We start from the raw sequence: 40,371 nt of genomic DNA, 5'->3' as shown, positions 1-40,371 counted from the left end.
AACGGCTTTAAATACATTTATTAATTAAGCAAAACTTCTACGCATGCAAAATTCGCAATCTTATTTGAGAAAAACAAATGTGTTTTTTCTTGCTTTTTATCTAAAAACAATAATCTCTTTACTTTCAACTACTTATCTTGTTTCATGTAAATAGCCCCACAAGGAGGCTATTGCATTTTTATAAGTATCTGTTTTATAGGATGATATATAAGAAAGGAATAAGGCTTTTAATTTTTTTAATAATCTGACAGATGGGAATGCTTTAGTTTCTACATGGACTTACTGAGGCTTTTTCTTCCAATTCTGTTTGCTCCTATTATTTAGACTTATTCTATTTAAAGAGATTTTTCCTACTTATCTTTTTTGCCGAACAGGGAGAAATGAACATACCTTTTCGGATGTGATTTCAGGTCTTCAAGAAGGCTGGCAGCATTGGCTGTTGTGGCATTCAAATTATTGTAAAGCGATGGATCGTTTAACAACAAGCCGATTGTATTGTCTTTCCGGCCTAATTGGTCTGTAATCATTTTTGCATTTGCTAAAGTAGAATCTATTCTGGCAAATGCGGCAGCGTAATCTATTTCTTTCAGATTATCACTGACAGTGACGAAATTATCTCCTATAGTATTCAGCTTTTTAGTAAGCTGGGGAATATCTTTACTCATAATGGCCTGTAACTGTCTGCTGGTAACTTCCATGCTTGCCATTGTGTTTTGCACGCTGTGCAGTGTACCGGGAATTGCCGGGTCTCCAAGGATTGTATTCAGTGAAGCAAGGATAGAGTCTAGTTTGGGAAGCATCTTTTCTACCTGAGGCATGATAGTGGCTACCTGGTCCATTACACCATTGTTGACATTGCCTTGTAGGGTATCACCTGTCAGATACTTCTCGCGTGGATTATTGGCAAGTAGTAAGTTCATTTTTACACCACCCATCAGTTCGGAGGCTAATTCGGCGGTACTGCCTTTGGGAATACGCAGTTCCGGGTCTACATCTATCTCTGCTACCACTTTTCCTGGTTCATTGTAGTCATAATAAAGGTCGCGTACAATACCTACACGAAATCCATCGGCAAAGACCGGACTTGATTTGGTCAATCCATTAATGTTATGGAACTTGACGTAGAAATAGTTGGTAGGCTTGAACATATGGATACCTTTCAGGTAGTTGATACCATATACCAATATGCAGAGAGCAACAATGCCCGCAATTCCTATTCTAACTTCTTTAGTAAGATACTTCATCATGATGTTATAGTCTTATTATTTATTTCTTTTCTTTTTAAATTCTTCGATAGCAACGCTGACGCTTGTCTTCTTTCCGTTTTTAAAAGCAATGATAAATGCGTCTTTGAATTTTGGTGCTATCTCCCGTTTGGTTCGTAATACCTTATTATAATCGGTTGACGCACCATATGTGTATTTACAAAGTCCGCCTTCCTGATAATACTCTACACCTTTCAGCCCTTTTAGTCGTTTGTCATTGGTGGCAAGTGGACGAGAAGAAGTAAGTATCTGTATTTTAAACACTGGAGCAGCACTATCGGTTTGCCTGTCAGCTACTTTTTCTGTATTTTGTTTGGTTTCGGTGTTATTGGAAACGGAGGGGGCAGGTATCTCTTCTTCTACCCTGCCGGCATCCGTATCCTCTGGTAGTAGGGTGCGGCTGCTTCCTGTCATCCGTATTTCATGTTCACGTTTATAAGACAGGAAAGCACGGAATATTCCGTTGGCAAGTGTGGTGGTTCCCGCTTCCGAATTGAGATAACGTTCTTCTTCCGGATTGGATATAAAACCGAGTTCTACCAGGATGCTGGGCATGGCACTTGCTTTCAATACAAGGAACCCCGCCTGGTGTACACCACGGTCTGCACGCTTACAGGTATGGCGGAATTCTTTCTGTACCAATGAGGCAAGGTGTACGCTCTGAGACATGTATTTATCTTGCATGAATTCAAAGATGATATAAGATTCGGCTGAGTTTGGATTGAATCCTGCGTACCGCGTCTTGTAATCACTTTCGTATAAAATTACGGAGTTCTCCCGTTTGGCGACTTCTAAATTGGCATCCGACTTGGCTAAGCCGAGCGTCCATGTAGAGGCCCCTTTGACTGTTTTACCACCCGCTACGGAATTGGTATGAATGGAAATGAATAAATCAGCTTTAACATTATTGGCTATTTCCGCACGTCTGTCAAGTGGGATAAATACATCTCTTTCACGGGTATACACTACTTTTACATCAGGGCAATTCCTTTTTATCTGTTTGCCTAATTTGAGGGCAACATTCAGGTTGATAGTCTTTTCTTTGGAGATTCGGCCTAAAGCACCAGGGTCATGACCGCCATGCCCGGCGTCAATAACGACAACGAAGTCTTTTGCTTCGATGCTGGTAGTGCAAAAAGGAGAGATGAACAGCCCGAAACAAATACAGATATATAATATGTGTCGTTTATATAGTTTCATACCCAAAAGTCGTTGCAAATGTAGTGGAAATTTATAGAAAACTCACGTTTTACATGAAGTTTTGTTACTTTTCCCCGGGATTTGTGAGAGATTTCTTTAAAACAGACTAACTTTGCACCCGCAAATTAAATAAAAAAAAGGTATGTTAGTTCGTTTTCTTAAGAACTGGACATTGCCACTGGCGATGCTTTCAGGTACTTTGGGATACTTTATCCTTGCAAATGTCCCTTTCTTGGCGCCTACCAAACCATATATTAATGATTTGATTGCGTATATTACTCCGCTGCTGATCTTTGCCCAACTGTTGCTTACTTTTTGTAAAGTAGAAAAATTGAATGAACTGAAACCTAAAGCATGGCATGGCTGGTTGCTGCTGTTTCAGACAATTTCATGTCTGGAAATTGCCGCTTTGCTGGTATGCTGTCCGATGGATGAAATATATCGGGAAGTATTTGAGGGGGCGATGGTTTGTGTGATTTGTCCAACTGCTACTGCGGCGGCTGTCATCACTGGCAAGTTAGGAGGCAGTGCATCTACGTTGACTACTTATACCTTATTTTCTAATTTGCTGGCGGCAGTAGCGGTTCCTTTGGTTTTTCCGTTAGTGGAGCCTCATGCCGACATGACTTTCTTTGCCGCTTTCCTGAAAATCCTGAGTAAAGTGTTTCCGTTGTTGTTGTTCCCTTTCTTCCTGGCGTGGTTTCTGAGAGTGTTTATGCCCCGTGTACATCATTTTCTATTGGGTTTCCATGATCTTGCTTTTTATTTGTGGGGCATAGCGCTTGCTATTGTATCCGGGCAAACAATTCGTTCCCTGGTAATCAGTGATGCACCGGTTTCGGTGGAAATACTGATAGCCTTTGCCGGATTAGTGGCTTGTTGCCTGCAATTCTTTCTGGGTAAGAATATAGGTGGACGTTATAATGACCGTATCAGTGGCGGGCAGGCACTGGGACAGAAAAATACGGTTCTTGCTATCTGGATGGCATATACTTATCTGAATCCACTTTCCTCCGTGGGACCGGGATCTTATGTCTTATGGCAGAATCTGATCAATAGCTGGCAGCTATGGAAAAAGAGAAAGAGGGAAGAAGCATAACATTAACGCAACAACAATTCTTCCTCGTTATATCTTGGCCTGTCCTTTACTTCAATGTAGATTTTACCGATATATTCGCCTACAATTCCCAGGGATACCAATATTGTACCACCTACCAGCCAGAGGGAAATCATCAGAGATGACCATCCGGGCACAGTGTCGTGGAAATAGTAAGCGCGTAGCGTCCAGATGGTAACGCATACGGCTATCAGTATAAAAGTACAGCCCAGCCAGAAAACCATGCGCACAGGTTTGACTGAGAAAGATGTGATTCCGTCGATGGCAAAGTTCAACATCTTCTTGAATGGATATTTTGATTCTCCGGCAAAACGCTTGTCGCGATTATAGTAAACACAGGCGGTTTGGTAACCGATGAGAGGCACCAGTCCGCGCAGATAGAGATTGCGCTCGCGAAAACGGCAAAGTTGTTGTATAGCACGGCAACTCATCAAGCGATAATCCGCATGGTTATAAACCGACTTTACTCCCATTATTTTCATCAACTTGTAGAAAGCGAGGGCAGTGGTACGTTTAAAGAAAGTGTCAGTTTTGCGTTCCCGGCGTACACCATAAACAATATCACATTCCTCCTGGTAGCGTTCGAGCATTTCGGGAATGGCGTTGACGTCATCTTGCAAGTCGGCATCTATGGAAATGGCAACATCACATCGTTCTTTGACGGCATTCAGTCCGGCCATGAGTGCATTTTGGTGTCCCACATTTCCGGCTAGATTCAGCCCGCAGGCATAGGGGGTATTTTGGTGTAAATCCTTGATGATAGGCCAGGTCTGATCTGTACTGCCATCATTTACATATAAGATATAACTATCCTGAGAAATGTGTCGTTCTGTTATCAGTTTATCCAATAGGAGACTGAGTCTTTTATGTGTTTCGTGTAATACAGCTTCTTCTTTGTAGCAAGGTACTACGATAGCGAGTACTGGAGATTTTTTCATAATCAATTATTCTTTTTGCAATATTCGTAAGAAATCGGGAGAAAAACAAATTATCTTTCTTTGTATTTGAAAACAAATCTCACTAGCAGGAAGTTTACCGGGATAGCGATGGTAAATACCGGTATGGGGGCTAAGGGTTTGGAAAAGCCTAGCCAAAGGAACAGATTCAGTAAACTTATATGCAGGATATAGTTGATCAGATGGGCTCCCCCGAAGCCAAAAGCTTTCTTCCAGGATGGCTTCTTTCCGAAGGTAAAAAGGGCTGTCAGATAAAAATTAGCAATAAAGCTGAGTATGTAGCCTATGCTGTAGGCTATATTTACATTGATGAATCGCTGGAATATAAAATATAAACCATAGTGCAGAGCGGTGGCAAAGACGCCTACCATAATGAAACGAATAAATTCCGGCAGTTTTTTCAGTCTCTTCATATTCATAGAATTGAGAAGGCAAAGTTAGGGATTGTTGCAGAATAATTCGTACTTTTGCGCACAGAAATCACTAAAAACAGAAATATATGTCAGATGATAGGAAGAAAGCGTTCTGGTTTATAGCGCTACTCAGTATGTTTGTGATACTCCCTTTTCTGGGGGAAACCATTTTTTATACTAAAGGGGAACCACGTGAGGCCATTGTTGCCTTTTCTATGTTAGAGAGTGGTAACTGGATACTTCCGGTGAATTATGGTACCGATATAGCTTATAAGCCTCCTTTCCTTTACTGGACCATTGCTGCCATCTCTTCCCTTTTTGGAGGAGTGTCAGAGTATTCATCCCGTCTGCCGTCTGCCATTGCATTCTTGGCTATGCAGTTGGTGTTCTTCTCTTTTATAGCAAAACGTAAAGGTGTAAAAACGGCTTTTCTGACTTCTATTCTTCTTCTGTCTTCTTTTGAAGTACATCGGGCAGCGGTAGCTTGTCGTGTAGATATGTTGCAGGTGTCGTTTATTGTTATTTCATTGTGTTTACTGTTTCGTTGGGATGAGAAGGAGTGCCGCGGCATTCCCTGGCTGGCTGTTTTACTGATGGGCTGTGCCACATTGACCAAAGGACCGGTAGGTTCTATATTCCCATGTGTCTGTATCGGTCTTTACCAGTTGTTGCGTGGACATTCTTTCTGGAAGACATTCTTTTTGCTATTGCCTGTAGGAATCCTTTCTCTGATTCCTTATGCAGCCTGGGCGGGCGCTGCTTATGCACAAGGCGGACAGTCTTTTGTCGATTTAATGTTGGAAGAGAATACCGGTCGCTTCATGGGAAAGATGTCCTACGGGTCACATGAGAATCCGATATGGTATAATTTCCTGACTGTTATCTGGGGCTGGATACCTTGGACTTTGGTATTGCTGATATCTCTCTTTGGGCTGAAGTGGAAAGACATGCGTGTGTTGCCTGAGGGGACACCTTTCGGCGAACGTATCGGGAAAGCCTGGAAAGAATTCCGTTCACAGTCGCCCTTGCAATTGTTCACATGGGTGGTAATTCTCTTTATTTTCATATTCTATTGCATCCCCAAGAGTAAACGTAGCGTTTATCTGCTTCCCATCTATCCATTTATGGCAGTGCTGATAGCTGAATATTTATTAGCTTTGGTGCAGCGTGGGGCAAAAGTATTTAAAATCTCTGCACATATATTTGCGTCTCTGTGTTTGATACTTACGGTTACTTTCATAGTGGTACGTTTAGGGCTGATACCGGATAGTCTTTTTGGAACCGGCCGTCATGCTGCTGAAAATGTATCTTTTATGCATGCTTTGGAAGCGGTTTCTCTGTCTATTCCTAAATGGTGTCTGGTGGTGCTTCCTTTGATAGCGGCTGTCTGCACATGGATGGGAGTAGCGAGGCGGGCCGGCGCTTACTCCTTATTATATAGTATCGCCGGATGTATGCTTTGTCTTTTCGTTTCTCTGGATGGGGTCTATCAACCTACAGTGTTGGCAGTTAAATCGGACAAGCACTTGGTTAACCAAATCAGGGAATATGTGCCGCAGGGAACGGTCTACTCATATGATGGCATGAGCTTCTATTGTGCAAACTTCTATATGAATGATCAGATGCGTCATTTTGAGAAGGATTTGCCGTCTGGTGAGGGATATGTTGTTTTGCCGGAGAGAGGAAAAGAACTGTTGTTTGAAGAATTTGGAAATACATACGATTTTGAAGAGATTTTCCTTACGAAGAAGCGCAGTTGCGATTTGCGTGATGAGATTTATATGTATAAGTTTAAAAAGAAATAAATGTTACCCGTTACAATCATTGATAAATATTATCCGGAGGATAATGAACGGAAACACATCTTGTTGGTGCATAGTCGTTTGGTGGCCGAGAAGGCTCTTTCAATTGCTGATCACCATCCGGAGCTTCAGTTGGATAAAGACTTTTTATATGAAGCCGGCATGTTGCATGATATAGGTATCTTTCTGACTAATGCTCCGGGTATCTTCTGTTTTGGCGATCAGCCCTATGTCTGCCATGGCTATTTAGGGGCGGATCTGATGCGTCAGGAAGGATATCCCCGTCATGCATTAGTATGTGAAAGGCATACGGGCGCAGGGCTATCTTTGGACGATATTATTTCGCAAAACCTGCCAGTACCTCATCGGGATATGCTCCCGGTTAGCCTGGAAGAGCAAGTCGTTTGCTTTGCCGATAAGTTTTATTCCAAGACTCATCTGGAGCGGGAAAAAACAGTGGAGAAAGCCCGAAAAAGTCTTTCTAATTTTGGTAATGCAGGTCTGAAACGTTTTGATCGCTGGTGCGAACAGTTCTTGTAGCAATCTAAATTTCTTTAAAAAGGGAGATTATCCGTATAATTTACGTACTTTTGCCCCTTCAAGCGGAAACTATAAGTTGATTACGCCATTGAAAGCAAATACATTCATATCATTCATACTACTACTTGTCTTACTCCTGCTCTCCGGCGAGGCTTTTTCGCAACGTCGGCGTGGAAGAACTGTTCCCGCAGGAATCGAGCGGACAGATACCTTTAATATAGAAGGTGTACAAAGAGGAGACACTTTGTTGAAAGGGGATACTCTGCAAAACGATACGATACAATTGCAGCCTACCGGTAAGAAAAAGCAGCCTTTGGATGCTCCGGTGATTTATGAAGCTACTGACTCTATTGTGTTTACTCAGAATGGTATTGCCAATTTATATGGAGATGGGAAGGTGAACTATCAGAAGATAGAGTTGGCTGCCGAGGTGATTACTATGAATATGGACAGTAGTACGGTTTTTGCCCATGGTGTGGAAGACTCATTAAAAGTCATAAAAGGAAGACCGGTCTTCAAAGATGGGGATACACCTTATGAGACGAATACGATTCGGTATAATTTTAAGAGTAAAAAGGGGTTGATCAGTAATGTAGTCAGTCAGCAAGGCGAGGGGTATGTGACTGGTAATAATGCTAAGAAGGGTATGAACGATGAGTTGTACATGAAGAGTGGCCGTTATACTACCTGTGATAATCATGATCATCCTCACTTCTACATGCAGATGACCTATGCCAAAGTACGCCCCAAGAAAAATGTAGTGACGGGCCCTGCTTATCTGGTTATTGAGGATGTTCCGCTACCTCTTGCCGTACCGTTTTTCTTCTTTCCTTTCTCCAGTAGTTATTCATCAGGTTTCATCATGCCAAGTTATATGGATGACTCTACCCGTGGATTTGGTTTGACGGATGGTGGTTACTATTTCGCTATCAGCGATAAGATGGATTTGAAGCTGCGCGGTGATATCTTTACGAAAGGCTCCTGGGCTTTGAATGCGGAAACCAATTATAATGTTCGTTATAAATTCTCCGGTCTGTTTCAAGCCAGCTATCAGGTGACTAAAACCGGTGATAAGGGCTTGGATGACTATGCAGTAGCAAAAGACTTCAAAGTTGTTTGGTCACATCGCCAGGATCCCAAAGCCAGTCCAAATTCGTCATTCTCGGCCAGTGTGAACTTCTCGTCCAGTAGCTATGAGCGTACTAATATCGGTAATTTGTACAATTCGCAGGCTATGACGCAGAATACCAAAACATCTAGTGTCAGCTATTCACGTAACTTTCCCAATCAGAAACTTTCTATTGCGGCTACCGGTAATATTGCACAAAACATGAAGGACTCTTCGATTGCCGTAACTTTACCGGATTTGAATATTACTTTAAGTACTATTTTTCCTTTCAAACGGAAAAATGCAGTAGGTAATGAGAAGTGGTATGAGAAGATTTCTCTTCGTTATAGTGGTCGCCTTTCTAACAGCATTACTACGAAAGATGATCTTCTGTTCAAATCCAATCTGGTGAAGGACTGGAAGAACGGAATGAAACATGAAATACCTGTCAGCGCTACGTTTACATTGTTCAAGTACTTCAATGTAACTCCATCGGTGAGCTATACGGAGCGTTGGTATACACGTAAGGTGATGAAAGACTGGGATCCGAATATAGGCACCAGTGGGCGGGAAGTAGAAACAGATACTATTTATGGTTTCCATCGAGTATATAACTATAGTGCCAGTCTGGGTGTTAATACAAAGATTTATGGTATGTATAAACCTTTGTTTATGAAGAAAAAGGAAATACAGATTCGACATGTCATAACTCCTTCTGTCAGTATCAGTGCAGCTCCTGACTTTGGTTCTTCCCGCTATGGTTACTATGATACTTATATTAAACCCAATGCTGATGGAACACAAGATACGATCACTTATTCTCCATATGCGGGACAAATGTTTGGAGTGCCTGGACAAGGAAGATCTGGAAATATTTCATTCCAGATATCCAATAACTTGGAAATGAAATATAAGGATAAGAATGACTCAATACGCAAGGTCAGTTTGATTGATGAGTTGGGTGCGAGTATTTCTTATAATACGGCTGCTAAGGTGCGTCCATGGAGTAACCTGACATTAAATTTGCGTTTGAAATTGAGTAAGAACTATACCTTCAGTATGAGTTCAGTCTTTGCTACTTATGCTTATGCCTTTGATAAAAACGGTAGGGTTGTAACGAGTGACCGCACAGAGTGGTCTTACGGACGTTTTGGACGTTTCCAGGGCTATGGGAACTCTTTCAGTTACACTCTTAATAACGATACATGGAAGAAGTGGAAAGCATTCTTTACCGGAGAGAAGAGTGAAGATGATGGAAAAGGAAACGAACAGACCGATGCGGACAGTGAAAGTGACGAAACTGATGATGCGGGAACAAGTAATACGCCTACCAAGCGGAAGAAGGAAAAAGCAGCTGTAGATGATGACGGTTATCAGGTTTTCAAAATGCCTTGGTCTATAAATCTGAGTACAGGCTTTAATATAACAGAAGATACCTCCAGACCAATCAACAGAGAGAGTATGCGTTATCCGTATAAGTTTAGTCTGAATGCGCTTAATATTAATGGTAATGTTAAGATTTCCAATAAGTGGGCAGTCAGCTTCAACTCCGGTTATGACTTTAATGCTAAAAAGATAGTGCAGACTTCTTTCAATATAACGCGTGACTTGCACTGTTTCAGCATGTCTGCCAGTCTTTCTCCTTTTGGCACATGGAAGTACTATAGCTTCGTTATCCGTGCCAATGCCAGTATTCTGCAAGATTTGAAATATGATAAGAAGAGTCAGACACAGACTAATATTAAATGGTATTAAGAATCCATTTGATATTCCTTTCACTGCATTTGCTTTTTCATAAAAAAATATCCCCTTCTATACTGTTGCAACGATTTATTTATCGGAATGCTTCAGTGTAGAAGGGGATATCTTTATTTCTGATTAGGAATTGCTTTTTACCACGCTATTTCTTGTTTTCCATGTTCTTTCAAATAGGCATTCGCTCTGCTAAAATGCTTATTTCCAAAGAAGCCATTGTAGGCAGATAGGGGAGAGGGATGCGCGGAAGTCAGAACAAGATGCTTGCTCCGGTCGATGAATGCGCCCTTACGCTGTGCATAAGATCCCCAGAGGATGAATACGAGGTGTTCACGCTGTTCGGCAAGGACACGTATGGCAGCGTCCGTAAAAGTCTCCCAGCCGCGGTTCTGATGAGAACCTGCCTGATGGGCACGGACAGTTAAGGTTGCATTCAGGAGCAGGACACCTTGCTCGGCCCAGCGAGTCAGATTTCCAGTGGTGGGAGCAGCCGTACCAATATCATCTTTTATTTCTTTGAATATATTAATCAATGAAGGAGGGAAACGAACTCCGTCGTTCACAGAAAAGCATAAACCATGAGCTTGTCCGGGACCATGGTAAGGGTCCTGACCGATAATAACTACTTTCACCTTATCGAATGGGCAAAGATTGAAAGCGTTGAATATGAGTTTTCCCGGAGGGTATATCGGATAATGACTGTATTCTTCCCGTACAAAATCCGTTAGTGTATGAAAATAATCTTTTTCAAATTCCGGTTCCAAACGTGCTTTCCAACTTTCTTCTATTTGAACGTTCATAATTTTGTGTGTTAAAAGTTTCGGATGCTAAGATACAATTTTAATCTGATTCCTGTAATAGAGCATTCTTTTTATTTCTTCGAACAGAGTATAAACAGAAAAGACAGAAATCATAAAATCTCTGCCTTTTCTATATGGGGATATTCGTAAAATAATAAAATTTAAGGCAACTAATTCATTGCGAGTTAGTTGCCTTTTTTGTATCTTTAAGCATTCCCCCCAAAAAACGGTTTGACGGCCAAAACGGGGGTAATCTAAACTAAAAACACATGGTAAAGATACAAAAAATATCCGAAATCGAACCTTGTTTAGGTTTTACCGAGTTCGATATGCTAAAAAAATATCGTCAAAGTTTTGCAACGAGCGAATTAGGTCGCCTCCATGCCCTGTTTCCTTTCTCGGAACTGGCCCGACAAATGCATTTGAAGTCCTCTGCTTTGGGTCGTAAAAGTTATTTTTCTCCCGAAGGTAAAATAGCCTTGATGGTCCTGAAGTCCTATACCAACTTTTCCGATGCACAACTGATTGAGCATTTAAACGGTAATATTCATTACCAGTTATTTTGTGGTGTTCAGATTGATCCTCTTCATCCACTGACCAATCCTAAAATCGTCAGTGCGATTCGTCAGGAACTAGCGGACCGCCTTGATATTGAGTCCCTCCAGCTTATTCTGGCTGAGCATTGGAAACCTTATCTTGAGAACCTTCATGTCTGTATGACCGATGCCACCTGTTATGAAAGTCATTTGCGCTTTCCTACTGATGTCAAACTCTTATGGGAAGGTATTGTATGGCTTCATCGCCATCTGTGCAAACATTGCCGTACATTGCACATACAACGTCCCCGTAACAAGTATCTTGATGTAAGCCGTGCCTACCTTGCTTACAGTAAACTGCGTAAACGCAGGAAATCACAGACCCGTATGATTAAACGCAGGCTACTTCAGTTATTGGAAAAGTTACTGGACCAGCTGGAGCATCTTCATTCATCCTACAGGCACAGGCTTACACTATCCTCTGATTACCAAAGACGTTTCTCGGTCATACAGACGGTCCTTGAGCAAGGGAAGAATTTATTTGCAGGCAAAAAAGTGTCCAACCGTATCGTGAGTATCGACCGGCATTACCTTCGCCCCATTATCAGAGGCAAGGAAACCAAATCCGTTGAGTTCGGAGCCAAGGTCAACAATATACAGATAGATGGAATCTCCTTCATAGAGCATATCTCCTTTAAGGCTTTTAACGAAGGAGTACGTTTGAAAGACTGTATTCATTTGCAACAACAACTGACCAAGGTCAGGGTTAAGGCGCTTGCAGCGGATTCAATCTATGCTAATAATGCCAACCGGAAATTTTGTACTAAATATCATATAAGTACTTCCTTTAAGCGTAAGGGAAGAGCTGCCAAAGATGAGCCACTTCGGAAAATCTTACGGTCGGAACTCAGCCGTGAGAGGGCTACCCGTCTGGAAGGAAGTTTTGGAACACAGAAACAACATTACTCACTGGCCAGAATAAAAGCCAGAAACAGGAAAACGGAAATACTTTGGATTTTCTTTGGAATACATACGGCCAATGCGGTATCTATGATAGAAAAGGTCGAAAAGAAAAAAAGAACGGCTGCATAATCAGACTAAAAGAAGAAGAAGAAAAGAGGAGAGGGTTTTAACTTCCCCTAAAAAGACATATACATAATGTACCGTTGGGAAGAAAAAATAAGAATATGTAAATAATATTCTATTAAAAAGATAGAAGACTTGAGACTTTACACAAAAAAATTAAGAGAAAAGCTCACGTAAAGTAAAACTGTTCTCTTAATTTATAAGAAAGAGGGACATTTACTGAATATCCCTATATGTATCTGGGTATTAAATCAAGTAAATATTGTGTTCCTTACACTCTTCACGCATATCTTCCGGCCAGATACTGGCTTGAATTTCGCCGATATGAGCTTTTCTTAAATAGAACATACAAAGACGTGATTGACCGATACCACCACCTATAGAAAGGGGTAATGTGTCATTCATCAGGCGTTTATGAAAATAGAGTTCCAGTCGTTTTTCTTCTCCCTCTTGTTTCAACTGGCGTTGCAGGGCTTCCTTATCTACACGGATACCCATGGATGATAGCTCAATGCTGCGCTGCAATACATTATCCCATAATAAAAGGTCACCATTCAAGCCCGGAAGACCATTCAATCCTTCTGTGGTATAGTCATCATAGTCCGGGGCACGTCCGTCGTGTTTCTCTCCATCGCTTAGTTTGCAGCCAATACCGATAATGAATACAGCACCATATTTTTTCGTAATGGCATGTTCGCGGCATTTGGGTTCCAGATCCGGATAAAGTTGACGTAACTCTTCCGCATGAATGAAATGTAACTTCTGAGGCAGACAAGGCTTAATCTGAGGGTACATTTCATACACCATATATTCTGTACGTATCATGGCTGCATAAATACGAGTCACAATTTCTTTCAGGAAGTTCACGTTCCGGTCTTCGGTGGTGATGACACGTTCCCAGTCCCATTGGTCTACATAGAGAGAATGAAGATTTCCCAACTCTTCGTCTGAGCGTATGGCATTCATGTCCGTGTAAATACCATATCCGGATTCAATATTATAGTCTGCCAATGTCAATCGCTTCCATTTGGCAAGAGAATGTACTACTTCGGCTTGTGCATCTCCCAAGTCTTTGATAGGGAATGATACGGCACGTTCTACGCCATTCAAATCGTCATTAATACCCATACCTTTCAATACGAAAAGCGGGGCTGTGACGCGGCGCAAACGTAATTCCGATGAAAGGTTCAATTGGAAGAACTCTTTAATCTGTTTGATTCCTAATTCTGTTTGTTTTAAGTCCAATAAGGGTTTATAACCCTTTGGTTTTATCAAATAACTCATAAGTGTGTACTATGTTTTTGTCCGGCAAATATAGGTATAATATTTATATTTGCATCGTGTTTGGCTAATTTTATGAGCAATTTGTTTCTTATTAACCAGTTGTGGCTCTCAAAATAATATTCTTATTTATAGGCTTTTACTGTAAAAAAAGACAAATCATTAGGAATATGCCCGATTTTTTTATACTTTTGTCCCCGCATTTAAGGCTCCGTAGCTTAGTGAATAGAGCGTCAGATTCCGGTTCTGAAGGTCGTGCGTTTGAATCGCACCGGGGTCACACAGCAAAAAGGGGGATACCATCACGGTGTCCCCCTTTTTTCCTTTCCAGTTGTAAAGTCAACTCTAATGTCCTACTTCCGTCATTTCTATCGGAAGAGTAGAATATGTTCCTTTTAATCCCTCTAGCTCTGTACCGGTAGCGTAAATAAATACGCATCTGTTTACAGCGGGAATCTGTATTTCTTTTACTTGTTCTTTCCATCTGCGTTTTACGTAAATGGTAGGGAGATAAGTTATCATGCCTTTATTTTCCAAAGTTTCTTTGGTTTTTCTTTCTTTTCGGGGCAATGTCAGTACAATGTACCAGTTTCGCGTTTCGTTAAGACGGCTTTTAATGTCTTGGAGTATCATAATCGATTTTGATTGGCGTAATGATAAAATTGAAGGTATTGAAGAATTGTGGTTTATTGTCAACAACCATGGGAAGTAGTGAAACTTCCAGTCGTATGCTCTAATATTTCTTTGGGATTTTCATGCCATTTAGAGTTTACACAGCAATTTTTGTCTGTGTATTGAGCTTGTATTGTGGCAGGTAAAACCAAAAACAATAAAATTAAGAAGCAATTCTGTCTTTTGTACTTTTTATAATCATTGTATATCCATAATAGAATTGTCAAGATACAAACAGGAATCGCTATCAGAATAAGAATCAGTAGAGTCATGGTAATTTGATTATTTATTGTTTATATCATTCTGCGACAAAAGTATCACAATTTATTTGATAAAACAAGCGAATTGTGAATAAATAGGTATTACAGGACAGATAAATTTTTATTTCACTTCCTCTAGGTTTGGATAATAAATCGTACCTTCATAGAAATGGAAAAGACTACTATATACATCGGTGAAGTTATAAAAAATGTCATGGTTGAAAAACTGGTGACAAAGGCTGAACTTGCAAGAAGACTGCAAGTTAAGCCTCAGAGTGTTGACTATATGTTGACACGAAAAAGTATTGATACGGATACTTTATATAATGTTTCAAAAGCTTTGGATTATGATTTTGCCCTGCTCTATTCTATCGATAAAGAACAGATGAATTATGATAGGGGAAATGAAGCTTATAAACTCTCTACTGCCAAGATTTTGATAGAGCTTGAGTTAAAACCTGATGAAATAATAAAGTTAAATTTAAGGAAAAAGATCAGTGAACTATTAAGATAAAATATTTTCTTTTCCATAAATAAAAAAGCGTCCGATTTCTTTATTCGAACGCTTTACGTAAGTTCTCCCAATTGTCGCAAAAATCCTGCATAGACGGGAATAATACATTTGCTCCGGCATCCAGTAAGAGCTGTCCGTCGATGGGACCTGTGTTGACAGCTACTGTAAATATACCTGCTGCTGCACCAGCTTGTACGCCCATAGGCGCATTTTCTACTACGATAGCTTCATTGGGGGCTAATCCTCCTTTTTGTAAAGCCATCAGGTAAGGTTCCGGGTGTGGTTTCCCATATTTCACATCGAAGGCAGTCACCATTAGTTCGCGACGGAACATACCGGGGAAGTTATGCGACAGACGGTCTAATAATGAGTGTTGTCCGGAACCGGTGACCACCATCGGTATCAGTCCATCCGATTTTATTTTCTGCAGTACTTCCCATGCACCGGGCATGCGTTCCGGTTCGGGGTTACTGTTGAATTCTGCACTCTTTTCTGCATAAATGCTCTGTATCATTTCGGGAGTGGCATCTTTTCCGTATTGCCGTTGATAGACGATATTGATAGTAGCAGCTCCGGTTCGTCCTTCATGCAGGTAAGCTTCTTCACGGCTCAAGTGCAATCCATGGCGTTCCATTACCTTATGCCAGGCATCGGCATGGTAAGGCATGGAATTGAATAATACGCCGTCCATATCGAAAAGAACGGATTTCAATTGAATTTTTGAGTACCCGCTGGACTGAAGATAGCGGGAAATAGCTTCTTGAAACATAATACCTATTGTTTTATGGTTGCAAAGATACAATAAAAAAACGAGGTGTGAATGATTAAACTCATCCACACCTCGTTTATATATGGTTAACTGACTCTTTCTTAAAGTCTTGCCTGAATAGCTTTTGACTCTTCTTCATATCCCGGTTTGTTCAGCAATGCAAACATATTCTTTTTGTATGCTTCTACACCCGGTTGATTGAACGGATTTACGCCCAGCAGATAACCGCTGATACCGCATCCTATTTCAAAGAAGTAAAGTAACTGACCGATATTGTATTCGTCCAGCTTCTCGATGATAATACGCATGTTGGGCACACCACCATCTACGTGAGCCAACTGAGTACCCAGTTCAGCCATCTTATTTACTTCGTCCACGCGCTTACCTGCGAGGAAGTTCAGACCGTCCAGATTTGCTTCGTCAGAAGGTACTTCCAGCTTGTGGTCTACGTTTTCTACAGATATTACGGTTTCGAAAATGGTACGTTCACCTTCCTGAATCCATTGTCCCATAGAGTGTAAGTCAGTAGAGAAGTCTACAGCTGCTGGGAAAATACCTTTGTTTTCCTTACCTTCGGATTCTCCGTACAATTGCTTCCACCATTCGCTTACATAGTGCAGTTTCGGGCAAAAGTTTACAAGGATTTCGATCTTCTTGCCATTCTTGTACAGCTCGTTACGGGTAGCAGCATATTGCGCAGCCAGATTCTCGGCAAACGGAACATTCACACCGCAAGCCTTTTCCATGTCAGCGGCACCGGTTACTAATTTCTCGATGTCGAAACCAGCTATCGCTATCGGCAATAAACCAACCGGAGTCAGTACAGAGAAGCGTCCTCCCACATTATCGGGGATAATGAATGATTTGTAACCTTCCTTATCAGCAGTGACGCGGGCAGCGCCTTTCTTGGCATCTGTGATGGCAACGATAACTTTCTTTGCCATTTCCTTACCACGCTGGTCTTCACATTGCTTTTTCAATAGACGGAAAGCGAGAGCGGTTTCGGTGGTAGTTCCGGATTTGGAGATATTGATGACGCCGAATTTTTTGTCTTTCAGGAATTCAGTCAGTTCATACAAATAATCTTCGCTGATATTGTGTCCTGCATAGATCATTACAGGAGCAGTTTTCTTTTCCTGCAACCAAGTGAAGCTGTTTGATAAAGCCTCGATGACTGCACGTGCGCCGAGGTAGCTTCCGCCGATGCCGGCTACGATCACTACCTCACAGTTGTCGCGCAAAACTTGTGCAGTAGCTTTTAGGTCGGCCAAATGCTCTTGGCTGATAGATGAGGGGAGGTGCAACCAGCCCAGGAAGTCATTACCTTTTCCGGTACCGTTTTCCAATGCTTCCTGCGCAGCTTTTACCTGAGCTTCGTAAGCAGCAACAGATGCTTTGGAGATAAATCCAAAAGTCTTTTCGATGTTCAAACTAATCATAATATTCTAGGTTTTAAAAGCCTCTTACCCGTCCCCTTCTCTGTGGAAAAGGTAGGCTTGAGTTACTTTTGGTTTATAAGATTTATTTATAATATTCTTTTCTTTATATCGCAACTCTGACTTTATTCTCCTCTTTGCGGAAGGAGTTAAGGGAGAGATTATCTTAGCGAATCAGTCAGCAACTTGATTTCTATCATGGGTGAAATGCGTTCGTACAGAATGTTATAGACAGCATCCAGTATCGGCATATTGACATGGTGATGTTTGTTGATTTCCTTGATACACTTTGTACCGTAATATCCTTCGGCAATCATCTCCATTTCTATTTGCGCGCTTTTTACAGAATACCCCTTACCAATCATTGTACCAAACGTGCGATTACGGCTGAAGTTGGAATATCCTGTCACCAACAGATCACCTAAATAAACAGAATCATTTACGTTTCTGTTCAGCGGATGTACTGTTTGCAGGAAACGGTTCATTTCTTGCACGGCGTTGGATATCAATACCGCCTGGAAGTTATCACCGTACTTCAGACCGCTACAGATACCGGCGGCAATGGCATACACGTTTTTCAGCACAGAACTATATTCTATGCCGGCTACGTCGTTGCTGACGGATGTTTTGATAAATGAACTGGCCAGACGGCGAGCGATGGTACATGCTTTATCTGTGTCCGGACAAGCGATGGTGAGATAAGAGAGACGTTCCAAGGCTACTTCTTCCGCATGGCAGGGACCTGCCAGTACAGCAATATTTTCGGGTAGAACGCCGTATTCTTTTGTGAAGTACTCCGATACAATCAGATTGTCATCGGGTACGATTCCTTTTATAGCAGTAATGATGAATTTATCCCGTATCCGCGTTTTCAGCTTCTTCAAGTGAGCTTTGAGATAGGGGGAGGGGGTGACAAATATCAGCGTGTCAGACTCTTTTACTACATCGTTGATATTAGAGCTGAAGTTGATGCGCTTCATGTCGAATTTGACGCCCGTCAGGTAGGCAGGGTTATGGCCCAGTCGTTTAAAATCGGTTATGCGATCATCTCGTCGCATATACCAGTTAATCGACTCAGCCTGAGCAAGTACCATTTTTGCAATGGCTGTAGCCCAGCTTCCTCCGCCCATTATGGCTATCTTTCCGGGTAGTTTCATATCGAAATTAATAATTAATAATTAAAAATTAAAAGGGGAAAGGAAACTCCTTTCCCTCATTCGATCTTTAATCTTCTTATTTAATTTTTAATTCTTTAATTCTTAATTTTCTCAATCCAGCCTTCTACGTCGTTTACCGACGGGTTGGTCAGTTCCAGTTTGTATTTCTTGTTAATACCGCAAATGTCCTGGTGCAGTTTTTGCGGATTCACATCTTTCATATCTTCTATTGTGTTGTAGCCGGCTTTCTGAATAACGGGTACCCAGTCTTCGGCAATGCCCAGTTCCATATATTGGGAGGGAGCATCTTTCGGAGTGATCTTTTCGGGGCGCATTTGCGGGAAGAACAATACTTCCTGAATATACGACTTGCCTGTCATTAGCATTGTCAGACGGTCAATGCCGATACCGATACCTGATGTGGGAGGCATACCGAATTGCAGGGCACGCAGGAAATCCTGGTCGATGAACATAGCTTCATCGTCTCCCTTTTCACTCAATCGCAATTGATCTTTGAAACGTTCTTCCTGGTCGATGGGGTCGTTCAGCTCGCTATAAGCATTGGCAAGCTCTTTACCGTTCACCATCAGTTCAAAACGTTCGGTTAATCCCGGTTTACTGCGGTGCATCTTGGTCAGCGGACTCATTTCAACAGGATAGTCAGTAATGAAAGTAGGCTGAATGAAAGTGCCTTCGCAGAATTCACCGAATATTTCATCTATCAATTTGCCTTTACCCATGGTGTCGTCAATCTCCATTTTCAGTTCTTTGCAGACCTGGCGGATTTCTTCTTCACTCTTGCCATTGAGGTCGTAACCTGTTTTTTCCTTGATAGCGTCCAGGATGGGCAAGCGGCGGTATGGTGCCTTGAAGCTGATGGTCTTACCGTCGATGGTAGTTTCTTCGCTGCCGTTCACGGCAATGCAGATACGTTCCAGCAATTTCTCGGTGAAACTCATCATCCAGTTGTAATCCTTATATTGTACGTACAGTTCCAGACAGGTGAATTCCGGGTTATGATTCTTGTCCATACCTTCGTTGCGGAAGTTCTTTCCGATTTCATATACACCCTCGAAGCCACCTACAATCAGACGTTTCAGGTAAAGCTCGGTAGCGATACGCAGATACAGATCCATATTCAGTGAGTTGTGGTGAGTGATGAAAGGACGGGCGCTTGCTCCACCTGCGATGGATTGCAGAATCGGAGTTTCCACTTCTGTGTAGCCGGCTTCGTCCAGTACGGCACGCATGGTCTTAATAACCGTGGCACGTTTCAGGAATGTTTCTTTTACGCCGTCATTCACTACAAGGTCAACGTAACGTTGACGATAGCGGAGTTCGGGATCTTCAAAGGAGTCATAAGCTACACCGTCTTTGTATTTTACAATAGGCAACGGTTTGATGGATTTTGCCAGTACAGTCAGCTTTTGGGCATGGATACTGATTTCACCCATTTGGGTACGGAATACAAAACCCTCGATTCCAATGAAGTCGCCTAAGTCGAGCAGGCGTTTAAATACAGTGTTGTAGAGATCCTTGTCTTCTCCCGGACAGATATCGTCGCGGGTAATATATACCTGAATGCGACCTTTAGAGTCCTGCAATTCAATGAATGAAGCCTTGCCCATCACGCGGCGTGTCATCATACGTCCGGCTACGGATACTTTGCGAGGTTCAGCGTCATCTTTGAATTCTGCTTTTATATCAGTGGAGAAAGCATTGGTTACATACTCTGCAGCGGGATAGGGATCGATGCCCATCGCGCGAAGTTCATTCATACTATTACGTCGAATGATTTCCTGTTCACTTAGTTCTAATACATTCATTTCGTTGTACATTAACACAATTTGGGAGCAAAAATACGAAACATTTTTCATATAATGGCACGAAGGAGGGGAGAATTAGGAAAAGTTTAGGGCTAACGTGTGCGCTGTTATTCAAAAATGTTTTCTGTCTTAATGAACAGCATACACTCCACTGACAGAGTTTATGCGGTCTTGCTGAAGGAGAGGGGCTTATTGTGATACTGTTATAAATCAGATGAGGTAAGGGGGGTGCCGGTATAGGCAAATCGATGAACAGAACTTCCCCTATGACAGAGGCTATCATCAATGCCGATGATGTCCACCATCAATGCCATTGATGATAGGCATCATTGGCATTGATGGTAGGATCAGTCTTGAACTGTTGCTTACACGTCCCAGAGGGCACTTCAGCTATTGTTTGATTTGTATGTTGCTAATGGGCAAAACCTACTTTGCTGTCAGCTGATGGTATTGATCATAGAACATGGTAGCTATTCCAAAAGCATAGGCTCGTCCATCTACAATACCTCTGTTGTAATAATAATCTTTATCACCAATACAAGTACCGTCACAAATGTTTTTCATTTTCAGGTACTTCCCTACAGGTTGCAGACTGTTTGCTTCCAAGCCGGCATAAGCACGGTCTATCATAGGCATATACTTGTCAGCGGGTAATATTCCCAGTGCAATACCTTTTGCGGCGGCATAGGCATACATGGCAGTACTTGAGCTTTCTATAAAGTTTCCTTCTTCTCCCGGATAGATGGGCAATTGATACCAGTGTCCCGTCTTTTCATCCTGCAATGGATATAATGTATTGAGTTTCTGTGTGAGAGATGCTTCCAGATACGGATAGTTCTCATCATTTTGGGGAAGAAGCTCCATTAAATCTACCAGAGTCATTAGAATCCAACCATTACCGCGTCCCCAGAACTCATTGTTTCTGCGGTTTGGATTTTCCGCCCAACCGGGTTGGCAGCAGGGGTCCTGCGAAGGAATCGTATCATTGTCCCAACCATGATACCAGAGACCGGTTTCCGGATCTTCCAGTTTCTCCGCATGCTTTTTCAATTGGGAGATGGCTTCCAGAAGGAACTCTTTGTTACCTGTCAGTTTGTACATTTGCATCAGGAACTCACCTACCATATATACGGTATCATCCCATAATTCAATCACTTCTTCTCTGTGGGATACACCTCCGTTGGTGGCTCTGGGGATATTTTTGTATTGTTCGAAAATCTCATAAGCTTTGTCTTTGTATCGGCTTTCACCGGTGGTCTGTACGAGATAGGCCAGTCCTAATCCGGAGATAACAGCATTCGGATGATGACCGTTGGCATCCCCGAAAGTGGAGTCGACAGCTGTTTGTATGTATGGAAATAAATAGTCTTTATCCATATTATTCTCACAACGTACAACGGCGGATTTCAAGAATACGGCTTCGTTCCAGTTCCATATATAGTCCTTTGCAGGCATATATTCTTCTACTACATATTGGGTAAGTTTGTCTCCCCATCTATTAAATTCTTTTTCTGACGAACAAGAAAAGAGCGACATAATGCTCAAAAAGCTTACACATGTGATGAAATTCTTTTTCATGGTATAAAATTATTGATTTACTTGTACTAATAAATAATCCATCGCCTTGACAGAGGCAGATACAGGATATTTCTTTCCTGTCATGATGTTCAGAACCGGAATCTTGAATTCTATAGTCTGGTCTTTATCTGAGAAATTAATGATATAAATATATTGCTTACCGTTGGTATCTTTCAGTTCGGCAATCTCTACCAGCGGATGGTTACATTGAGCCGGAATCTTTATGGAAGAGTAACTGACAGTTTCTTTCATAAGTTTGTCTACAATGCTTTGTTCAGGTACGGTAGCCACGTAGTACACGATTCCTTTTCCATATTTGTTGCAAGTAATGGCGGGATAGCCTTTAAAGTAATTTCCACTGAATGAAGCTGTCGGAGAAGCTGTTTTCACTTCTATTTGGTCGAACCAGAACTGGCACTGCCCGGTCTGATTTCCATAAGTTAAAGTATTACTTTTTCGTCCGAACAGTGCTTCCTGACCTTTCACTTCGATGCCTGCCAGTTGTTGCAGAGGGGTGGTGACTAAAGCATCCGTTTTATGCAGATGAATATCACGCACACCGCTGATACAAGTTAGCAAAATTGTCGCACCTTGCCGGGCGGCTTCTTCCAGACGTTTGCAAAAATCGGGAGAAGCAATGGCCAGATAAGGCACTACGATCAGACTATAACCGGTCAAATCCGCCTGAGATGAGATAACATCTGCCATAATTGATTGAGAGCGCAGCGCATGATAGTACTTATATACTTCACGCAGGTATTTAAGGTCGGGGCAGAATGTATAGCCATTCTCGAAAGCCCAATCCACTTGGAAATCACGGATTACCGCAGCTTTAGCCACTGGCAACATTTCACCTGTCCGGGCGTAAATCTCTTGTAATTCCTTGGCTGTTTGTTGTGCTTCGTAGAATTTACTTCGCTTTACGTTATCGGATTCCATGACTCCTGCCATCAGATGCTCGTGCCCGGAATCGAAAGAACGGAAGGGGAAGAAAGTGGATAAACGACATCCGTAAGCCAGTTGCTGATGGTTCCATAAACGGGGATATCCCTCTTTTACGATCTCCTTTTGTGTAAGGGCCGTACGTCCGATCTGTGCTTCCGGCACCCATATAGGCCGTGATTTGCCTCCCCGTATTATTTGCATGGCAAAAGATGTCATGGCAGGATCAAAAGGGTGTCCGATATCATTCCCATAGAGATGTTCCAAAGTCACATTTACAGGATAATTGTCGAATGACAGGACAGCGCATTCATCTGCCAGTTCATAGAGGTTCATGGTGGTCACAAAGCCGCTTCCTCCGATATTAGTTGTCACTGTCATGCCGGGAGCCACGGCCTTAACCACATCCCGCTGCATACGGAAGAATTCCAATGCCACATCCGAATAAAACCGTTGATAATCCTGATAAATGCCCGGATTATCCATCCTGCGGGGTAACCATACCTGTTCGAAGTTATCTAATGTTTCGCTCCAGAAGACGGTTCCCCAGGCCTTATTTAAGGCTTCTATAGTCTGATATTTTTTCTTCAGCCATAACTGGAATTTTTTCAGGCATTCAGGACAATAGCAATAGGGCTCTTCGGTGGCCAGCTCGTTGTCTATCTGAAATCCGATGACGGATTTATTGTCTTTATAGCGTTCTGCCAAGGTGTGTGTAATGCGAGTGCAGTATTGGCGGTAATCCTCGTTGTTGAGACAGGCATGACGCCGGCGTCCATAGGGCTTTCTCTGGCCGTCTGCTCCCATGATCATAATGTCGGGGTGTGCATCGTGCATCCATTTGGGTATGGCGGCAGTAGGGGTACATAACAGAGATTGTATGCCGTGCTGTGACAGTGTCTGGATAGCATGATCTAACCATGCCAGAGTAAAGACCCCGTCTTTAGATTCCATGCTATGCCAGGCGAAGTCACCCATCCGGGCTATGTTGAAATGCGCTTCCTCCATGAGGCGTGCATCCTTTTCAACCTGCTCTTTATCGGTATGTTCCGGATAATAGGCAGCTCCTGTATAAATTTGCCCATGAGCTGAAATGAAACCGCCTAAAAAGACCAGACAGCTGATCAGTAACTTCTTCATAGCTGAATGATAATGGGATGATTGATGCATAATGCCTCATGGGCTATCAGGTTGATGAATGTCTCCCGTTCCCGGAACTGTTTGTCTCTCAACTCCCAGGCTGCATAAGCCCGGTAATTGTAGAGTCCGTTTGCGTCAGGTTTCATTTTGACGCACCAGGTTTTTATAATATCTGCGTTTTCTTCCGGTGTATGGAAGGTTTCTACCAGATTGTCAACAGGTATCAATAAACTCATGCCGAAATAGAAGCTTCCGTTTACGGTCTGTTTGTCATGGGTGAGCATGGCATACTGTTTTCCTTCATATTCTTCTTCCGTGAAAGGTTGCGTATTCAGGTTATTGACAATGCCGGTCACCAGGAAGTAATTGCCGGGTAGGGTAGTGGTGCTGATTCTCTTTTCATACCCATATTTTCCTGCCCATATACTGATCTCTTCGCAAAGATCTATCTTGTTATTTTCTATTTGCCATCCTTTATATGTCAAGCGAATGATGGAGCGGACCGGTCCTTCTGTAACCAGCTCGTAGTAAGTGGAGTCGATAACATCTTCTGTATAACTTGCGGGGACACCCATACGTACCAGGCTATCCGGAGTCTGCATGGCAAGTCCGCCCAAACCGAATGAGTTGGCTGCACTCAGAATGTCGCATCCCCATTCGCGTACTACCTGGTATGTATTTGCCGGATGTCCTTCAGGACTGATTCCTACTGTATCCAGCACCATTTCAGATATTCTTTTACCGAAAACATCGCAACAGTTACGGCCATCGAAGTATTGCCGGAATCCCATTTTATCATTTTCCCAGACAGGACCATCCATTTGATAAGGATACATCTCGCTTCCTCGTGGAAGATTGTGTTTGTCGTGTGCATCCCGGGACAGTTCTTCGATAATTCCGGGGGAGGTCATCTTGCCATAGCGGACATTCGTGCGAGGGGCGAATACCGGATATCTCTCCGGAGCAATCCATTCCACTTTTAAGCGGGTCTTTTCGGAAGGGGAAAAAGTATATACGAACGCCAACTCATCCCATTCTCCGTCTCCGTCGAGGTCGTCCAGCTGACAAGGAATATATTCTCCCTGTCCGTTGGTTATCACAGGGTTGAGTAGCTTTTCTGTCGGATTGAGTTGGGCACGTGTCAATACCAGTGCTTCGTCTTCACGATTTATATCTAAAGGATTCTCCACGGTAAATTCCTTTAAACTCTGCGGAGGGTTACAACCGGTCAGCATTGCCAATCCTCCTGACAGAACGAAACAGCTCGCTATGAAATGATATTTTATATTCATGATTCTTCTATTGTTAATTGCGTATTACTTCCCATTCGTCACGGTTACCCATCTTTATTTCCAACTTGACAGGGCTTTTGCCCTGCTCTTTCCATTGAATATTTACTTGATAACCCTTATCTACCAGATTTTTTATTTTTATGTTTTGGGATAACTTGATAGCATCCGTTTCTTTGGAATGAGGCACCAGGACAGATAACCAGCGTGTGGTTTTTCCGGCCTCCAGCGGACATTTGCTATAAACTGCATAATCATCATTCTTCCAATGTTTAGGCTGATACTGAATTCCGTTTTCCGATCCTGCCGGTGCATCGAAAGCAATAAACAGACATTTGTCTCCTTCACCGTATTTATCAGTGAAAGCCCGTGCTTGTGCAGGGTAATGTAGCAGGGAAGCATCAAACCAGTCAGCTGTAGCCCCATCCGAATTTCCGCAACGGGGAGCGGAGGGGACGTGCCATACCGGACCCGCCACCAGCTTATCAGCAGCTTTTCCCGGCAGGAACTCATCCAATACGATCAGAAAACCTTCTTCTGTCAGAAGAGTGCTTCTTTTCCAGGATGAATCGTGGGTCCAGATTTCTTTATAAGATACGGAACCATAACTGTCAGCTGCCTTATTTTCAGCTTTGGCATCAGTCAGAATACCACCTTGCTGACGGTCCAGGCGTAAGTTATGTTTCATATCGTTATCGTTGAAGGCTATCAGGATGGGTACTCGTGTCCAACCCTTGATGGGAGTGACGTATTTATATGATAATCCGATGCGGCTATAATCTTCATTCACATTAACTTGTTCATTCATTTTAATACGGAGAACCGTACGGCCATACTTCATGCGGATGCGCAATACCTGTTTGCCCGTTTCTGCATCGGTTACAATGCCATAATCCTCTTTGGCTAATTCCGTTTCAGGGAATTGCTGTGTTTTGTCGGGAGCAACAAAACCAAATGATAGCTTGTCCGTCAGTTTATCAAACGGTACCAGTATTTTCTCTCCTTTATCTCCGGCAATGAACAGGTCACTGATATAAATATCTACGGGAACATCCGAAGGGCATACATTGCGCTTTTCATATCCTCCGAACCAGGTTCTTCCGGGAAATACCTTACCGACTGATTCTTCTCCTTCGGTAGGGAGTAGTGCAAACTCCAACCTGATTTCATGCAGGTTTATTAGGTCGTTATTTCCGGCTACAGCTTCCGGATTTCCCCACATATAACCATAAGGAGCCTTCTGGTCAGTCAGTGCATAATGGACATCGGTAGATTTTTGGGAATTGATGGTGTATCGTTTTGAAGGCATATACCCTCGGGTAACCCGCATATTGGCGGAAGAATGATACCATCGTCCGGAATATACTCCCGTGGTCTGACGGAAAGGATACTGCGCATCCGGTTCGGAAACCAGTAGCGTATTGTTCCATGCCGGCCATTCATAGCGCCCTCTGTCGGCAATGATCATAGTGCCGTCTACTTCATAATGTATCAGGTCGCCACGTGTGTCGGAAATTCCACCATGATAGAGGACATTGCAATCATCCTGAATCCAGAATTGGGCAAACGGAGCGCCTTCTTTGCGTGAAGGTGCCAGTATCAGACGATCTTTACTTTGGTAAGTGGCAGGGAAAAGGCATTGCACGGAAGCTTGTAGTTCCGGGGCTTTGGCTTCCATACCTGCATATTGGGGATAAGCTTTTTCAAAAGCCTCTTCCGGAAGTCTTCCGGTTTTCATGTTGCCAGCCAGATACGTTTTTTTAAGCGCCCATAAAATAGTAGGGTCGGGGCAGACTTCCATAATGGCATCAAAAGCTTTTACGTAGGATTCCTGGTCGTACGGTTCTCCATCTCCTGTAGAACATACCAGGCCGGAAGAACTGACATGGTTTCTGAATTTGTAATATACCTGTTTCAGTTTATCTCCTTTTAATTCCTTCTGCTTGCCAAGCTTTACACCTAAAGCTATCAGGCGGGGAATATTATGAGCTACATATGCAGGCTCATAACTGTCTCCCGGTTCATACCAGTCATTCCATACGGCTTCGGCATAAGCCTTCCACAATTTGGCATCTTTGTGTTTTGGAAATAATCTGGCAGTTGCCAGTGCTCCCATGGCATAATTTGCTGCCCGGTTGTTCGGACCGCGTTCTTCGCAGAAACTCATCTGACTGACAAGAGATTCGGACAGTTGTCTGAGTTCTGCGTCCATCAGTTTGTTTTCTTTAAGTATGCGTATGGCATCGAAGAATTTCTCGCGGGCAAAGAAAGATACTTCCAGGGGGCGGGATTGGTTCCGGGTGGACTCGAAGGCATCCAGGATACCTAATAGAATGGTTTTGCCTTGAAGCATTTTCTCCTCATTGCCGGAGCTTACCAGATCATAGACAACGTAGATATCCTTATCGTTACTATGATAAAAAGTAACATGATCCTTGATTTCGGTGTGTCGGAGGATTTCCTGTCGGGCTTCACTGCGTGTCATCCGGTCGAGTACCTTTTCTTGTGCACACAGTGGTGGTGTGCACAAGAAAAAGGCTGTCAGCAAAGAATATCCGGTGATTAATACTATGTTTTTCATGTTTTGTGAGATTAGTTTTTACTTTGCAAAGAACGTGATTTTATTTGGCAAGTAATGCATAGGCGCACCATAAAACCGGAGCTTGTCCATGGAGATCTCCCGTTAAAGCTTTACGGTTGCGGTAGTGTTCACTATTATCTCCCAGCATGGTACCTTCGCATACGGCTTCCACATCTCCCTGTTCATTTACATATTTGGTTAAAGCTATCCAGGCGTTCCGGGCTACCGGTCCGTATTCTTCGGCAGGTAACCAACCTTTCTTGACACCTGTAATCATGGCGTATGCGAACATGGCCGAACCGGAAGTTTCTTCCCACATGGAAATATCATCCACTACTTGTTTCCACATACCATTCTCATCCTGCGTATCTTTTAGCTTCTCCATCATTTTCAGATATCCTTTCATGATTTCTGTTCTGTCCGGATTGTCTTGCGGAAGCATCCGGAGCAGTTCGGACATACCGACTGCCATCCAACCATTACCGCGTCCCCAGCAGAAGGGGGCTGTTGGTGCGTGATAGAACAGTCCTGAAGGTTGCTGTATTGAATCCAGGTAAAGCACCATTTCGCGAGCTGCTCTGTCTATATATTTACGGTCGTTCGTTACCCGATAGGCCTGCGCCTGGATAGTGGTGATCATATACATATCGTCCAGCCAAAAACGAGTTTGCCAGGAATAACCTTTGTCGGCCCATTCCTTTTGTTCCGGTTGGCAGATATCGGCATCTTTGAAGTCTCCATACATACTGCTTTGACGTTCTTCGCCTTCTTTCAGTTTCCAGTTGGCTGGTAATTCCCATTGAGAGTCGGCATACATCATGCCTAATGTTTTATAGCGCTCTTCTCCTGTTTGCAGGTAGAGTTCCAGTGGCACGGCTCCGAAGACATTATTGTCTACATGATTCGGCTTCGGCTGCAAGTAAGCCTCGTTGGTGAATAAGGGCTCGAAACGGGCTTTCAGACGTTCTGTCAATTCCTTGTTATCTGTTTCCTGAGCAAACCAAAGTCCTCCTAACCAAGTACATACATCCGGATAGGTGATTTGTGTTCTTGGTTCGTTCACACGTAAGGGGCTGCCATATTGCGAATGTCCTTGCTCCAGAAACCGATTCGTAATTTTATTCCCGATTTCTATAGGGTTGGCTTCTTGTGGGAGGTTGTCAAAGTACCCGTTCTCTTTAGGAGTACAAGATGACAGCATCAACGCAGCCAATGCTGCTGTGAATAGTTTACTTTTCATATTTTCTTGTATTTTTTATATTGTTAGTTCGGATAATATTTCTCGGGTGTCATGAATGCAGGTACATAAGGTTCCATCCAGAATGCAGAGGTACGCTTGTATTTCAATTCGGTATCCGGATACCAGTTGGCCCAGGATGCCGGATGCGTATCGGCAACAGGAGACTGTACGCTTTCGCCATACCCGTTCACAGTGGTAACTGTATATTCATAGACTGTAAACGAACCGGTGTCAAGAGTCGGATTGTCTAACTTACCGGGGAATCGGCATGCTTTGATGACTCCGGCTGCTTCCATGTCTGTATACTGATTAGCTTTACCTTCAAATATAAGTGTGAAATCTTTATCACCGGCCTTTCTCCGGTATATACGATATTTCTGTGTACCTAATACTTTTCCCCATGATAAGTCTACCTTCCCCTTGCCTAAGTTCAGGTGCAGACCTTCCGGGTAATGTGGTGCTTGGTTAGTGGTATAAACCGGATACTCGTGGGCAAAGACGGTCGTATGTTTTCCATTTACGGACAGAGCCCGTACATGTATCTTTCCGGCAGGTTGCGGAGCAAGTTTGTATATTGACCGGGTGGTTGTGCCTACCTCCGTCCATGTTTGCCCATTGTCCCGTGATGTTTCTATTTTTACCTTTTTGGCTGATGCAGGTATATCCAGATAAATAAGGGTACCGTTAGGAGTATATTCTGTGTCGATAATATCGGTTTGCATTGGAGTTGCTTCACGTGCATACTCTATGTGATGCTCTCCTGCGGGTAAAGAGATATTGCTTGTTCCCTGTTGTGCGATACCGTCGATATATAATTTTCCGCCGGACATTCCTTTTAGGGTTAACCTGGCTTTTCCATCACTCTTATAGCGTCCTTTGCAACTGTTGGCGTTTGTGTGGGTCATGGCAATTGCCGTACCGGCGTCCGACAATTCAATCGAAAAACCATCGGCAGAAAGGAGTGTACCCTTCATTAAAGCAAGTTGCAAGGTTCCATTATCCATCCGGCGGATTACACCAGCCTCTCCGGTGAATGATTCCTTTTCTGACTGATGGCTTATTCCTGTTCCATCACGGAAGATAACATCGGTACTGTGAGGAGCTTTGATATACAATATATTAGATGGTGCATTTTTTTGCTCGGGCACAAATTCGTAAATGTTTGTATGGTCCAGCAAAGCCGGGTTCACTACTTTCCCATGTAGAACGTTGATATCTCCTTTCTTGTGTGAAACCAATGTCAGTAGCGAACCGTCCGCATCCCGGTAGAAACCTTTGGAATGATTGGTTTCTCCTTTAGTCCAATGATCCGGGCGTGCTTTTTTGCCAAAGAAAACGATTTGTGGAAATTCATCTTCTTTCTGAACGAACCAAGAGAAACGGGCACCTGCTCTCCAGTTCGTTCCGGTCTGGTCGTAGAGTAGGAAGTAATCTGTACCTACCAGTAGGATGCTGCGTGATAAATATTCCGGCCAGGCAAAACTGTCTTTTCCTTTAGCAGAACGAAGTTCTGCCAGCTGCACTATATCCAGGTCATAAAGTGGAGCCACAAGTTCGTTCATTCCGATGTTACAGAAAGCTCCGTTTTTCATTACTCCGAAGTTAGTGATGCCATCCAGGTTATTTTGTACATGGTCGCCTACCACTTCGTTTTCATGTCCCGTATATATTTTACCTTTTGCATAGAAGTAAAGTCCGCCGGAGTTGCCTTGTCCCTGATGCCCCCAACGATAGTTAGGGCCTTTATCCACTTGGTTTAAGTGAATGGACAATTCTTCGTCTGTGTCTACTCCTGCACGCAGAACAATGCCGTGTCCGGTATATTTCGTGCTTCTTAAATGCGGATTGGTTCCCATGTTATGGGTAGGGTATTGTTTCTGATGGACATCCCCCCAATTGGTGTGTGTATCTTTGGTTTCAACACCCGGACCCATCTTGCCGGTCCAATATAGATTTTCGGCTAAGAGTGGATCGTAGTATTGCATCCAGTCTGCCAACTGGTAAACGGAGCAATAGCGTGGAACAATCCGTCCCCCTCCGTGAGCACCATGGGGCGGATAACTTCTTTCCATCTTTTCTTTGTATTGAATGGGAGCGGTCATCATGTCCAGCATCCAGTGTCCCCGTTGCGCCATGTATTTTCCGGCAAAACGATTTTTGCCATCGAACTCTTTTAGTGCGATATTGGTAGCTGAAGTAGGACGTAAGAAAGCCCAATTATAGATACCTAGGCTTTCTACCCAACGTCCGCCTTTGGATTCGAAGGCCTTTACTTCAGGACGTGTATAGAAGATACCGTATATTTCCAGTGTTTTTTCAAAGAAATCCGCCCATTCTTTGGCCATCGGGTGTTCGGGGTAGAGGAAAGACATCTGCCCCGGTACTGCCCAGCCGTCTGCTGCCATATTAGCGGTTCCCGCTAATGAAGTGCGGATGGTATTCATCGCTTCCAGTGTATTGATGTAAGCGGATATGAGCATCAGGCCGTCTACGGTCTTCTTTTGTTCCGTGGTCAGTTGTTTGTAAAGTGCCAGGTAATCTTCTATCCAGTTACCGAAAAGCGGGCGGTGAGAAATGGAATGAATGCCGGGAAATCCATTTAAGCCTGTCATATAATAAGCCATTGGAGAGGTTATTATCTGCTGATAGAATTGTTCGGCAGTGGGTGAGCCTGTTTTCCCTGTAAAGGGAGTATCCGGATGCTTTGCATGTACCGGATACTCCAGAATCCAATCTTTCACCTTATTTAAATTTAATAGCGCATACTGGCGGTGTAATAGCATAGCGTAGCGGAACCCCATCTCATCCGAATGGTCTGCACCACCCTTGACTGCTATTTCGTCAATGCGTTTATTGAATTTGTCAACTATACCCTGTTTCTTTTCAATCGTGTATAAAGTTATGGCCGTGGACCGGCTGCCGGAATGGAGCGGGTACTTGAAATATAATTTCTGACCGGCATAACGGAAATATACAGATAAATCCGGAGTGGGCTGCCAGATTCCGTATTGCCGATCATCCCAGCGGTTATGGTCATATACAAATACGCCTAACTCTCTGGCTGCATCCTGAGTTTCCCAGAAAGAGATTGCCGGAACTTGTTCGCGTGTTGAATTTCCTCCGAAGGGTAAGAGGCGATACAACATTTGCTTATCGGGCTCTTCTATCCAGCCCATTCCTGTCCAGTGCGGATCTTCCTGGCTCCAGTTGGTGTATATGGGTTGGTCGATGGGCAAACCTCCGTCTACTGATACTTCCTTTTGCCTGTCCCAGTTGCCATAACGGCGTGTAGGATGGAAGTTGTCCCATTCCATATCTATAAACACCTCATCTTGGTTTGATATATTCTCCATTTGTTCGTCGAGGATGACGAAAGGATAACCTTGTATGACTTTTACCTTGGCATAATAAGAAGCTTGGTTATCTAATATATAATGTATTCCACATTCTATAAACAAGTCGCCTAATTCTAAAACGGATGTTTTTATCTCTTTTACGGTGCGTTGTCCGGTGTGTAGCTTGTTATTGCCTATCTTTTGATGATCGTTCAAAATGGAAATAATGGGAGCGGGAATTGTGTACCCCGGATTGATTCCTCCGCCAGGTATTTCCACACCGAAGCTTCCGTCACTGATCAGCCAGGTTGACGCCTGTTTCTGAAGTGTAACGGATGAACTTTGCCGGGAGGCATTGTTTTTCCGAAGATACAATGTATAGTCGAATTCCCCTCCGCTTGGTAGCTCTGCGAAGAAGTTTATAACGGCAGATTTCAGTTTCCCGTTTTCAATGACTTTGTCTGATAATTGGAATGGAACAGAACGGCTCTGCTTATTATCGGAAAGGCTCAGCTCCGATTCGGACTGTATTCCTTCCGGAAAATAAATCGGATAACTTAAAAGAGTACGGGGCCAGTCGTATATAGATAGATTTATACAATCTTTCCGAGAGAAATTCAGCGGCTTCTCCCTGGATACGATGGCCTGTTGCGCAAAGCCTGTATTTGCAAAAAATAGTATGAGTAATAATGCAATCACGTGGTTTCTCATGGTCATAAACTTTACCTGAATTTTTTGCAAACTTAGGCGAAAAGCCTTTGACAGACTATGAAAATAGTGTCAAAGGCTTGTATTTTAGACCTGCGACCGATTATTTACCAATATTCTTGATATATTCGGTAGGAGTTTGATTGAATACAGATTTAAAAACCTTACTAAAGTAAGCCGGATCAGAGAAGCCTACTTCATAGGCAACCTCTGCAATGGTCATGCCTCCGGACTGGAATTTTTCCACAGCCATTTTCATCCGGATATTTAGGATCAGTTTGTTGGGTGATAAATCGGATATCGCCTTAATTTTTCGGAAGAATTGTGTACGGCTCATGCCTAATTTATTATATAGAACTTCCATGGATAATTCCGGATCCTGTGCATTTTCTGTAATTAATTCTACCAGTTTTTGCATGAATGGGTCCTTTACTGTGATTTCCTCTACCGGAACTTCCGTTCTCTCTAACTTCTGGCAGAACAAGTCTCTCAGTTTTTCTCTGTTTTTGATGAGGCTTTCTATTTTAGCCAGTAGTATTTGCGCATTGAATGGCTTTAATATATAGTCGTCGGCTAAAGCCTGATACCCATCTTTTACATGCTCTTCCAGGCTTTTTGCTGTTAGCAGGACTACCGGAATATGAGCTAAAGCCATATCATTTTTTATAGTCCGGCAGAGTTCCAGTCCGTCCATTACGGGCATCATGATATCACTGATAATCAGATCGGGCATCTGCTCTCTGGCTATATGTATGGCACTTTTTCCTTCAGGAGCTTCCTGTACATTGTAGGTCTTGGATAGTTTGGAAACGATGTATTGGCGCATATCCTCGTCATCTTCCACTACCAGAATCCGTAGGCGGTTATCAAAATCTTCGGGTATTTGCTGGTGATATTCCGGATCTACGGACAATACACTATTTTTTTCTACTTTCAATGTATGGGTAATTGCCTGGTCAGTATAGATTACATTGGAATTGGCGTAGTGTTCCTTTCCCAGTTGCAGGCGTATGAAGAACGTCGTTCCTTGCCCGGGCGTACTTTCCAGCCATATCTTGCCGAAATGCAGTTTAACCACGTATTGCACCAGATTAAGTCCGATGCCACTGCCGAACATTCCACCTTTGTTGCCGTTCCCTATCTGAAAGAAAGGATCGAAAACTTTGCTTTGGTTTTCAGGAGATATACCTTCCCCGAAGTCTTTTACGGAAAGAACAACGCTGTTTTCCTCCATATTGGATTCTAGCTGGATCTTTCCACCTCTGGAAGAGTGCTTTATTGCATTTGAGAGCAGATTAAACATTACTTTACTCATCAGGTCTACATCTACCCACAAATTGTTTCCATAATAGTTGTTGGAGTACGAAATGGTAAGTTCGTGCTTGTTCAGTAATTCGGAGAAACTGTCAATCTGTTCAGTAATAAATACAGGTACATTCAGGCAGCTTAGTTTCAGTTGCATGGCTCCATGTTCTAATTTGCGGAAATCCATCAACTGGTTCACCAGAAGCAGCAGGCGGTTTGCGTTCTTTTGTATCTGTTTCATCGGATATTTTAAACCCGAAGGAAGCTGTTCATCGTTGATGATATCGTCTACCGGACCGGTTATCAATGTGAGCGGTGTCCGGAGTTCGTGAGAGAAATTAGTGAATAACTCAATCCTCATCTGGTAGTTCTTCTCGATATTCTCTTTTTCTATCTGTTCGATTTGGCGTTTGTACTTGGCTGTTTTCTTTTCATAAAAATAGCGTGCTAATACTGCCAGAAAGACGATGATGAATAAGATATAGAGGGTCTTTGCCCACCAAGTGGCCCAGAATGCAGGATGTACCGATATGATAATGGTTGTTTCTACCGTGCTCCAGATTCCTTCGTTATTGCATGCCTTAATACTGAAAATATACTTACCTGCCGGAAGGTTAGAGTATATTACTTCATTATTTTCAATATAATGCCACTCTTTATCCAGGCCTTTTAACTGATAAGCATATTTATATCCCTTGGGGGAGATGAAGTCGAGCGCAGAGTATTTGATTCGTATAGATGAGTTATCATACGGCAGATCAACCTTGTTTCCTTCATTGAAGTTATTGATTTCAATATGGCCGGGTGCATTTTTAGAATTTAGTGACTCCACCAGGGATATCTGTACCAAAGGTGCCGTCTCTCTGTCATGAGACAAACGTGTCGGGTTCAGTTCCGCCAGTCCGTTGTTACCGCCTATATAGATGTGTCCGTTGCTGGCTTGCAACAGTGACTTGTGCGAAACTTCATTCAAAGGAAAGCCGTTGCCACGCGTAAAATTTACGATGATTCCATCCGGTTTGATCTGTGACAATCCGTTGATGGCAGATACCCATATATCCTTGCTGGTACGATCTTCCAGGATGGCACAAATGGAATTGTGTACTAATCCGTTATCTTTGTTATAATGATGTATTTCCTGTTTTTCCAGATTACATTTATATAATCCGTTGTCATAAGTACCGATCCAGATGTTCTTGGCGTGATCCTCGTAGAGTACACTTATATTCTTGTCATTCAGTTCTTCGAATGTGGTTCGTTCACCTTTAAAATAGTGTTCGGGATTTTCAGGTTGATGCCTGAATATCCATAAACCATTGGTACGAACTCCTACTATCATGTCATCTCCATGTCGCAGAATATCCTGTGTCAACATATACCGGGTAGTGGCATTATAGTTGGTCGATAGATTCCGGTCCAGCTTTTGCGTATTCTCATCCCAGTAAGACAAGTCATCTTCTGCTATCCATAGGCGATTTTCTGCATCTCTTGCCATTGCACGGATTTGTTCTTCACCACTCATTGGGGCGATCACTTTGGTTATGGAACGGGTTTTCAAGTTGAGTGAATAAACTCCCATATTTAAAAAATAGAGATAGAGCTCGTCTGGTGAATTCCGGTAAACATAGTATAAGTCCGTATCGTGTTTGGGAGAATTACCTCCGGATATATTTACTTCTTCTATATGCTTCGGATTGTTTACATCCATGGCTATAAGCCCCTTGCTATGTCCAATCCATAATTTACCTTGTGATTCGGATAATGAACCTACTACTTGGATTCCGGTGGCCTGCTGAGGGGAGGATATTAAAGAATGATGAGTAAAAGTAAACAGCTTGGGATGATAATAAATGGCTCCCTGACTGAAAGTTCCTATCCATAATGCTCCTTGATTATCCTTATAGGCTGTCATTAGGCGGTCGCTTATAGCAAGGTGTTGATCAACTTTGGTATAAAAGAAAGAGTGCTTAATATCATAAGCCACCAGTCCGCGGTCGGTTGCAAGCAGCAAGGTGGAATCATTATATTCTGTGATGTCATGAATGTAATTGCTTTCTATCGGAACATCCGGATGAACCGTGTATGAGATAGGCTTGATTTCTTCTTCTTTAGGAAAATATTGATAGAAATTCTTTAGCTCTTCTCCCAGCCAGATGCGTCCTTTGCTATCTGTAAATCCTTTCATTAAGGAGAAACGCTTTTCATTTTTGTGTAATATCTTGTAACGCTCGGTCCTTACGTCATAAAGTGCCAGCCCCTGATTCACCACATCCAGCAACAGGGCATACGGGCTCGCGGCAGCCATCATGTGAATATAGGTATCACGCATATCTTTCACATATGAACACGTTCCGTCGCTTTTGAAAACATATAATCCTTGTTTGGTAGCTACCCAGATGTTTTTCTTGGGATCTTCGTGCAGGCCTACAACCACGGACGAGGGAAATTCTTTCCCCGCATACCGTTCCTGTAAATCGATAAACTTTTCCTGCATGGGATCGAAGAGAACGATTCCGCTGAAGGTACCGATCCAGAAGAGACCGTCCGATAGTTGCGTAATACTCACTATATCGTTAGGCTGCTTGACTTCTTTGCCTGGCAGGTGATAATAGTTCTTTATTTCGTAACCGTCTAATCGGTTTAACCCACTTTTGGTACCAATCCAAATGTAACCTTTATCGTCCTGGCAGATAGCTTTTACAGTGCTGTTTGATAATCCATCCTTTACAGAATAGCTATTCAGCGTGATGTTCTGTGCCGATGCGCTAATATACCCTAATGAGAGTATGAACAAGATAAATAGATGCTTTGTGATATTCTGCATTATCTTCGGAAACATAAAATTCAAGTTATAAATTGAGCCCCTAAAGATAATGCAAAACATGCAATTCATACAAGCATAAACGCTTTTTATATGGTTATTTACGGAATACATTCCAATTCCCTTTCATGTCTATTTGAATGGTGATTTCTTCCTTGTTGTTTTTTATTTGAACGGTGCTGCATCCATCCAGAGTTCGTATAGATAAAGACTGTGCGATATCAACGGCCTTTTCCTTTCTGCTGTAGGGTATGATTACGGTAACAAATGTCAAAGGCTCGAATGGAGTAACACGTTGCTTGGAGAAGACTGTGGTGGGCTGTATCGTATATTCTTGTTTCTGAAATCCGTAACTGCAGTCGGGCTGCTTTTCAAAATAGACCAGTAATTGCCTTTTCTCTATTTCGTTACCGGATGCGTCTTTCCACGGTTGACCTGCGTTTGGGGTATCCCTATATATTTTCTTCCCTCCGTGAGTACTGAACCAGTTTTCACCCCGTTCATCCATTTGATACAATTGCCAGATACTACCTGCCGTGTATCCTTCGGTATCTTCACCGGGAATCAGATGATCCTGTAATATCAGAATACCTTCAGCTGTCAATACCATGCGTCGTTGCAGGGTGGAACCATCGACACAGTGATTATCCAGAATCACTTCACCGTATGAGTCTTTATCTTTATTCACAACTTTGGCTGTCCGCACGATATTGGGATTGAATAGTACACCTACTTCTTCATGTACATAGTCTTCTACCGGTTTTCTAATCTTGTTGTAGGCTCTAATCTTGAAACTCATGGGAGACTTGATTCTGCCGTCAGTCGTGTAATGTTTCCAGTCGCAACCAATGTATCGGTACTCATTCAGACAGAAATCTGCCGCCACTTTCAGATTAATAAAATGAATGCCGTTATCTTTCAAAGTAATACGTATCATCTTTCCACCTTTCTCATTGTCTGCAAGTTCTACACCGTCTCCCCATGCATCCAATGTGTTGCAATCATGCAGAATCTTTTCTCCGGCCTTACCTCTTAACCGAACCTTATCAATGCAGATCACTTCGCCCGGCTGTCCATTCTGAAAACGGAAAGTGATGTTTTGAAATCCCCTCATTTGCGGATCACTTTTTGATATATGTGTGGATGAGCTGAAGTCAATCCAGTCTGTAAACCAACGGTTGGTCAGCCAGCGGTTGGAGCCTTCACCGAAAGGGAAACCATTGCTTTCTTCTTTCATCAGGATCACGGTGTTGCCATGACGCATATCCGTAGCATGACGTTGCACGCCGTGAAAGTGCGGGCAACAGTCGGTTTCAAAATAATTGATGGTTCCGCGCAGATTCGGATGTTTGTGAGAACCTTCGGCATAAAGATCACTCATGACAAAAGGAGTACCCGGAACGTGTGAAGCCGTTAGCAATAACTGGTCCGGTATACCACCTTGTCCTTCCCGGTTGGTGCGTGTTGTCACCATGGCACCCCAATTCGGGATAGAAGTCTTTGGAATAAATGGCGGTAACAGGGCTATTTCCGCAATCGAGGCCCATTCGCAGGCATCCCGTAGAAACCAGCCTCGTTTAGTATATTTTTCGGGTAAATTAGGAAGTCCTGTTTTATATAATTTGCGGGCAGCTTCCTGATAGGTTGCATTACCTGTCAGGCGAGCCATCTTTTCAAAAACTACAATCCATTCAAAATAGGCAAAGAAGAAGTCATCTCCATATTCCGGCATGTAACCGCTGGGAGCTTGCTGATGAAGATAGCGTGAAAACCATTGTTCTATTTCGGGAGTCTGTAGCAATTCGGTCCGTCCACTTTCTTGTGCGATGGTGATAATGTCATTTAAGTGGATGGCTGAATATAAAGTAGCGGTTTCGTCCACATCCTTATTGGCATACCAGAAATTCCACATAGTATCTGTATAGGCTTTCCACTGGTTTGCATTGGGAGCATCCGGAAACAAGTTATACATTCTGGTGAAGCCTAAAGCACGTTCCTGTCCCTGATTATGATCGGTGATGAAATGAGGCTCGAAGTGCAGGTCGGCAAAACGAATCACAATTTCCCGGGCTTCGTTTCCTTTCAGGCGTCTTTCTTTTTTAAGTAATTTGTAGGTGGCTGCCACGTTGCGGGTAGAGAAGAAATCATCTCGTCCCCGCATCAGTTGTTCGTCCTTTTCCCAGGCGGTGACGGCACACCGGAAAATCTCTTCGGACATGTTCAGAAATCGTTTCTGTCCGGTAGCTTCATAGAAAGTACCGGCAGCGCTCATCAGGTGGGTGGTCCAACGGACATTGCGGTTTTGAATTTCCTTCTGGATGCGTTCTTTACTGTATGGGTAGGTCTGGTTGTCAAAGGCTTCGACGGCTATGGACAACGGATCTTTGTCTATTGCTGGATACAGGTTTCCATACACTGAAATAATTCCCCAAAGGCAAAGAAAAATGGAGGCAGACAATTTCTGTATCATATTGGATTTCTTTTGATAGAGTTTATTAATAAGAGAGTGGGCAAACCGGATTTTCCGGCTTGCCCAACATACATATACTCTCTTTGTTCTATGACAGAATTTTAATATTCGGGATTTTGCCACATGATTGTTCCGTCACCATAGGCATTGATTTCAGATTGTGGAATCGGTGCCAGCAGATTACGTTTTTCCATTGCATACATCGGTGTTTGGGTAGCTGTGTTGAAACCTTCGTTTTTGAGAGAGAAGTGTTTCTCCATTGCTTCTTCGGCAAGCCCCCAACGAATCAGGTCGGGCCAACGAAGTCCTTCGTAACAGAACTCGATAAAACGTTCGTGAACGATGTAATCGAATGTAGCTTGCTTGCTGTTCAGTCTGGTAGCATCAATGGCTTCCAGACCGGCTCTTTTGCGCACTTCGTTAATGATGGATAAGATTGTAGTGATATTCTCTGCATAGCCCACTTCAT

Annotated in this window: 26 protein-coding genes and 1 tRNA gene (1 of these 27 cut by a window edge); 7 read left to right on the top strand and 20 right to left on the bottom strand. The window is 42.9% G+C overall.

The window, feature by feature from the left end; all coding sequences use genetic code 11:
- Window positions 1-350: 350 nt before the first annotated feature.
- Complete coding sequence (locus tag VYM24_RS25280) at window positions 351-1,244, bottom strand: MlaD family protein (RefSeq protein WP_291555202.1); 894 nt, start codon at window positions 1,242-1,244, stop codon at window positions 351-353.
- Window positions 1,245-1,262: 18 nt separating this feature from the next.
- Entirely contained in the window at window positions 1,263-2,465 is a 1,203-nt protein-coding gene (locus tag VYM24_RS25275) for an N-acetylmuramoyl-L-alanine amidase family protein (RefSeq protein ID WP_330941154.1), read from the bottom strand.
- 142 nt (window positions 2,466-2,607) lie between these two features.
- On the opposite strand from VYM24_RS25275, the gene VYM24_RS25270 reads away from it, so the two are divergent.
- On the top strand, window positions 2,608-3,564 hold the full coding sequence (locus VYM24_RS25270; protein WP_330941153.1) for a transporter: 957 nt from the start codon (window positions 2,608-2,610) through the stop codon (window positions 3,562-3,564).
- Window positions 3,565-3,566: 2 nt separating this feature from the next.
- On the opposite strand, the gene VYM24_RS25265 is transcribed toward VYM24_RS25270, so the two are convergent.
- Both VYM24_RS25265 and VYM24_RS25260 read right to left on the bottom strand, forming a co-directional pair.
- Window positions 3,567-4,520, bottom strand: a complete 954-nt coding sequence (locus VYM24_RS25265; RefSeq protein WP_299088569.1) for a glycosyltransferase family 2 protein — start codon at window positions 4,518-4,520, stop codon at window positions 3,567-3,569.
- 50 nt (window positions 4,521-4,570) lie between these two features.
- Window positions 4,571-4,951 (bottom strand): GtrA family protein, encoded by a 381-nt coding sequence (locus VYM24_RS25260; RefSeq protein WP_291554787.1) that lies wholly within the window; start codon window positions 4,949-4,951, stop codon window positions 4,571-4,573.
- 86 nt (window positions 4,952-5,037) lie between these two features.
- Between VYM24_RS25260 and VYM24_RS25255 the strand changes: the two genes are divergently transcribed.
- The 3 genes from VYM24_RS25255 (at window position 5,038) to VYM24_RS25245 (ending at window position 10,156) form a co-directional block, all read left to right on the top strand.
- Window positions 5,038-6,756 (top strand): ArnT family glycosyltransferase, encoded by a 1,719-nt coding sequence (locus VYM24_RS25255; RefSeq protein ID WP_299088566.1) that lies wholly within the window; start codon window positions 5,038-5,040, stop codon window positions 6,754-6,756.
- Entirely contained in the window at window positions 6,757-7,293 is a 537-nt protein-coding gene (locus VYM24_RS25250; protein ID WP_299088563.1) for an HD domain-containing protein, read from the top strand.
- A 79-nt stretch (window positions 7,294-7,372) separates the two neighbouring features.
- Entirely contained in the window at window positions 7,373-10,156 is a 2,784-nt protein-coding gene (locus tag VYM24_RS25245) for a putative LPS assembly protein LptD (RefSeq protein WP_299088580.1), read from the top strand.
- Window positions 10,157-10,293: 137 nt separating this feature from the next.
- Here VYM24_RS25245 and VYM24_RS25240 read toward each other — a convergent pair whose 3' ends face one another.
- A complete protein-coding gene (locus tag VYM24_RS25240) occupies window positions 10,294-10,956 on the bottom strand; it encodes a uracil-DNA glycosylase (RefSeq protein WP_291554794.1) in 663 nt (220 codons plus the stop codon).
- Between the two features lie 269 nt (window positions 10,957-11,225).
- Here VYM24_RS25240 and VYM24_RS25235 point away from each other — a divergent pair, with 269 nt between their 5' ends.
- Complete coding sequence (locus VYM24_RS25235) at window positions 11,226-12,584, top strand: transposase (protein WP_330940231.1); 1,359 nt, start codon at window positions 11,226-11,228, stop codon at window positions 12,582-12,584.
- A gap of 240 nt (window positions 12,585-12,824) precedes the next feature.
- Here VYM24_RS25235 and asnA read toward each other — a convergent pair whose 3' ends face one another.
- Window positions 12,825-13,862, bottom strand: coding sequence for an aspartate--ammonia ligase (gene asnA / locus VYM24_RS25230; RefSeq protein WP_224320453.1), 1,038 nt, complete (start codon window positions 13,860-13,862; stop codon window positions 12,825-12,827).
- Window positions 13,863-14,066: 204 nt separating this feature from the next.
- Here asnA and VYM24_RS25225 point away from each other — a divergent pair.
- Window positions 14,067-14,139, top strand: a tRNA-Arg gene (locus VYM24_RS25225).
- A gap of 65 nt (window positions 14,140-14,204) precedes the next feature.
- Here VYM24_RS25225 and VYM24_RS25220 read toward each other — a convergent pair.
- On the bottom strand, window positions 14,205-14,492 hold the full coding sequence (locus VYM24_RS25220; protein WP_291554799.1) for a UpxY family transcription antiterminator: 288 nt from the start codon (window positions 14,490-14,492) through the stop codon (window positions 14,205-14,207).
- Between the two features lie 468 nt (window positions 14,493-14,960).
- On the opposite strand from VYM24_RS25220, the gene VYM24_RS25215 reads away from it, so the two are divergent.
- Entirely contained in the window at window positions 14,961-15,305 is a 345-nt protein-coding gene (locus tag VYM24_RS25215; RefSeq protein WP_034754569.1) for a helix-turn-helix domain-containing protein, read from the top strand.
- A gap of 40 nt (window positions 15,306-15,345) precedes the next feature.
- Here VYM24_RS25215 and VYM24_RS25210 read toward each other — a convergent pair whose 3' ends face one another.
- The 13 genes from VYM24_RS25210 to VYM24_RS25150 form a co-directional block, all read right to left on the bottom strand.
- A complete protein-coding gene (locus VYM24_RS25210) occupies window positions 15,346-16,074 on the bottom strand; it encodes an inorganic diphosphatase (RefSeq protein ID WP_291554801.1) in 729 nt (242 codons plus the stop codon).
- A gap of 101 nt (window positions 16,075-16,175) precedes the next feature.
- A complete protein-coding gene (locus VYM24_RS25205) occupies window positions 16,176-17,513 on the bottom strand; it encodes a glucose-6-phosphate isomerase (RefSeq protein ID WP_291554804.1) in 1,338 nt (445 codons plus the stop codon).
- A gap of 158 nt (window positions 17,514-17,671) precedes the next feature.
- Window positions 17,672-18,667, bottom strand: coding sequence for an NAD(P)H-dependent glycerol-3-phosphate dehydrogenase (locus VYM24_RS25200; protein ID WP_330941152.1), 996 nt, complete (start codon window positions 18,665-18,667; stop codon window positions 17,672-17,674).
- A gap of 95 nt (window positions 18,668-18,762) precedes the next feature.
- A complete protein-coding gene (gene lysS, locus VYM24_RS25195) occupies window positions 18,763-20,493 on the bottom strand; it encodes a lysine--tRNA ligase (protein ID WP_330941151.1) in 1,731 nt (576 codons plus the stop codon).
- 426 nt (window positions 20,494-20,919) lie between these two features.
- A complete protein-coding gene (locus VYM24_RS25190) occupies window positions 20,920-22,071 on the bottom strand; it encodes a glycoside hydrolase family 88/105 protein (protein ID WP_330941150.1) in 1,152 nt (383 codons plus the stop codon).
- Between the two features lie 9 nt (window positions 22,072-22,080).
- Entirely contained in the window at window positions 22,081-24,153 is a 2,073-nt protein-coding gene (locus VYM24_RS25185) for a beta-galactosidase (RefSeq protein WP_330941149.1), read from the bottom strand.
- Window positions 24,150-25,445 carry a DUF4861 domain-containing protein gene (locus VYM24_RS25180; RefSeq protein ID WP_330941148.1) on the bottom strand — a complete coding sequence of 432 codons (1,296 nt, stop codon included), beginning with the start codon at window positions 25,443-25,445 and terminating at the stop codon, window positions 24,150-24,152. Before VYM24_RS25180 ends, VYM24_RS25185 begins: the two co-directional genes overlap by 4 nt.
- Before the next feature lie 13 nt (window positions 25,446-25,458).
- On the bottom strand, window positions 25,459-28,023 hold the full coding sequence (locus VYM24_RS25175) for a hypothetical protein (RefSeq protein WP_330941147.1): 2,565 nt from the start codon (window positions 28,021-28,023) through the stop codon (window positions 25,459-25,461).
- A 40-nt stretch (window positions 28,024-28,063) separates the two neighbouring features.
- Complete coding sequence (locus tag VYM24_RS25170; RefSeq protein ID WP_330941146.1) at window positions 28,064-29,263, bottom strand: glycoside hydrolase family 88/105 protein; 1,200 nt, start codon at window positions 29,261-29,263, stop codon at window positions 28,064-28,066.
- 23 nt (window positions 29,264-29,286) lie between these two features.
- The gene (locus VYM24_RS25165; protein WP_330941145.1) at window positions 29,287-33,297 is read right to left on the bottom strand and encodes a fibronectin type III domain-containing protein; all 4,011 of its coding nucleotides are present in this window, start codon (window positions 33,295-33,297) and stop codon (window positions 29,287-29,289) included.
- Window positions 33,298-33,409: 112 nt separating this feature from the next.
- Entirely contained in the window at window positions 33,410-37,450 is a 4,041-nt protein-coding gene (locus tag VYM24_RS25160; protein WP_330941144.1) for a hybrid sensor histidine kinase/response regulator transcription factor, read from the bottom strand.
- A gap of 79 nt (window positions 37,451-37,529) precedes the next feature.
- A complete protein-coding gene (locus tag VYM24_RS25155) occupies window positions 37,530-39,902 on the bottom strand; it encodes a hypothetical protein (protein ID WP_330941143.1) in 2,373 nt (790 codons plus the stop codon).
- Window positions 39,903-40,003: 101 nt separating this feature from the next.
- Window positions 40,004-40,371, bottom strand: partial view of a RagB/SusD family nutrient uptake outer membrane protein gene (locus tag VYM24_RS25150; RefSeq protein ID WP_291553017.1) — the end only. The gene runs 1,156 nt beyond the window's last position; 368 of the gene's 1,524 nt are visible here — the last part of the coding sequence; the start codon falls outside the window, past its right edge; it ends in the stop codon at window positions 40,004-40,006.

The sequence above is a fragment of the Bacteroides sp. MSB163 genome (assembly GCF_036416795.1).
Classification (GTDB): Bacteria; Bacteroidota; Bacteroidia; order Bacteroidales; family Bacteroidaceae; genus Bacteroides; species Bacteroides maternus.
Note: the sequence above shows the minus strand (reverse complement) of the source record. Positions and strands in the feature narration are given on the sequence as shown.

Bases quoted from the DNA above. Each gene is read 5' to 3' on its own strand.
- VYM24_RS25280 (WP_291555202.1), bottom strand. From the start codon at position 1,244: ATGAAGTATCTTACTAAAGAAGTTAGAATAGGAATTGCGGGCATTGTT.
- VYM24_RS25275 (WP_330941154.1), bottom strand. From the start codon at position 2,465: ATGAAACTATATAAACGACACATATTATATATCTGTATTTGTTTCGGG.
- VYM24_RS25270 (WP_330941153.1), top strand. From the start codon at position 2,608: ATGTTAGTTCGTTTTCTTAAGAACTGGACATTGCCACTGGCGATGCTT.
- VYM24_RS25265 (WP_299088569.1), bottom strand. From the start codon at position 4,520: ATGAAAAAATCTCCAGTACTCGCTATCGTAGTACCTTGCTACAAAGAA.
- VYM24_RS25260 (WP_291554787.1), bottom strand. From the start codon at position 4,951: ATGAAGAGACTGAAAAAACTGCCGGAATTTATTCGTTTCATTATGGTA.
- VYM24_RS25255 (WP_299088566.1), top strand. From the start codon at position 5,038: ATGTCAGATGATAGGAAGAAAGCGTTCTGGTTTATAGCGCTACTCAGT.
- VYM24_RS25250 (WP_299088563.1), top strand. From the start codon at position 6,757: ATGTTACCCGTTACAATCATTGATAAATATTATCCGGAGGATAATGAA.
- VYM24_RS25240 (WP_291554794.1), bottom strand. From the start codon at position 10,956: ATGAACGTTCAAATAGAAGAAAGTTGGAAAGCACGTTTGGAACCGGAA.
- VYM24_RS25235 (WP_330940231.1), top strand. From the start codon at position 11,226: ATGGTAAAGATACAAAAAATATCCGAAATCGAACCTTGTTTAGGTTTT.
- asnA (WP_224320453.1), bottom strand. From the start codon at position 13,862: ATGAGTTATTTGATAAAACCAAAGGGTTATAAACCCTTATTGGACTTA.
- VYM24_RS25220 (WP_291554799.1), bottom strand. From the start codon at position 14,492: ATGATACTCCAAGACATTAAAAGCCGTCTTAACGAAACGCGAAACTGG.
- VYM24_RS25215 (WP_034754569.1), top strand. From the start codon at position 14,961: ATGGAAAAGACTACTATATACATCGGTGAAGTTATAAAAAATGTCATG.
- VYM24_RS25210 (WP_291554801.1), bottom strand. From the start codon at position 16,074: ATGTTTCAAGAAGCTATTTCCCGCTATCTTCAGTCCAGCGGGTACTCA.
- VYM24_RS25205 (WP_291554804.1), bottom strand. From the start codon at position 17,513: ATGATTAGTTTGAACATCGAAAAGACTTTTGGATTTATCTCCAAAGCA.
- VYM24_RS25200 (WP_330941152.1), bottom strand. From the start codon at position 18,667: ATGAAACTACCCGGAAAGATAGCCATAATGGGCGGAGGAAGCTGGGCT.
- lysS (WP_330941151.1), bottom strand. From the start codon at position 20,493: ATGAATGTATTAGAACTAAGTGAACAGGAAATCATTCGACGTAATAGT.
- VYM24_RS25190 (WP_330941150.1), bottom strand. From the start codon at position 22,071: ATGAAAAAGAATTTCATCACATGTGTAAGCTTTTTGAGCATTATGTCG.
- VYM24_RS25185 (WP_330941149.1), bottom strand. From the start codon at position 24,153: ATGAAGAAGTTACTGATCAGCTGTCTGGTCTTTTTAGGCGGTTTCATT.
- VYM24_RS25180 (WP_330941148.1), bottom strand. From the start codon at position 25,445: ATGAATATAAAATATCATTTCATAGCGAGCTGTTTCGTTCTGTCAGGA.
- VYM24_RS25175 (WP_330941147.1), bottom strand. From the start codon at position 28,023: ATGAAAAACATAGTATTAATCACCGGATATTCTTTGCTGACAGCCTTT.
- VYM24_RS25170 (WP_330941146.1), bottom strand. From the start codon at position 29,263: ATGAAAAGTAAACTATTCACAGCAGCATTGGCTGCGTTGATGCTGTCA.
- VYM24_RS25160 (WP_330941144.1), bottom strand. From the start codon at position 37,450: ATGTTTCCGAAGATAATGCAGAATATCACAAAGCATCTATTTATCTTG.
- VYM24_RS25155 (WP_330941143.1), bottom strand. From the start codon at position 39,902: ATGATACAGAAATTGTCTGCCTCCATTTTTCTTTGCCTTTGGGGAATT.